A 52,983-nucleotide genomic window follows, 5' to 3' on the forward strand; every position below is an offset into this window, starting at 1 on the left:
GCCGTGCCACCTGGCCGATGATTTCTCCTTCGCTGTTGCGCTGGTCCTCGACCCAGTGCTCCGTCCACGGCAGCAGCAGCAGCGGCCCGGTCAGCGTCTGCGCGCCGGCATGGGTGGCGGCCAGTTCCTGCACGGCCTCGTCGCGACTGCCGCGCCGCTCCGCCACCAGGCTGCCGATCTCGCCCAGCGGAATGCACAGCAGCAGCATCAGCACGATCAGCGCGGCCACCTTGGCAAGCGCCGAATGGCGCAGGGTTTTGACGTTGAGCATCGTTCTTTCCTCTTCGGGTTGTGTCATGGCGTGGCCTGCATGGTCGACCGCACAGCCGAAGCAGCGATGAAGCCTGCGGGCGCGCCCGCGCACCAGGACTTCACACGGACTTCACACAGCGCCGTCGTGCGCAAGGCGGCTTCTTCTTTCCTTCCTCATGCCTTCTCTTGCGAAAAGGACAGTGGCGCTACCGACCACCACAACCATCGGGAAGGAACACGACCATGCACAGCGTCACAAACGAAGAAGAGCAGGAGCAACAGCGCTGCACCCAGGAAAGGCCCAGCGGCTGCAGGAGCGTGTCGCTCTGGCTGGCCACCATGGGCCTGGCCGTGGGCTGCTTCGCGCTGCTCACCCTGCGCCCGGTGCATGCCCAGCCGGCACCGCGCGAGAAGACCGAAAGCCCCTACTTCTTCGTCAAGAGCGATTCGCCCGAGCTGGACCGCCTGCCGCTCAAGAGCACGCAGGTGGATGTGCGCATCGCCGGCGTGATTGCCGACGTGACCGTCACGCAGAGCTACCGCAACGAAGGCACGCGGCCCATCGAAGCCAAGTACGTGTTCCCCGGCTCCACCCGGGCGGCGGTGGGCGGCTTGAACGTGCGCCTGGCCGACCGGCTGATCACGGCGCAGATCCGCGAGAAGCAGCAGGCGCGCATCGAATACGAGACCGCCAAGACCGAAGGCAAGACCGCCGCGCTGCTGGAACAGCACCTGCCCAACGTGTTCCAGATGAACGTGGCCAACATCCTGCCCGGCGACGACGTGAAGGTGGAACTGCGCTACACAGAACTGCTGGTGCCCCAAAGCGGCAACTACCAGTTCGTGTTTCCGACGGTGGTGGGGCCGCGCTACGCCAGCGCCGGGCCGCCCCAAGCTGGCGTCGGCCCCCTCGGGGGGCAGCGAGGACACGAAGTGCCGAGCGTGGGGGCACGTCTCAGTCCTTCATCGGAGAACGCGCAGGCCAAGTGGGTCGCGCAACCTACGCTGCGCGAAGGCGTCGCACCGTCCACGCAGTTCACGTTCAAGGCCAGCATCGACACGCCCATGGGCTTGCAGGAAGTGCGCTCGCGCACCCACGCCATCGACGTGAAGAAGACCGAGCGCGACCGGCATGCCGAGGTGCTGCTCAAGAGCGATGGCCGCCCGCAGGACAACCGCGACGTGGTGCTCGACTACCGCCTGGCCGGCGAGCAGGTTCAGTCGGGCCTGCTGCTGCACAAGGGCCAGGGTGATGGTGCCGAGAACTTCTTCCTCGCCATGATCGAGCCGCCCAAGGCCGTGGCCGCCAGCGCCATCAGCCCGCGCGACTACATCTTCGTGGTCGACATCTCGGGGTCCATGCACGGCTTTCCGCTGGACACCGCCAAGCAGGTGCTGCAGCGCCTCATTGGCGGCCTGCGGCCCAGCGACACCTTCAACGTGCTGCTGTTCTCGGGCAGCAGCAAGATGCTCAACGACAAATCGGTGCCCGCCACCAGCGCCAACATCGCGCAGGCGTTGGCCACCATCGAGCGCTACCAGGGCGGCGGCAGCACCGAGCTGATCCCGGCGCTCAAGCGCGTGTATGCACAACCCAAGGCCGAAGGCGTGTCGCGCAGCATCGTGGTGGTGACCGACGGCTACGTGAGCGTGGAGCGCGAAGCCTTCGAGCTGGTGCGCCGCAACCTGGACAAGGCCAACCTCTTTTCCTTCGGCATCGGCTCGTCGGTCAACCGGCATCTGATGGAAGGCCTGGCCCGCGCCGGCATGGGCGAGCCCTTCATCATCACCGACCCCGTGCAGGCGCCCGAGCAGGCTGCGCGTTTTCGCCGCATGGTCGAATCGCCCGTGCTGACCAACGTGCGCGCCACCTTCAACGGCCTGGACGTGTACGACGTGGAACCCAGGCAACTGCCCGACGTGCTGGGCGAGCGCCCCGTCATCGTGTTCGGCAAGTGGCGCGGCGAGCCCACCGGCGGCATCACCCTCGAAGGCCGCAGCGCCAGCGGCCCGTGGCAGCAGCAGATCCGCATCGACGCAGACACGCCCCGCAGCACGCCCGCGCTGCGCGCGCTGTGGGCCCGCCACCGCATCGCGGCGCTGAGCGACCAGGAAGCGCTGCAGGCGGGCGACGACCTGCGCCAGGCCATCACCGACCTGGGCCTGAAGTACAGCCTGCTGACCCAATACACCAGCTTCATCGCTGTGGACAAGGTGGTGCGCAACACCAGCGGCTCGGTCGATGGCGTGAACCAGCCGCTGCCCCTGCCCCAGGGCGTGAGCAACAACGCGCTGGGCGCCGAAGTTCCCAGCACGCCCGAGCCCGAAACCCTGGGCGCCATGGCCGTGGCCCTGTCGGTGCTGCTGATGCTGCGCCGCCGCGCCCGCCGCCATGACCCGCGCAAGCTCACGGCCTGATGCCATGACCCTCACTCACCTCGCCCAACATCACCCGCGCTGGCTTGATGCCGGCATCCGCCTGGACCGCGTGGGCGCGCCCTTCTGGCTGGCCGCGCAGGCGCTCGCGCTGTGGCCTGCCTGGTGGTGGATGGCCCGCCGGCTGGCCGACGGCTCCGACGATCCGCTGGGCCTGCTGGCGCTGGCCGCCCTGGCCACGCTGGCCTGGCAGCAGCGCCGCGCGCTGCGCACGGCACCGCGCCTGGGCTGGCTGCTGCTGGCCGGCGCCGCCACCATGGCCGCCACGCTGCTGCGCACCGGACTGGGCCCGCTGCCAGCCTTCCCGCCGCTGCTGACCAGCCTGATGGCCGTGCTGGCCATCGCCTGCGGTCTGTTGGCCTTTCTGCCGCGGCCGCCCGTGCAGGCCGGCACGGCATCGCCAGCGCAGGGTGTGGCCGCACTGCCCGTGCTGGGGCTGGCCGTGCTGGCGCTGCCGCTGCTGTCTTCGCTGCAGTTCTATGCCGGCTACCCGCTGCGCGTGCTCACGGCCGAACTGAGCCAGTGGCTGCTGATGCCCTTCTTCAGCAGCGTGGCGCGCGAAGGCGCCAGTTTGTGGATCGCCGGGCGGCTGGTGATCGTCGATGCGCCCTGCTCGGGCGTGCAGATGGTGTGGCTGGGCTACTTCACGGCCTGCGCCACGGCGCTGTTCATCACGCGCTGTTCGGGCCGCAGCTTCCTGGCCCGGCTGCCGGTCGTCAGCGCGCTGGTGCTGGGCGGCAATGTGCTGCGCAATGCGCTGCTGGTGGCGGCCGAAGGCGCAGACCGCGCCCTGCCCGGCTGGGCGCACGAAGCGCTGGGCCTGGCCGTGCTAGCCGCGGTGTGCGGCGGCATCGCGTTCTTCATCAGCCGGCCTGCGCGCCGCGCCATCGCACCGGCCAGCGGCTTTTTTGCCCGGCCTGCCGGTCTGATCACCACAGCTGGAGCCCGCCATGTGGACACGCATGCCTGATCGCCTTTTCTTTCTGGCCAACAGCTTCGTGCATCGCACGCTGCACAAGCTCGTGTTCGCGGCCGTGCTGGGCATCTGCCTGCTGTGGGGCACGGCCGGCGCCCTGCGCGCACCGGCCCATGCGGCTGCCGCCACCAGCGCTGCGCACGAATGGCCGCGGCAATGGGACGGCGCCGCGCTGCGTCCGCTGGCCCTGGGCGAGGTGGAAGCGCGCTTTGCGCGCCAGTTCCCGGGCCAGATCGCGCGCATGACCGATGGCGCGCGCGTGTTCGTCATGCGCCATGTGACCGAACCCACGCGCATGCTGCATCCGGCCACCGACTGCTATCGCGCGCTGGGCTGGCGCATCGAGCAGGCGCGGCTGGAGCGAGACGCACAGGAGCGCCTGTGGCGCTGCTTCACGGCCCGGCGCGAGCACGCCGTGCGCGTGTGCGAGCGCATCGAAGACGCGGCGGGCCAGTCCTTCACCGACACCTCGGCCTGGTACTGGGCGGGCGTCGGCGGGAAGTCTGCGGGCCCCTGGCAGGCCGTCACCCTGGCCACGCCCCTGCCGTGATCGCCGTGCGGCCTGCGCGCATGTGCGTCGCAGGAACATGGCACCATGCAGGCTGCCGCAAGAAGAGCCGGCCACCCACCCCGCGGGTGGCGGCGAAGGAAGAGTTGTTGTCGTGAAAAGAGCGCTGCGCATCGTGCTGTTCGGGCTGCTGGCCCTGGTGCTGACCGGGGCCGTCGCGCTGGCGCTGGTCGTCAGGATCGGGCTGGCGCCGGCCAAAGGCGAATGGGCGATCGAGCGCAAGGTGGGGCCCCTGACGCTGGAGCTGGGCGTGCCCACGCTGCTGCGCGTGGCCACCTCGCCCTGGCTGGCGCCAAGGCTGGACGGCCTGCGCCTGAACACCCGCTACGGCCCCGTGCAGTTGCGCTGGGTGGACAGCGCCCAGTTGCTCTACCTGCGCTGCGCCCCGTGCAACGCGCAGGTGGCGGCCCTGGGTTCGCAGCCGCTGCAGCTCGATCACCTCCAGATCGGCCTGCACCGTGACGCCAGTCGCCTGCGCGGCACGCTGGAAGCCGCACCGCCGCGCGAGCTGGCAGGCCGCCTGCCCGCGGCAGACGCGCCCCTGCGCGGCCAATGGACCGGCCGCCTGTCGCAAACCGCGCTGGACGTGGACCTGCAGATGCAGGAAGCCCCCATCGCGCGCTGGTACGCGGTCGCCGCGCCGCACCTGCCCGAACTGCAGCGCGCGCGCATCAGCGGCACGTTGGCGCTCCATGCGCAGATCAGCCAGCCTTCGGGCGCCTTCAAGCTGCAGCCGCAGGTGGCGCAATTCAATGTCGAAGGCCTGGGCACCGAAGCCATGCTGGGCGCGCGCAGCAGCTGCGGCGCCCCCAGCCGCCTGACGGACCAGAGCTGGCTGGCGCGCGCCGTCATCGCGGCCGAAGACCAGCGCTTCTTCCAGCACCCGGGCTACGACCTGATCGAACTGGGCGCCGCGCTGGACCGCAACCAGGCCAAGGGCGGCATCGACCGCGGCGGCAGCACGCTGACGCAGCAGTTGGCCAAGATGCTGGTCACCGGCAGCGAACGCAGCCTGGAGCGCAAGCTGCGCGAACTGCTCTACGCCGTGGAAATGGAAAGCACTTTAGGCAAGGCGCGCATCCTGCAGCTTTATTTGGACAACGCCCCCTGGGGCCGCGTGTGCGGCGCCGAAGCGGCCGCGCAGCTTTACTTCAAGCGCAGCGCAGCACGCCTGGAGCCCGCCCAGGCCGTGTGGCTGGCCAGCATGCTGCACGCGCCCGGCCTGGCGGCCGAACGCTGGTCCAAGGAAGGCGGGCTGGACCCCAAGCGCCTGCAGTGGGTGGCCGAGGGCATCCGCGGGATTCCGCGGCGGCAGCGAGAGGCGTTGTTGAAGCAGGTGGAGCAGGCCAAATACCCGTGGGTGGCGGATGGGGGTGATGGAAAGTGAGTCTGGTGACGCGCTCCGGGCGCAGGGCGAGATGCATAGGCCGCGCCTTTCAATTTCAGTGGGCGCTGCGGGCATGCCTCTGTTGTGACGGGCATGCGAAAGGCGTCCGATAATCGCCTGCTCAAGCCGCAAGACCACAGCATGCTCAAAACCACAGCGCTGCAACGCAAAAAGCCCAGCCGCAAGGCACTGCTGCGTGCCGTGGCCAGTTCCACCGCAGTGGAAACGGGCCGCACGGTAGCCCAGCTGGAACAGCAGCTCAAGCAAGCCACGGTGCGCTTCGCGCACATCAAACTGGCCCGCTGAGGCTGGCATCGCCAGCAGCCATGGCTTCGGCCACAAGCTGCGTCATCGGCCCGTAGTCGCCGCCAAGCCCCGCGTGAATCGCGGCGATATACGCCGGCTTGTTCTGTTCCCAGCTGCTGTAGTCCAGGGGCTCATGGCCTGCCTGCACGGCCATCACGTCCGCCAGCAGACGTGACAAGCGGCCGTTGCCCTCGCGAAAAGGGTGGATCAGGATCAGTTCCACATGGGTGACAGCAATGGCGTTCGCCACCTCTTCGGGAGCAACGGCGCCGCAGGGTGTCCATCTTGCCAGGCATTCCCGCTCGAAATTGCCCAGCAACGCTGGCAACAGCGCGGCCGTGGCGAACTGAAAACCGCCTTTGCCCAGGTTCACCGAGCGCTCTTGCCCCGCCCAGGCATACACATTGCCCAGCCACAGGTGGTGCCAATGCCTGAGGTCTGCCACGGACAACGCTCGGTCCGGAAAGTCCTGCAACAGCACCGCGTCGTACAGCTCCGCCAACAGCCGCAACTCCAAGGCGTCCATGTCATCGGCTGAGCGGATGCCCACGAGGTTGCGCAGCACCTGGCCGTTGGAGCCCGGCTCAAACGCACCCTCGGTCCCGGTAGCTTGGTAGCGGTCGGTCATGGCAGCGCCACTCCTTGCAGCAAAGATCCCTTCTCGCGCATCGAGCCTAGCGCACTGTGCGCCTGCACTGGTGCTGGTTCTTCGAGTGATCGGGCTTCTGGATGGCCATGCGGCGGTGCTGTGCGAGGAGCGCTATGTTGACGCGTGGCGCAACGCGGTCAAGCCTCGACCTTATGTGCAGCCTCCAAAGCCACCCGAACCGCTCAAGAACCCCGCCTCACGACAATCCCCCCATGACCCCCACCCCCACCGACTTCAGCGCCCTGCCCCTGGCCCCTCACGTGCTGGCCAACCTCACCCAGCTTGGCTACACGCAGATGACGCCCATCCAGGCGGCCAGCCTGCCGGTGGCGCTGCTGGGCAAGGACCTGATCGCGCAGGCCAAGACCGGGAGCGGCAAGACGGCCGCTTTTGGGATTGCGCTGCTGGCCAATCTCAATGCGCGGCGCTTTGCGGTGCAGTCCGTCGTGCTGTGCCCCACGCGCGAGTTGGCCGATCAGGTGGCGACTGAAATCCGTCGCCTGGCGCGCGCGGAAGAGAACATCAAGGTGGTGGTGCTGTGCGGCGGTGTGCCGCTGCGCAATCAGACGGCCAGCCTGGAGAACGGCGCCCACATCGTGGTGGGCACGCCCGGGCGCATCATGGACCATCTGGCGCGCGGCAACCTCACGCTGGAGGCGCTGAACACGCTGGTGCTCGACGAGGCGGACCGCATGCTCGACATGGGCTTCTTCGACGACATCTGCACGGTCGCCAGGCAATGCCCCAAGGAGCGCCAGACGCTGCTGTTCTCAGCCACGTATCCCGAAGGGATCGAGAAGCTCAGCCACCAGTTCATGAAGGCGCCGCAGACGATCACGGTGCAGGCCCAGCATGAAAAGACCAAGATCCAGCAGCGCTGGTACGAGGTGCCCCACAGCGCGCAAGGCGAAGCCCGCCTGGCGGCCGTTGCCGATGTGCTGCGGCACTACCGCCCGGCCAGCACGCTGGCCTTTTGCAACACCAAGGCGCAGTGCCGCGCGCTGGTGAGCTACCTCAAAGACCAGGGCTTCAGCGCCTTGGCGCTGTTCGGCGAGCTGGAGCAGCGCGAGCGTGACCAGGTGCTGGTGCAGTTCGCCAACCGCAGCTGTTCGGTGCTGGTGGCCACCGATGTGGCCGCGCGCGGGCTGGACATTGCGCAGCTCGCGATGGTGATCAACGTGGACGTCACGCCCGACCCCGAAGTCCACATCCACCGCATTGGCCGCACGGGCCGTGCCGACGAAGAAGGCTGGGCCATCAGCCTGGTCAGCATGGATGAGATGGGGAACGTGGGAAAGATCGAGCAGCTGCAGAAAGCCGAATCGGAATGGCACAAGCTCGAAGCGCTCACCCCCGCCAGCAAGGAGCCGCTGCTGCCGCCGATGGTGACCTTGCAGATCGTGGGCGGGCGCAAGGAAAAGATCCGTGCCGGCGATGTGCTGGGTGCGCTGACAGGCGATGCGGGCGATGTGCCGCCCTTCACCCGCGAACAGGTCGGCAAGATCAACGTCAATGAGTTTTCGACCTATGTGGCCGTGGAGCGATCGCTTGCAGCCAGGGCGCAGCAGAAGCTGAGCAGGGGCGGCGTGAAGGGCAAGAGCGTGAAGGTCCGCTTCATGGATGAGATCTGAGACGAAAAAAAGCGCGCCCGGATTTCTTTACCTTCACCGGCAACTTCTTGACCCGGCCGCCACGCCGGGTTGACGCCTTCTGCCCACACTTCATTCACCCGCTGCACTTTTTGCTGTCAGCGGATTGATGCAAAGGAAGCCAAGCATGATCTCTCTTCGCCAACGTGTTCTGTGGGCCAGCCTGATGGCGTCGGCCGCCTTCGCTGCCTCGGCGCAGCAACCGGCACCGGTGAGCGCGCCGGTGCAGGCTCAGATGGCGCCTTCAGGGCCGAGCCCGCAGGAAGCTGCGCAGGCCAGGGCCGAGAAGTCCGGCCACCGCGCCGATCAGCACCAGAAGAAAAAGCTGGACCCGGCCGAACGCCATGCCCGCATGCAAAAGCGCATGGCTGAACGCCAGGCGCAGCTCAAGGACAAGCTCAAGCTCAGCGGTACGCAGGAAGCGGCCTGGACCCAGTACACGGGCGCCATCAAGCCACCCGCGCCGCCAGCCGCCGGCCAGCCGCGCTTCACGCGTGCCGATTTCGCCAAGCTGACGACGCCCGAGCGCCTGGACCGCATGCAGGCCCGCCAGGCCGAACGCCAGGCCCGCTTTGCCGAGCGCGCCACCGCCACGAAGCAGTTCTACGCGCAGCTCTCGCCCGAGCAGCAGAAGACCTTCGATGCCGAGACCGCGAAGCGCTTTGGCGGCCCGCGCCACGGCCATGGGCCGCACCGCCATCACGGTGCCGAGCACAAGAGCAGCGCCGCACCCAGCACGCAAAGCTGATCACCGCGCCACCGCCACGAAAAAGCCCCGCCCGAATCGCTTCGGTGCGGGGCTTGTTCTTTGGCGTGTGTGTGTTTGGGGCGTGGACAGTGCGATCACTGCAGCCCGCTTACTTGGGCGTGCCCGTGTAGGTGGTGGGGTTGGTGGGCACGTCCGGGCGCTGGCCGGTGTCGCCAAAGGGGCGCGGCGTGTGTAGGGCGCTCTGGCGCACTTCCTCGCGCGTCAGCTGGCCCACGGGCGGCGTGGCGTTGGATTGGCCCATCACGCGCGTGCTGGCCTCACCTGCGGGCGGGACAGCCGTCGTGGCCGGGTTGCGGTTGTTCATCACGGCGTCGGCGCGCACGGCCGCGCGGTCGGCGGGCATGCCCACGCCGGGGCGCTGCGTGGGGTTGGGTTCACCGGCCAGGGTCTGGGTGCTGGCTTCGCCCGATTTCATGACCGGCACTGTGGCCGGGTTCGACTGGGCATGGGCCATCGAGGCAGCAGCCAGCAGGCCGGCAGCGGCCAGGCCTTGCAGCGTGAGGGTGCGAGCGTTGCGGTTCATGTGAGAACTCCTTGGTTGATGAGTGAGTGAATGCCGGGGCCTTCGCGCTGCGGGCGCTTTGGCACCAGGCACAGCCTCAACTTAGGCAGGCGCCTGGGGCCGCGATGTGAGGCGCGGCGGCAGCGGCGTGTAGGAGGCCGTTTGGCCGCCATGCGGGCGCAGGCGCGCCGGAAGAAGGCTGGGGCGCATTTCTCGCCCCTTCCTACAGCGCTGAGCCCGGGCGTCTTCGTACAAACAGGGTGTGTCCTATCTCACCGATCCCACCCCCACTTCTGCGGCCCCGGCGCCTTCACAGGCGCCCGGCGCCGCAGCTGCGCGGGCGCAGGCGGCGGTTGCTTCGGCCGGGCCATCGCCCACCTCGCTGAAGGTGATGACCGTCAACACCCACAAGGGCTTCACGGCGCTCAACCGCCGCTTCATCCTGCCCGAGCTGCGCGAGGCGGTGCGCACGGTGGGCGCCGACGTGGTGTTCCTGCAGGAGGTGATGGGCACGCATTCGCGGCACCAGCAGCGCGTGAACAACTGGCCCGAGGCGCCGCATTACGAATTCCTGGCCGACACCATGTGGCCGCAGTTCGCCTATGGCCGCAACGCCGTGTACCCGCGCGGGCACCATGGCAATGCGCTGCTGTCCAAGTTCCCCATCGTGCACCACCGCAACCACGACGTGTCCATCGCCGGGCCCGAGAAGCGCGGCCTGCTGCACTGCGTGCTGCGGCTGCCGGGCCGCACGGTGGACGTGCATGCCATCTGCGCGCACCTGGGCCTGGCCGAATCGCACCGCCAGCAGCAGCTGGAGCTGCTGTGCCACATCGTGCGCGACGAGGTGCCGGCCGATGCGCCGCTGGTGGTGGCCGGTGATTTCAACGACTGGCGCAACCGCGCGCATGCGCTGCTGGAAGAGCGTGCGGGCTTGTTCGAGGTATTCCGCAGCGCGCGCGGCGCGGCTGCGCGCACCTTCCCCTCGCGCCTGCCGCTGCTGCCGCTGGACCGTATCTATGTGCGCAACGCCCAGGCCCATGCGCCGGTGGTGCTGCCGCGCCAGCCGTGGTCGCACCTGTCGGACCATGCACCGCTGGTGGCGGAGATTTCGCTGTGAACCCGGGCCCCAGAGCCACCGTGACGAGGACGTGACGACGATGACCGGCAAGACCCGCCAATGGCATGCAGGCAACAGCGTGCGCCTGCTGGAGAACGGCGAGGAGTTCTTCCCGCGCGTGTTCGAAGCCATCCGCGCCGCCGAGCGCGAGGTGGTGATCGAGACCTTCATCCTGTTCGAGGACAAGGTGGGCCTGGCTTTGCACGCGGCCGTGTGCGAAGCCGCGCGCCGCGGCGTGCGGGTGGACCTGATGGTGGACGGCTTCGGCTCGCCCGATCTGTCGGCCCGCTTCATCGACGAGGCGCGCGAGGCCGGCGTGCATCTGCGCGTGTTCGATCCGGGCAGGCGCCTGATGGGGCAGCGCCTGAACGTGTTTCGCCGCATGCACCGCAAGATCGTGGTGGTCGATGGGCGACTGGCCTTCGTCGGCGGCATCAACTATTCGGCCGATCACCTGCTGGACTTCGGCCCCGAGGCCAAGCAGGACTACGCGGTGCAGATCACCGGCCCGATCGTGGATGAGATCCACCGCTTCGTGCTGCGCGCGGTGGCCGTGGGCGGCAAGGGCCATGGCTGGTTCCGCCGCCGGCTCAAGACCACGGCCGACGTGCGCAACGCGCCCACGGGCGAGGCCGAGATGATGTTCGTGGTGCGCGACAACCGGCGCCATACCAGCGACATCGAACGCCACTACCTCGCGGCCATCCGCACCGCGCGCGAGCGCATCGTCATCGCCAATGCCTACTTCTTCCCGGGCTACCGCATGATCAAGGAGCTGCGCCGCGCCGCGCGCCGCGGCGTGGACGTGCGGCTGATCCTGCAGGGCGAGCCCGACATGCCCATCGTGAAGACGGCGGCCAGCATGCTGTACCACCACCTGATCCACGCCGGCGTGCGCATCTACGAATATTGCGAGCGCCCGCTGCACGGCAAGGTGGCGCTCACCGATGGCGTGTGGAGCACGGTGGGCTCGAGCAACCTCGATCCGCTGTCGTTGTCGCTGAACCTGGAAGCCAACGTGCTGATCCGCGATGCGGCCTTCAATGCGCTGCTGCATGAAAGGCTGGAGCAACTGATGTGCGAGGCCTGCCAGCAGGTGCGCTCCGAAGACCTGCAGGAGGAATGGAGCGGCTGGCGCCTGGTGCGAAGCTTCTTCGTCTTCCACTTCATGCGCTGGTTCCCCACCTGGGCCCGCTGGCTGCCACGGCACGCGCCGCGCCTGAAGCCGGCCCACGCCACCGACCTGGCCGACGGGGCCGCGGCGCGCACGCAGGGCACGCCGGTGAACACCGGCGCGCCGCAGACGGACTGCGCCTGAGCCGCGCCCTGCCGCCCCTGTGCCTTCGCCCTCGCCTCGCAATGCCATGGCCGCTTCCGCCACCGCTTCCTGCCCCGCCGCCGCAGATGAAAAGCGCGCGGCGGCGGTGAAGGCCGGGCGTCCGGCGCGCATGGCCAACTGGCGCGAGAGCGCGTGGTGGCCCTGGCTCAAGCGGGTGGTGGTGCTGGGCTTCCTGGCCTTCGTGGCCGTGCTGCTGGTGTACCAGGCCCGCACGGTGGAATGGGCGGAGGTCTTCAGCGCCATGCGCGCCTACCCCTGGGCCGTGCTCGCCACTGCGGCTGCGTTTGCGGCGCTGAGCCATCTGATCTACGCCAGCTTCGACCTGATCGGGCGCCACTACACGGGCCACACCCTGCCCGCGCCCACGGTGATGGCGGTCACCTTCGTCAGCTACGCCTTCAACCTGAACATGGGCACCATCGTGGGCGCCATCGGCATGCGCGTGCGGCTGTACACCCGCCTGGGGCTGGACGCGGGCACGGTCACGCGCATCGTGGGCACCAGCATGCTCACCAACTGGCTGGGCTACTTCCTGCTGGCCGGCCTGGCCTTCGCACTCTGGCCGCCGCAGTTGCCCGAAGGCTGGCACCTGGGCACCCTGGCGCTGCGTGCACTGGGCGCGGGCATGGCGCTGCTCACCCTGGCCTACGTGGCCATGTGTGCGTTCTCCAGGCGGCGCGAATGGCAGGTGCGCGGCCAGGTCATCGACCTGCCGGGCTGGCGCATGGCGCTGCTGCAGCTGCTCATGTCGTGCAGCAACTGGGCCGTGATGGGCGCGGCGCTTTTCGTGCTGCTGCAGGGCCACGTGAGCTACCCGCTGGCGCTGAACGTGCTGCTGATCGGCGCGGTGGCGGGCCTGCTCTCGCGCGTGCCTGCGGGCCTTGGCGTGCTGGAGTCGGTGGTGGTGGCGCTGCTGATGGGCACCGAAGGCTCGCCCTCGCGCAACGCCCTGCTGGCGGCGGTGCTGTGCTATCGCGCCGTGTACTACTGGATCCCGCTGGGCGTGGCGGCGCTGCTGTACCTGGGCATGGAAATCAGCGCGCGCCGGCTGCGCGCCAGGGGAGCCTGAGGGCCGCTCCGCTCAGCGCTCGCAGGTCAGCGTGATCAGCGCGATCTCCGAGGGCGCGCCAAAGCGCTTGGGCGGGCCCCAGTAGCCCGTGCCGCGGCTGATGTAGATCCACATCTTCTGCTGCACGCGGTGCAGCCCGGCCGTGAAGGGCTGCTGCAGCGGCACGAACAGGTTCCACGGAAAGAACTGGCCGCCATGCGTGTGGCCTGACAGCTGCAGCGTGAAGTCGGCTTCGACCGCAGCCGGCGCGCTGCGCGGCTGGTGGGCCAGCAGCACGCGGGTGTGGACCAGCGGCGGGGCGTCCCAGAGGGCACGCTGGGGGTCGCTGGCATGCTCGGCGATGAAATGGCCGGCCGTGTAGTCGGTCACGCCGGCCACCACCAGCGCGCTTTCCAGCACCTCCTCGTCGGTCTGCGCGCCCTGCACGTTGCGCGTCTGCAGCACCACGTGTTCATTGAGCAGCACGTGCAGGCCCAGGCGGCGCAGCTCGTCGATCCAGGGCTGCGCGCCCGCGTAGTACTCGTGGTTGCCCGTGACCACGAAGGTGCCGTGCCGAGCGCGCAGCTGGCCCAGTGGCGCGATGTGCTCGCGCAGCTCGGCCACGGTGCCATCCACCAGGTCGCCGGTGATGGCCACCATGTCGGCCTTGAGCGCATTCACGCGTTCCACGATGCGCTGGATGTAGGCGCGGCCGATGGTGTGGCCCACGTGGATGTCCGAAAGCTGCGCGATGGTGAAGCCGTGCAGCTGCTGCGGCAGCCGGGCGATGGGCACCTGCACGTGCCGCACCGTGGCCGTGCGGCGGGCATTGAAGTAGCCCACAACGCTCACGGCGGTGGCCAGGCCCAGCGCGGCCCAGGCGCTGGCCTGCTGCCAGCGCGGCAGATCCAGATCGGCCAGGCCCACCCAGTGGACGCCCGTGGCCAGCAACAGGCCGATGTCGCGCGCCAGGGTCAGCAGCAGCAGCGAAGAGAACCAGCCCATGGCCGTCAGCCCCAGCCATTGCGCACGCCGCCCGGCTGCCGAGCGCAGCCAGGGCCGCTGCACAAAAGGCAGCGGCATGCACAGCGCCGACACGGCCAGCGCCACGGGCAGCAGCAATGCCCAGGCGCCGCCCGCCTGCATCAGCGCAGGCGTGAGCCGCAGCGCCATGTAGACATGGAGCAGCGTCGTCAGGACAGTGAGCGGGACCAGGGGCATGGGGCGGGCATTATGCTGCGTTGCAGCATACGCTGAAGCGCGTCAGCCCGTGTCGCAAAGGAGAAACATGCTTACAAAAGTCTCCGGAAATCGCCCTGCGCCGCTTTGGGGTGGGCGGGGCCCGCTTGCCCGAGCGGGCTCCGAAGAAGGGTGATGGGGCGCAGGCGCGGTGCGCCCGGGCCGACCGGCTGGTCGCAGCCGGCTCAGCGGCCCTGGGCCAGGGTCTGCCTGGGCATGGTGGCCGAGGCGATGTCGAAATTCGAAGGCCACAGGAACAGCGTGCGGCCGGGCTGGCCCAGGCGCACCACCACTTCCTGCGTCAGCGTCAGCGTGCCCAGCGTGGCCTGCACCTCATAGGTGCCGGGCGCCAGGCGCGCCACCATCAGCGGGCCGTCGGCCTTGGCCTGCAGCACATGCTCGCCGTTGTACTTGTTGCGCATGCTGATCTGCACCGGCGCCGCGAACTTGCCGCGCGGCGCGCCGTTGACGGCGAACTCCAGCGTCGCACCCCAGCGCGGCGACACCTTTTCCATGAAGGCCAGCTCCTCCGCCCCGCGCTGGCCGCCGCACATGTATTCGACGCCCTGCGGCGCCATCTGGATCGGCGGGTTGGCCGTGGCCTGCGCAGGCGTCAGCGTGCACAGGATCAGCGCGGCGGCACCCAGGGTTGCGAGCGAGCGGGAGGAGATCGGCGAGGTCATGGCGGCAGGCGTGCGGTCAGGCAAGGTGCGGAAAGAGAAACTGTGGCAGCGATCTGTAAGCGCTTGAAACCAAGGTCACCCATTCTGCTTAGCAAGAACGGGGCGCAAATTGGCGTTTACGCGGGGTGCGCTATCGCTTTGAAAGCATGCCTGCCAAGCACTGCCTTGCGCTACGAATGTTTACGAAGATCCAAATTTGTTGGCGGCGGGTGGGCCGATGGGGCGGGCCGGCCCGGTTTCCGGCTTGTTTCCGGTGGCCGTGGCGGCCCGGTGCCCCGCGCCGGGGCGCGCGCGATGCGGCCCCTGCCTACGGGCCGGCGCGGCGTGGGCGGCGTGGGGCATTTCCTGACGGGGCCAGAATGCGGGCTTGTCTGATGCCGGCGCTTCGCTGCGTTGGCTGGAATGCACCATGCGTCTTTCTCATGAACACACGCCTTTTTTCCGACGCCCAATCCCTGGACGAGAACGGGGAGCCCGTCTCCGGCAACTGGCTCCAGACACTGCGCGAAGCCGACGCACGGCGCGCCGATCTGCCGGGCGAGCACGTGATCGTGCTGGGCCTGGGTGTGCTGGCGCTGCTGGCCGCGGGGCGCAGCCGCTCCGTGGGCGGTCGCCTGCTCAAGGCCGCCGTGGGCGGGGCGCTGATCGGCCGCGCCGCCAGCGGCACGGGCGGCCTCACGCGCTTGGCCGCGCAGGCCACGCAACTGGCTGATCGCTACCTGCCGCGCTGAGCCCCGCCGTGCCGTAGTGCTTCCGCTGCGGCCGACGTGGCCGGCTGTGCCACCATGGCGCCTGCATTCAGGAGCCACGCCATGTCCACCGGAGCCATCCTCACCGTCCTGTCGAACATCCCCTGGGGTCAGGTGATCGACAACGCGCCCAAGGTGGCCGAAGGCGCGACGCGGCTGTGGAATTCGGTGGGCCTGCGCAAGAAGGCGGCGCCTGCTGCCGACGCCGACGCCGTGGCCACCGCACAGCCCGCGCTCGCGCCCACCGAAGCGCTCCAGGCGCGGGTGCAGGGGCTGGAAGCCGAGGTGCGCCGGCTGTCCGAACAGATGCAGGCCTCCTCGGAGCTGATCAAGGCGCTGGCGGACCAGAACGCCATGCTGGTGCAGCGCGCCGAGCTGAACCGGCGCCGGCTGCACCAGCTGGCCATGGCGTCGGCTGCCGTGGCGGCTGCGCTGGCGACGGGGCTGCTGGGCCTGCTGCTGCGCGGCTGAACCTGCTGGCCCAGGCGCTGCGGCTTCAGCGCCCGTTCCTGTCGTTCTGGCCTGTGTTCTTGAGGGCGTCGCGCCAGAAGGGCCTGGCATCGCGCGCGGCCGTCAGCGCCCGGGCGCAGGCCTGCACGCGCTCGGCCTCGTGCGCCTTCAGCCAGCCCACGCCGAACCACGCGGCGCTGTCGTGCGCCGTCCATTGGCGCAGCATGGCCTGGGCCACCACCTCGTCGTTGTAGTGGCCCAGCGCGTCCTGCGCGGGGCGCAGCGCTTCGAGGTAGCGCTCGCTCTTCTTGTCGCCGAACAGCGGCGCCACGAATTCGGCCAGGTAGCGCAGCCGCTTGAGCCGCTTGCGCACGCTGTGCCGCTCTTCGGGCGTCAGCCCCGTAAAGCGCCGGCCCGCGCGCCGCAGCTGGCGGTGCAGCTTGTCCAGCCGCTCGCGCACGTGGCCCAGCGCGGCTTCGGCATCGGGCCCCTGCGCCTCGTCCTCGTCGGCGCTGAAGCCGATCAGCGCCACCAGGGCCGCCTGCAGCGCGGGCGCGCGCACCACCTCGGCCGCAGAGGGCGCGTTGGCGGCGGGCGCGGGCGGGTCCAGCGGCGGTGCGCCGGCGGCCTGCAGCTGCGACTGCACGGCACCCATCACCTCCTCGCCGTCGCGCAGCTCACCCAGCGCGCGGAAGGCGCTCACCAGCGCGGGCTCCCAGGCCTGGCCCCAGGCGGCGCCCTCGGCCGCCGGGCCGGCCAGCGGCGCCAGCGTCCGCAGGGCCGTGCGCAGGCGGCGCAGGCCGATGCGAAGCTGATGGATCTGATCGGCGTCCTCGCTGCCGGCTGCGATCTCGCTTGCGTTGGGCAATATCTGCGCCAGACAGGCGGCCACCACGGCGCGCAGCAGCGCAGGCCCGGCAGGCGCCCCGGTGGCGGCGTAGGCTGGCGGCCGGGCCTTCACGGCCGGCACCTGCGGCTTGCCGTGCAGCAGGCGCAGCCCCGCTTCGGCCTTGGAGACCGTGCTGAACCACAGCCCGTGCGCCGCCGCCCACTGCTGCGCGAGCGCGGTCAGGCCATGCACGGGGCCGGCGAGCAGCTCCAGCTCCAGCTCGCGCACGGTCGCCACGCGCGGCGCCTGTCCGTCGGACGGATGGGCGCGGATCTCGCCCAGGTCCAGCGCCAGCTCGGCCGTGCAGCCCTGGTGCTCGACCTTGCGCGTGAGGCGCCAGATGTCGGTGCCATAGGTGGGCTGCAGCGGTTTTCCTGCAGCGCCCAGCACTTCGGCCAGCCGCTCCCCCACGGGCGTGCCCGCGTGGCGCTGCACGTCGGGTTCGGGCGCGCCCGCGCCGGCCTTGGCCGGGCCCAGGTCCACGTTGTGTTCCAGACGCTGCAGCACGCCCCGGCCCGCCGCCTTGGCGGTCTGCACCCAGCGCGGGCCTTCCTTGCGCAAGCGCAGCACGATGCCCTGCGCCGCCAGGGCGTGGTCCGCCGTGTCGAAGTAGCGCGCCTGCAGCCGGGTGCGCCTTGTCCTGCCTTCGCGCAGGGCGGCTTCCACCGCGGGCAGCCGATCGGCCGGGATGTGGAACTTGAATTCGATTTCCATGGCGGGCACGGCTGCACCTGCGGCGCAGCGGAAGAAGAAGGGGCGGGGGTCGGATTGTTGCCGCTCGATTCGCGGGAGCGGCTTCAGGCCGCCGCCGGTGTCCCGCTCAGGGAGCCATGTTCCTGCGCATACACCTTGGTGAACTCCGCGCCCAGCAGGAAGATCTGCGCGGCGTAGTAGACCCAGGCCAGCACGGCCACCAGCGATCCCGCGGCGGCGAAGGCCTCGGTCATGCCGCTGCGGCCCAGGTACAGCGCAATGGCCGTCTTGCCGACCTGGAACAGCAGCGAGGTCACGGCCGCGCCCACCCACACGTCACGCCAGGCGATGCGGGTCGAAGGCATGAACTTGTAGATCATGGCGAACAGCAAGGTCATGGTGGCGAAGGCGATGGCCAGGTTCAGCACCTGCAGCAGCAGCTCCCAGCCCGGCAGCAGCGCGCCCACCCAGCTGCCCAGCGCGGCCAGGAAGGCGCTCACCACCAGCGAGACCATCATCAGAAAAGCCAGGCCCAGGATCAGCCCGAAGGACAGCACGCGCGCCCACAGCGTGGCCAGCGCGCCGCCGCGTTTCTGTTCGCGCGGCACATGCCAGATGCGGTCCAGCGCGCTCTGCAGTTCGGCAAAGACGGTGGTGGCACCGATCACCAGCACGCCAATGCCGATGGCGCCCGCCACGATGCCCTTGCCGGGGCGGCTGGCATTGGCCACCAGGGCCTGCACCGCGCCGGCTGCGTCGGCGCCCATCAGGCCCGAGAGCTGCTCCACGATCTCGCCGCGCACCGCCTCTTCACCGAACAGGTAGCCGGCCACCGCGATCACGATCATCAGCAGCGGCGCGATGGAGAACATCGTGTAGTAGCTGATGGCCGCGCCCATGCTGGGTGCGTAGTCGTCGCTCCAGGCCTGCACGGCCTTCTTGCAGAGTTGGAACAGGTCCTTGGCGCGCATGCGGTGTCCGTGGCAGGTGAGGGAAGAAAAAGAAAGAGAAGAAACAGGGGATCAACGGCCCCTCACCTTAGCGCATGCGCACGCGGCCGGCTGTCAGCCGTTGCCGGCCGGCGTCTGGGCCACGCTTTCCTGGTTGGTGGTGCTGCGGCTGCCCTTGAGGTGCAGCTCCACATCGGTGGCACGGTCGCCCACGGCGTCAATGGCTTCCTGCAGTTGCGCTTCGCTCACGTCGAGCTTGCGCGTCCATTCGCGCAGCCCGGCTTCGGAGCGCAGGTCGATGCGGTCCGGGTCGGTGCCCGAGGGCGCGATCGAGGGGTTGTCGGTGGCGGTCTTCCGGCTCATGGCGATCTCCTTGCGGGGTGGATGAAAACACCACCCTAAAGGCGCGCCCGGCGCCGCCCATGTAGGAACAGGCGCAGCCCGGCCACCGGTTGCCCACCACGCGGTTCGGGCTGCGGCATTGGTCGACAATGCGGCTTCAATTTCCAGCCCGAGCTTTCGCACCATGCCCATCACCAAGGACTCCGTCGTCACCCTGCGCTACAAGGTCAGCGACGCCACCACCGGCCTGCTCATCGAGGCCGCCAAGGAACCCATGGCCTACCTGCATGGCGGCTACGAAAACACGCTGCCCAAGATCGAGGAAGCGCTGGACGGCAAGGACACGGGCTTCCAGACCACGCTGACCCTGGCGCCGGCCGACGCGTTTGGCGAGCGCGACGAGGCCCTGGTGCGCAGCATCCCCAAGAGCGAATTCCCGCCGGGCGTGAAGGTGGGCGGCCAGCTGCGCGGCCAGCTCGACGACGGCAGCGATGCCGTGTTCACGGTCGTGAAGATCAAGGGCCCGCAGGTGCTGCTGGACGGCAACCATCCCTGGGCCGGCAAGACGCTGAAGTTCCAGCTCACCGTCGCGGGCGTGCGCCAAGCCACTGAGGAAGAGATTGCCCACCGCCATGTGCATGGCGCGGGCGGGCATCACCACTGAGATCACCACTGAGTGAAGGTGGTGCGCCGGCCGACGAACTGAACGCCAGGCGGGCGATCAGGCCGCCCGCCACCGCTGCCCATTGCACCAGTCCATGAAGTCCTCGAGCTCGTTGGACTTGTCGAACACCGCGTCCGCGCCCAGGGCGCGGCAGCGGGTGCGCATGTCGTCGGTGGCGTAGTTGCTCAGCACCACGGCGCGTTGATGGGGCTGGCGCTGCAGGCAGCGGCGCAGCACGCCCAGGCCCGAGCCCTTCTTGAGGAACAGGTCGATGACGGCCACCTGCCAGGCGTCGGAATGTTCGGTCAGCCATTCCACGGCCGCATCCTCGCTCTCGGCGTAGCCCACGGCCTGCGCGCTGGCCAGATCCTCCAGCGCAGGGATCAGGCTGTCGCGAATCGTCTTGTTGTCTTCGACCAGAAAGATGCGCAAGGTCATGGTGCTCGCAAAAGGGCGCCGCGACCTCGCACGCCGGGTGAAGGGCTTGGAAGGCAGGCCATACGAAGAAAAAAGTAACCGTTGGGCAGTACCGTACGCGCCTGGCGGCGCACGCCGTGGCCGCCAGCAGCCCTCGCACGAGTCGGACGAGGCCTACCTCTTTCGCTGTGAGCACCCCGCTTTGTCCCAATGCCGGGCCTTCACTGTTGCAGCCATGGCGCTGGTGGATGGCTGGAAAGCGCGCACACTGCCTCCACCTATCCCCCATGGCGCGGCAGATCGGCTGCGCAGTCCTTTTCGTGCAGGTGACCCATGTCCACGCCCGCCAGCTCCTCCATCCTCCAGGTCCATCCGCTGGGCTTTCCCTGGCCCACGATCGACCCCTTTCTCTTTTGCGCCTATCACGACGACGCCTACCCGCGCGCCAATGCGCAGATGGCGCCCGACGCGCCCGTGCAGGGCCGCCAGATCGGCTCCGACTTCAGCCGCAAGGACGGCTGGAGCCTCTACCACGGCCACCCCGTGCCGGGCTTTCCGGGCCATCCGCATCGCGGCTTCGAGACCGTGACGGTAGTGCGCCAGGGGCTGATCGACCATGCCGATTCGCTGGGCGCCGCGGCGCGCTACGGCCAGGGCGACGTGCAGTGGCTCACGGCCGGCGCGGGCATCCAGCATGCCGAGATGTTCCCGCTGCTGAACCAGGAACAGGACAACCCGCTGGAGCTGTTCCAGATCTGGCTGAACCTGCCGGCGCGCCGCAAGATGGCGACGCCGCACTTCACCATGTTCTGGGCCGATGAAGTGCCGCAGTGGCACGGCACCGACGCGCAAGGCCGGCGCACCGATGTGCGCGTGGTCGCGGGCCGGCTCGCGCCGGTGGACGGCGGCCCCGGCGTGAGCCAGCCGTTGGCGCCGCCGCCCGATTCCTGGGCCGCCCAGGCCGATGCTGAGGTGGCGATCTGGACCGTGCGGCTGGAGGCCGGTGCGCAATGGACCCTGCCTGCCGCCGCGGGTGCCGACACGCGCCGCATGCTCTACCTGTTCCGCGGCGAAGCCCTGCAGCTGGACGACCAGCAGGTGCGCGGCCCCGCGGCGATCGAGCTGCGGGCCGGGCAGGCGGTGGCGCTCACCGCCGGGGGCGATGCGCCGGTGGAACTGCTGCTGCTGCAGGGCCGCCCCATCGGCGAGCCCGTGGCCCAGTACGGCCCCTTCGTGATGAACACGCAGGCCGAGATCGTGCAGGCCATGCAGGACTACCGCCGCACCCAGTTCGGCGGCTGGCCCTGGGCGGACGACGCGCCCGTGCATGGGCGCGATCCGCAGCGCTTCGCGCGGCATCCCGACGGGCGCGAGGAGCGGCCTGAACCCGCGGCCGCGGGCCGCTGAACGGGGCGGGCGTGAGCCCGGATCAGCGCAGGGGCGCGCCCACAAGCCCTCGCGCGATCCGCCACCACAGCCACACAAAGGCCAGCGGCAGCACCGCAGTCTGCAGCACGAACACGGCCATCAGCCGCACGATCTGCGTCGCCCATTCCCTGGCCGACTGCAGCAGCGCGTCGATGGCCGCGGGTGTGGACTTCAGGCGCTCGACCCACGCGCGCATGCGCTCCACGGTGCTCTTTGACGCCTCGTCCGCCGCGCGCGGCTCGGCGGCCACCGCTTCGGCCCTGGCGGACGCGCCTTCCAGGCCGGCCATCGCGCCCTGGAACTCGCCGGCCATCACGGCGCGATAGGCGGCCTCGTTGGCCAGGGCCGACAGCGGCACGGCAAAGCGCGCCATCAAGAGCCCGATCAGCACCGGCGTGAGCCAGCGCAGCGTGCGTGAAGAGGCGGGCACCGCCTCGGGCTGTCCGCTGCCGCGCCATCGCAGCACGGCCCAGGCGATGAGCGCGGCCGTCAGCGAGATGGACACGGCCAGATGCCCGCCCACGCCCAGCAGCAGAAGCTGCACCCCGAAAGCCACGCTGGCCGCCAGCATGACGGCTGCAAAACGGTCGATGAGTTCGGACAGCGGGCGCAGCGCCTCGCCAGGGGCCACGCCCACCACGGCCTCCACGCGCACGCTCTGCACCACCGACACCGCCGCGCCCAGGGTGCGGGCCGCCGCAAAGGCCGTCAGCGAGCGCTGCAGGCCGGCATTGACCTGCTCGCGCGCATGGCGGTCGACGGGCAGCAGCCAGCAGGCCGTGAGCACGGCGGCGCTGAGGATCAGCAGGAAGGCTCGGCGAAGCAGGCGCGGACGGTCCATGGGCGCACAGCTTAGCCAGTGCAGGCGCCCATCGGGCACAAAGCCCCGCCGCGCGCGGGTGGGGCGTCAGACCAGCGGGCTCAGCTGCGAAGGCCTGTCCTGCGAGCAATAGTCGAGGAAGTCGTCGAGCTCGTTGGACTTGTCGAACACCGCATCGGCGCCCATTTCAAGGCAGCGGGCGCGGATGTCGGGCTGCGTGTAGTTGGTCAGCACCACCACGCGCTGGTGCGGCTGGCGGCCCTGGCAGGCGCGCTGCAGCACGCCCAGGCCGGAGCCTTCGCGCAGGAACAGATCGACCACCGCCAGGTGCCACACATCGCGGTGCTCCTGCAGCCACTTCACGGCTTCGGCTTCGGTCTCGGCCACGCCCACCACGGGCGCATCGGCCAGGTCGGCGAGGGCTGGGATGAGGTTTTCGCGGATGGTGGAGTTGTCCTCCACCAGAAAGGTGATCAGCGCCATGCTCTCCTGCAGCCAGCTTCCGTCGTCGAGCGTGCAGTCTAGCGGCGCCACGCGGGCGCCGCTGGCGTTCAGAGAATGCCGAACAGGTTCAGAAGGATGATGGCGCTCAGCGGAACGCCCAGCAGCCACAGCAGAAGAGAAGGCATGGTCGGAATCCTCATGGGGGTTGTGAAACATGCCGGCGATGCTGAGGCCTCGCGCACGCAGGCCCTGCCAGTGGACAGGGGCGTCGCACGTAGGACGGGCAAGGCATGCAGCCCTTGCGGCCCACCCACAAAAAAAGGCGCCCGAAGGCGCCTTCCTGCAGCAAGCGATGCGCTGCCTGGCGGGTTTACTTGCCGCTGACCACGCGTGCCATTTCCAGGCACTTGTTCGAGTAGCCCCACTCGTTGTCGTACCAGCTCACCAGCTTGACGAAGGTGCCGTCCAGTGCGATGCCGGCTTCGGCGTCGAAGATGGAGGTGCGGGTGTCGCCGCGGAAGTCGGTGGCCACCACCTTGTCTTCGGTGTAGCCCAGGATGCCCTTGAGCGCGCCTTCGGACTGGGCCTTCATTTCGGCGCAGATTTCCTTGTAGGTCGCGTCCTTGTTCAGCTCCACGGTCAGGTCCACCACCGACACATCGGAAGTGGGCACGCGGAAGGACATGCCCGTGAGCTTCTTGTTCAGCTCGGGGATCACCACGCCCACGGCCTTGGCGGCGCCGGTGCTGCTGGGGATGATGTTTTCCAGGATGCCGCGGCCGCCGCGCCAGTCCTTGTTGCTCGGGCCGTCCACGGTCTTTTGCGTGGCGGTGGCGGCGTGCACGGTGGTCATCAGGCCGCGCTTGATGCCCCACTTGTCGTTGAGCACCTTGGCCAGCGGGGCCAGGCAGTTGGTGGTGCACGAGGCGTTGGAGATGATGGCCTCGCCCTTGTAGCTCTTGTCGTTCACGCCGAACACGAACATGGGCGTGTCGTCCTTCGACGGCGCGGACATGATCACCTTCTTAGCGCCAGCGTCGATGTGCTTCTGGGCCGTTTCCTTGGTCAGGAACAGGCCGGTGGATTCCAGAACGATGTCGGCGCCGACTTCGTTCCACTTCAGGTTGGCCGGGTCGCGTTCCTGCGTCAGGCGGATCTTCTTGCCATTGACGATCAGCGTGTTGCCTTCGACGGCGATCTCGCCCTTGAAGCGGCCATGCACCGAGTCGTACTGCAGCATGTAGGCCAGGTAGTCCGGCTCCAGCAGATCGTTGATGCCCACGACTTCGATGTCGGGGAAATTCAGCACTGCCGAGCGCAGCACGTTGCGGCCGATGCGGCCGAAGCCGTTGATGCCCAGTTTGATCGTCATGTTCTTGACTCCTGAAGGTTGAAAAACTCGTTTGGCCCGTGCGCTGCGGATCGGCCGATCAGCGCAGCACGACCTCGACCGTGGCGGCCACGTGTTCGGGCGTGAAGCCGAAATGCTGGAACAGCACCGGTGCGGGGGCCGATTCGCCGTAGCTGTCGATGCCGATCACTGCATCGACGCCGTACTTCCACCAGCCGTCGGTAGTGCCCATTTCGACCGCCACGCGCGGCAGGCCCTTGGGCAGCACGGCCTTCTTGTACTTGACGTCCTGCTTGTCGAAGGTGGTGGTGCTGGGCATGGAAACCACGCGCACCGGGATCTTGCGCGCCGCCAGCAGCTCCTGCGCCTTGAGCGCCAACTGCACTTCGGAGCCGGTGGCGATGATCACGGCCTTGGCCTTCTTCTTCAGGCCCACGCGCGAGGGCTCGGCCAGCACGTAGGCGCCGCGGCTGATGTCGGCCAGCTCGTCCTTGGGCGCGTAGGGCAGGTTCTGGCGCGACAGCAGCAGCGCCGTGGGCTGGCTCTTGTTGCGCAGCGCGCAGGCCCAGGCCACCGTGGTCTCGGCCGTGTCGCCGGGGCGCCAGACGTCCAGGTTCGGGATCAGGCGCAGGCTCGCGGCGTGCTCGATGGACTGGTGCGTGGGACCGTCCTCGCCCAGGCCGATGGAGTCGTGCGTGAAGACGTGGATCACGCGCTGCTTCATCAGCGCAGCCATGCGGATGGCGTTGCGGCTGTAGTCGCTGAACGTGAGGAAGGTGCCGCCGTAGGGGATGTAGCCGCCGTGCAGCGCCACGCCGTTCATGATGGCGGCCATGCCGAACTCGCGCACGCCGTAGTTGATGTGACGGCCACCGACGCCGGACTCGTTCTTCACCACATGGCCGGCGGCGTCGAAGCGCAGGTCGGGCGTGGCGGCGGTCTTGGTCAGGTTGGAGCCGGTCAGGTCGGCGCTGCCGCCCAGCAGTTCGGGCAGCGCGGTGGTGAAGGCTTCCAGCGCGAGCTGGCTGGCCTTGCGGCTGGCCACGGTCTGGGCCTGGGTGTGGGCGGTCAGCACGGCATCGACGGCCACCTGGTCGAAGGCCTTGGGCAGCTCGCCGGCCATGCGGCGCTTGAATTCGGCAGCCAGGTCGGGGAAGGCGGCCTCGTAGGCGGCGAACTTCTCGTTCCAGGCGGCTTCCTGCTCGGCGCCAGCGGCCTTGGCGTCCCAGGCCTGGTACACGGCTTCGGGCAGCTCGAAGGGCGCATGGGCCCAGCCGATGGCGCTGCGCGTCAGGCCGATCTCGTCGGCACCCAGCGGCTCGCCGTGGGCCTTGGCCGTGCCCGCGCGGTTGGGGCTGCCCTTGCCGATCTCGGTCTTGCACACGATCAGCGTGGGCTTGTCGCCGGCTTGCTTCGCTTCGGCAATCGCGGCCGACACGGCCACGGCGTCATGGCCATCGACCGGGCCCAGCACGTTCCAGCCGCAGGCCTTGAAGCGCTCGGGCGTGTTGTCGATGAACCAGGGCGTGACCTTGCCGTCGATGGAGATGCCGTTGTCGTCGTACAGCGCGATCAGCTTGCCCAGCTTCCAGGCGCCGGCCAGGGCGATGGCCTCGTGGCTGATGCCTTCCATCAGGCAGCCGTCGCCCAGGAACACGTAGGTGCGGTGGTCCACGATGCTGTGGCCGTCACGGTTGAATTCGCTCGCCAGCAGCTTTTCGGCCAGCGCGAAGCCCACGGCATTGGTGATGCCCTGGCCCAGCGGGCCGGTGGTGGTTTCCACGCCCGGCGTGATGCCCACTTCGGGGTGGCCGGCGGTCTTGCTGTGCAGCTGGCGGAAGTTCTTCAGCTCTTCGATGGGCAGCGGGTAGCCCGTCAGGTGCAGCACGGCATAGATCAGCATGGAGCCGTGGCCGTTGGACAGCACGAAGCGGTCACGGTTGGCCCACTGCGGATTGGCCGGGTTGTGCTGCAGGTGTTCACCCCACAGGGCCACTGCCATGTCGGCCATGCCCATCGGGGCGCCGGGGTGGCCGGAATTGGCTTGTTGGACGGCGTCCATTGCCAGCGCGCGGATCGCGTTGGCCATCAGGGCTTGTTGGGCCATGGGTGAGGCTTTCAGGGGAGGGTGGGGGAGAAGAGCTCGCTATTTTAGCGAGCGGGGTGCAGCGGGCCCGGCGGCCTGCGTTGGGCTGCTAGAGTCCAAGGCCATGCAAGGCCTGCATCTCACCGCCGACCTCCACGACTGCCAGTGCGATGCGCGCTGGCTGGTCGATGCGCAGGCGCTGGGCGAGCGCTGCACGGCTGCCGTGCGCAGCGCCGGCCTGCAGGCGGTGGGGCAGCTGTTCCACAGCTTCCCGGCCACGGACCAGGGCCCCGGCGGCGTCACGGCCACCGTGCTGCTGGCCGAATCGCACCTGTGCGTCCACACCTGGCCCGAGCACCGGGCCGTGACCCTGGACGTGTACGTCTGCAACTTCGGTGGCGACCACGCACCCCAGGCCCATCAGCTTCTCGACACCCTGTTGGCGCTGTTCGTGCCCGGCCGGGTGCAGCGCCACGCCTTGCAGCGTGGCCAGTCCCCTTCCCATGAGCTCTGACGCCAAGGCGACATCCGCCGTGCGCGCGCAGGCCATGCTGCTGGCCGCCGGGCGCGGCCAGCGCATGCGCCCGCTGACCGACGCCACGCCCAAACCCCTGCTGCCCGTGCGCGGCAAGCCGCTGATGCAGTGGCCGCTGGAAGCGCTGGCGCGGGGCGGCGTGGGCTGCGTGATGGTCAACACCGGTTGGCTGGGTGATCAGATTCCCGCGCACTTCGGCGAGCGGCCGGTGCTGGCGGACGGCGCCGGGCCGATCGAGCTGCTGTATTCCCACGAAGGCCGCGGCGATGGCCAGGCCCTGGAAACCGCGGGCGGCATCGCGCGCGCCCTGCCCCGCCTGCAGCGCGTGTTCTGGCTGGCCGCGGGCGACGTGTTCGCGCCCGACTTCCAGTTCAGTCCGCAGGCGATGGCCCGCTTTGCGGCCGGCAGCGCACTGGCCCACCTCTGGCTGGTGCCCAACCCGGCCCACAACCCGCGCGGCGATTTCGGCCTGTCGGCCGACGGCCTGGCCCTGAACCTGCCGAACCGGCCAGATGCAGGAACACCGCCCGAACAGCCGCGCTACACCTACTCCACCATCGGCCTGTTCCGCGACGCGCTCTTTGCGCCGCCGTGGTGCGACATCGCAGCCGGCAACCCCGAAGGCCGGCAGGTGGCACTGGCGCCGCTGCTGCGCGCGGCCATGGACGCAGGCCGCGTGAGCGCCGAGCTCTACACCGGCGCCTGGACCGACGTGGGCACGCCCGAGCGGCTGGCGCAGCTCAACGCGCTGAAATGAAACTACCCCCACGCTCCCCCGCTTCGCGAGGTCCGCTGCCCCCCGAGGGGGTGCCTCAGTGCCTTCGGGCGGCCGGGCGCCACTGAGATGACCGCACCCGCCACACCCGCCCACGACTGCCGCCGCGTGCTGCTGGCCGGCGCCACGGGCCTGGTGGGGCGCGAGCTGCTCGCGCTGCTGCTGGCCGATCCGTCGGTGCTGGAAGTGCACACCGTGGGCCGCCGCCCGAGCGGGCATCGGCATCAGAAGCTGCAGCATCACCATTCGGACCTGCGCAGCATCCCGCCACTGCCGCGGCTGGACGCGGTCTTCATCGCGCTGGGCACCACCATTCAGGTGGCGGGCAGCCAGCAGGCCTTTCGCGCCGTGGACCACGACGCCGTGCTGGCCGTCGCCGGTGCGGGCTGGGCCGCGGGCGCGCGGCGGCTGGGCGTGGTCAGCGCCATGGGCGCCGATGCGCACTCGCGCATCTTCTACAACCGCGTCAAGGGCGAGACCGAGGAGGCGCTGTCGGCACTGGGCTACGACAGCCTGGTCATCGCGCGTCCTTCGCTCCTGATCGGCGACCGCACGTCGCTGGGCCAGCCCGAGCGCAGGGGCGAAGGCGTGGGCGCCGTGATCAGCCGCTGGCTGCGGCCGCTGATCCCGGCCAACTACCGCGCCATCCGCGCCGAGCGCGTGGCCCGAGCGCTGGTCGGCGCCGTCGTGCATGCCGCGGCGGGGCGCACGCTGCTGCCCTCGGGCCGCATGCAGCGCGCGCACTAGACGACAAAGCACGCGCGCAGACCCGCGGGCGCGGCGGTACGATGCAACGATGAGCTCGCCCTACGCTTCCCGCCGCGCCGCACTTGCCCGCCAGATCGGGCCCGACGGCATCGCCATCATCCCCACCGCCCAGGAATACCCGCGCAACCGCGACACGGACTTCCTCTACCGGCACGACAGCTACTTCTACTACCTCACGGGCTTTGCCGAAGCCAAGGCCTGGCTGGTGCTCACGGGCGACGGCCGCAGCACCTTGTTCTGCGCGCCCAAGGACATCGAGCGCGAGATCTGGGACGGCCTGCGCCTGGGCCCCGAGGCCGCGCCAGGCGCGCTGGGCGTGGATGAAGCCTTCTCGGTCGACGAGCTGGCCAGCCGGCTGCCGCGCATGCTGGAGAACAAGGCCGTGGTCTGGTACCCCTTTGCCACCCACGCCGGCCTGGAAACGCGCGTGGACGGCTGGCTGCAGCAGGTGCGCGCGCGCGTGCGCTTCGGCGCCCTGTGCCCCGAACAGCAGCGCGACCTGTGCGGCCCGCTCGATGAAATGCGCCTCGTCAAGGACGCGCACGAGCTGGACATCATGCGCCGCGCCAGCGCCATCAGCGCGCGCGCCCATGTGCGCGCCATGCAGACCAGCGCGCGCATGCTGCGCGCCGGGCAGGAGGTGCGCGAATACCACCTCGATGCCGAGCTGCTGCATGAATTCCGCCAGGGCGGCTCGCAGTACCCGGCCTATGGCTCCATCGTCGCGGCCGGCGCCAATGCCTGCGTGCTGCACTACCGCGCCGACGCCGCGCCCGTGCGCGCGGGCGAGCTGGTACTGATCGACGCGGGCTGCGAGTTGGACGGCTACGCCAGCGACATCACGCGCACCTTCCCCGCCAACGGCCGGTTCACCGGCCCGCAGCGCGCGCTGTACGACCTGGTGCTGGCCAGCCAGGACGCGGCCGTGGCCGCCACGAAGGCCGGCAATCGCTTCAACGACCCGCACGAGGCCACCGTGAAGGTGCTCGCGCAGGGCATGCTCGACCTGGGCCTGCTCGACGCCAACAAGGTGGGCAGCGCGCAGGACGTGATCGACAACCGCAGCTACTTCCAGTTCTACATGCACCGCACCGGCCACTGGCTGGGCATGGACGTGCACGACTGCGGCAGCTACGTGGAACCCACGCAGGTGGGCGAAGTCAGCGAGCGCAAGGACCCGCTCTCGGGCGAACTCATCAAGAACCGCCCCAGCCGCATCCTCAAGCCCGGCATGGTGCTGACCATCGAGCCGGGCATCTACGTGCGCCCCGCCGAAGGCGTGCCCGAGCAGTTCCACAACATCGGCATCCGCATCGAGGACGACGCGGTGGTCACCGAAGGCGGCTGCGAACTGATCACGCGCGGCGTGCCGGTGAAGGGCGACGAGATCGAGGCGCTGATGCGCGACTGACGGAGCGGCGACGCGGCTTGGGCGGCCATAGGGCCGCTGCATGGCGGCGATGGGCGAATCTCATCATGCGATCAATTGATAGTAATTATCATTTGAACCATGTTGATAGTTTTTCTGGCATAGCCGCCGGAACGGAGCCTTTCCCATGCGTCGCCTGATCCGCCCTCACCTTCCCGCCCTGCAGAAGACCGCCAGTTACTACGTGCTGCACATCACCGTGGCGGCCATGGTGGCCTATGCGGTCACCGGCAATTTCTGGATGGCGCTGACCCTGAGCCTGCTGGAGCCCAGTGTGCAGGCCGTGGCCTTCTTCTTCCACGAGAAAGTCTGGGAGCGCCGCCAGCGCACGAAGGCGTCGCCTCGCGCCGCGATGCCTTCGGCCCTGGCGGTGCCGCAGCCCGCGGCAGCGCGCTAGCAAACAAGCCCGCGCGGGCGCATCAGGCCTTCGCGCCGCCGGCCGCCGCCCGCGCCACCGCCGCCGGATCGAAGCCCGCCAGCTGCTTGTAGCGCAGCGCAATGGCCGCCAGCTCCGCCTGCGGCACCACGCTTTCGATGTCGTCAAAACCCTGCGGCGCGCGCTGGTGCGCCAGCTGCATCACCTGCTCGGGGCCGTTCATGCGGTTGCGCAGCACGATGCCCGCGGTGCGCGGCAGCCGGTCGGCCTCGTATTCGCGCAGCGCCATCGACGGGTCCTTGAACTGCACCAGCGCATCGGTGAGCGCGCGCGCATCCATGATGGCCTGCGCGCTGCCGTTGGAGCCGATGGGGTACATCGGGTGCGCGGCATCGCCCAGCAGCGTCACTCGCCCGCGCGTCCAGCCCGGCAGCGGGTCCTTGTCCACCATCGGGAACTCGTAGATCGCCTGCGCGCCGGCGATCACGGCCGGAATGTCGATCCAGTCCCAGCGCCAGTCGGCGAAGCTGTCCGCGAACACCGACTTGTCCACGCGCTTGTTCCAGTCGCTCTTGGGCGGCGTGTCGTCCTCGGTGCCCGGCACGCGCAGCTCGGCGATCCAGTTGATGCGCGAGCGGCCTTCGCGGCGCAGTTGTTCGGAGATCGGGTAGCAGACGAACTTCTGGTCTTGGTGGCCGGCCATGAACATGGTCTGACCGTCCAGATAGGGCGCGGCGTCGGTCACGCCGCGCCACAGCAGCCGGCGCGAGAAGCGCGGTGCATCGCCCACGGGGTAGAAGCTGCGGCGCACGGCCGAGTGGATGCCGTCTGCGCCCACCAGCACGTCGGCGCTGGCTTCCACCAGCGTGTCGTCGCTGCGCCGGCGCAGGCTGAACACGGCCGGCTCGCTGCCAGGGTCCATCAAGGTGGAGCCGGTAAGCGTCACCGATTCGAGCGCGAGCCCGGTGTGGATGCGGTGCGCGCCCAGGCGCTCCACGGCCGCCTGGTGCAGCAGCATCTGGAACTCGCCGCGGTGCACCGAGTACTGCGGCACCGGATAGCCCGCGGCCAGGCCGCGCGGCTCGTGCCAGATGCGCTGGCCGAAGCGGTTGTAGTAGGCCAGCGCGGCCGTCTGCACGCCGATCTCGCCCAGCGCCGGGCCCAGGCCCAGCCCGGTCAGCTCGGCCGTCGCATGGGGCAGCAGGTTGATGCCCACGCCCAGCGGGCGGATCTGTTCCGATGCCTCGTAGACCTCGGCCTCGATGCCTGCGCGGTGCAGTGCGAGCGCAAGCGTCAGGCCGCCGATGCCGGCGCCGATGATGGCGACTTTCATGGATATCTCTTCTTCTTTTCCGGGTGCAGGGATTCAAAGGCGCCATCGGCGCGCGGCGAAGCCGCCTGGGGTTGTCAGTCTGCCTTGAAGCCCGTGGCCTGCACGGCCTTGCGCCAGGTCACGGTATCCGCGGCAATGATCTGCCTGAATTCTGCCGCGCTGGTGCCGGTGGGCCTGAAGCCCGCGTCCAGCAGCTTCTGCTTGCCATCGGCCGATTGCACGGCGCGCACGATGTCGGCATTGAGCTTGTCCACGATGGCGCCGGGCGTGTTGGCCGGCGCGACGATGCCAAACCAGGCCGAGAAGGCCAGGTCGGGGTAGCCTTGCTCGACGATGGTGGGCACTTCGGGCAGCGAGGGACTGCGCGTGCTGCCGGTGCTGCCCAGGGCCACCAGCTTGCCGGCCTTGATGTTGGCCGCGGCCAGGCCGATGGTGGCGAAGACGCCGGAGACGTCGCCGCTGAACAGGCCGCCCAGCGCGTCGGCCGTGTTGCGGTAGTGCACGGCTTCCGGCTTCTGGCCGATGGCATCGCCGAAGCGGTAGGCGCCGAAGTGGCCCAGCGTGCCGGCGCCGAAGGTGGCCATGAACAGGCCCTTCTGCTTCTGACTCCAGGCGGCGTATTCCTTGACGTTCTTCGCGGGCACTTTCTGCGGATTCACCAGCAGCACGAAGTCGGTGCTGACCACCTGGCTGACGGGCAGGAAGTCCTTGACAGGGTCGTAGGGCAGCCGGTTGTAGGTGCTCGGCGCGATGGAGAGCATGCCCGTTTCGGCCAGCAGCAGGGTGTAGCCGTCGGCCGGTGCGCGCGCGAGTTCGCTGGCCGCGATCAGTCCCGCCGCGCCGGGCTTGTTGTCCACCACCACGCCCACGTTCTTCCAGCCTTCCGACAGCTTCTGCGCGACCAGGCGGGCCACGATGTCGGGCCCGGTGCCGGCCGGGAAGCCCACGATGATGCGCACGGGCTTGTCGGGGTAGCTGCCCTGGGCGGCGGCGGGCAGGGCCAGGCCCATCAGTCCCAGCGCGGCCAGGGTCAGCGCGCTGCGGCGGGCAAGGGGGCGGATGTGGCAGGGGGTCGTCATGGTGGGTGTCTCCGTGAATGGGCGTTCGTGTTTTTTGGGTGTGTGATGGCGGGCGGAAGGACGGGCTTCAGCCCAGCGCGAAGAACTGCATCTGCACCTGCTGGGGCAGGCGCGCGCCCGTGCCCACGAACAGGTGGCTGTTGATCCAGCCCAGCGCGCGCGAGCCGGTCTCGAAGCGCGGCAGGCAGCGGAAATAGATCAGCGCGGGGTCCACCGGCTCGCCACGCGCCAGGCGGGCCATGGCCTCGGGCGGGCCGCTGCGCAGCGCGGTGTTCTGCACATAGATCCAGTCGCCGGCGTCGGTCTCCAGCGTGTAGCGCGCATCCAGGTCGGTGAGGCCGTCCTCGCCGATGAGCTGGAAGTCGGCGCCGCCCGGGCACACGCGCGCCTGCCAGTCCACGCCCCGGGCCGTGCCGCCCGTGATCGGGATCAGGCGGCGCCTGCCGCGCGGCGTGGGGCCCACATCCTGTGGCGTGGCGACCTCCACGTGCAGCGTGGCGAAGAAATTCAGTGGCGGCGGTTCTGGCAGGATCATGGGCCGCTAGCGTATGTCCGGGTGCCCATGGCCCCTGTCATCCGCGAAGATGACAGCCGCTCCAACCCCTCTTGCTGCGCCCTCGCCCGCCCCTGCCATGAAAAGCTGGCCGCTTGCCGCGGCGCCCGACGCCGCTCCCCGCCTGCTGGGCGGGCTCATCGATGCCATCGGCCAGCCGGGCTTCGGCGCTGCCGTGCTGGGGCAGGTGCAGAGCCTGCTGCCGGCGGCCTCGTGGTCGGTGTACCGGCTCGGCGAAGCGCCTGCCCTCTTCCTGTCGGCCGCCTGCGGCGTGCCCGACACCACGCGCGACTGCTGGCGCGCCTACCTCAGCGGCCCGCACCGCGCCGACCACAGCTTCGGCCCCATGGCGCTGCTGCCGCCCAGCACGCCGCATCTGTGCCACCTCGATGCGCAGGAGGCGCCGGCCGAGCACCGCGCCAAGGTGTACGACGCGCATGGCATGGCCGAGCGCCTGTCGCTGGCGCAGGAGGCCGACGGCGGCATGCTGGCCATCAACTTCTACCGCCACGCCCACCAGCCGGCCTTCGGCCCGGCCGCCATCGAGCGGCTGGGCGCACTGGCCCCGGCGCTGGTGGCCATCGTGCGCAAGCATGTGGCGCTCACCCGGGAGCCCGCCGCCGCGCACACGCAGGCCGTGGCCGCCGTGCCAGCCGCCGACCTGGAGGCGCACCTGCGCCGCCTGTGCCCGGCCCTGACGGCGCGCGAACTGGCCGTGTGCGTGCGGCTGCTGCGTGGCCTCACGCTCGAAGGCATCGCGGCCGACCTGCAGCTTGCCCTGCCTACCGTCAAGACCTACCGCCAGCGTGCCTTCGCGCGGCTGGGCATCCACTTTCGCAACGAGCTGTTTGCGCGGGTCCTCGGCGCGGCCGGCTGAAAATTCACGGGGACCGTGAAGACGCTTGATTCAAAGCGCGCGGCCCACCAGCGCCACGGCCAGCGTCAGAACGCCCAGGCCCAGGTTCAGCGCCACCAGGCGCCGGATCTGGTTCAGCCGCGCGGCGGCCGCGGGCCAATCGGCCGCCTGCACGGCCAGCCGCAGCCGCTTGAAGCTGGCCATGCGGATGTGGCCGTAGATCGCGCTCATCACCAGTGCCAGCGTCAGCATCGCATGCACGCGCCAGTGCGTGCCGGCCATGCCGCCCTGGCCCATCAGCAGGGCCAGGCCGCTGGCCCACAGCAGCAGCACGGCCACTGACACGCCGGCAAAGAAGCGCTCAAGCGCCCCCGCCATGAAAGGCAGCCGCTGCGGCGGCTGCAGCAGCGCCACCGCGGCCGGGCGCACGGCGAAATGCATCGTTGCCATGCCACCCACCCAGAAGGCGGCCGCACAGACGTGCACGAAGATCAGCAGGTTGTAGGTCGTGGGGTTCATGGGGCCGATCATCACACTGGCGAAGCTCGCGTGGCGACGCAAGGCCCCGGCCCGGCTACGCCACTTCCTGCTGCACCGTGTTCAGGAGCGTGCCCACGCTGCCGATGTCCACTTCCACCGTGTCTGCGTGCCTGAGCCACAGCGGGGGCGTGCGCGCGAAACCCACGCCCGAAGGCGTTCCCATCACGATCACGTCGCCGGGCTCCAGCGTCATGCAGGCGCTCAGAATCTCCAGCGTCTCCTGTACGCCGAAGATCATGTCGGAGGTGTTGGCCTCCTGCAGGGTCTGGCCGTTGACGCGGCAGCGGATGCTCAGCCCCTTGGCGCCGCGAGGCAGGTCCTGCGCCAGCACCAGCGAGGGCCCGAACGCGCCGCTGGCATCAAAGTTCTTGCCGATGGTCCATTGCGGGGTCTTCTTCTGGAAGTCGCGCACCGACAGGTCGTTGAAGCAGCTGTAGCCCAGCACCACATCCAGGGCAGCTTCGCCTTTCAGGTGCTTGCCGCGTTTGCCGATCACCAGCGCGAGCTCGGCCTCGAAGTCGTACTGCGTGGAGACGCTCGGCAGCAGCGCGCTCTGGCCATGCCCCATCAGCGAGCTTGCGGCGCGCAGGAAGAACCACGGGTAATCCGGCCGCGCGCGGCCACCCTCCTTCGCATGGTCGATGTAGTTCAGGCCCAGGCAGATCACCTTGCCGGGGTTCGTGAGCAGCGGCGCGAAGCTGGCGCCCGCAGCGTCCATGCCGGCGGCTGCGCGGATGGCTTCGTTGCCGAGGGCGCGCAGGTCTTCGCCCCTGGCGATCCGTGCGCCCAGTTCGCCGGATGCATGCGGGCTTTGCCGCAGCGGGAAGTGCCTGTGTGCGTGCACCGCGACGGCCTGCGCCTGGCCATCGATGAGGACGTTGGAGAACTGCATGGACTTCAACCCAGCAGGTGCAGGGCCGCCTCGCGCGCGGTCTGGCCCACGCGCACGCCCCTGGCCATCGCCACGCTGTTGGCAGCGCTGATGACGCCGTCGAAGTAGGTGCTCTGGCCGTCGCCCATGCGGGCGCTCAGGGCACTCACGCTGGCGCCTGCAATGCCATCGGCTTCCACCTCTTTCAGCGCCGAGATGCCCGAGTCGTTCTTGCCGATGCCGCCGTCCGAGCAGATGAAGGCCCAGGGCCGGAACTGGCGGAAGTAGCCCACCACGCTGCGGCCCGTGTGCCCTGCCGTGCACAGAACGTTGCGCTCGCGGTCCTGCGGCAGCGCGAAGGCGATGGAGTCGGTGCACACGATGCTCCGGCCCGAGCCCTCGTCGGTATGAACCACCAGCCGGCGGTGCGGGTCGAAGTCCCTGGGCTTGAGCGCGCCGGTCTTGAAGGCCTGTGCCGCCTCGCGCGCGCGCATGCCGGGCACGATGCCCAGCTTCTGCGCGGCATCGTTGACGCGGCTGATGATGCCGTTGTCGTAGAGGTCGGCGCCGTTGCCCATTTCGGCGGTGCTGGTGTCCACGGCCGCGGCGGGCACGTCCAGCGCCTCGTAGAACCACAGGCCGGCGATGCCCGCGCCGTCCTTGCCGATGGCGCAGTCCAGTCCGATCACCGCCTTGGGCTTGGCCGCCATCACCATGCGTGCGCACAGCACGCCAGAGTAGGAGGCGTTGACGACCACGTCGCCCTGGCAGGGATGCTGTGCCACATGGTCCTGCACGTAGGTGGCCGAGTCGAACACGAGCGTGCGGCCCGCGGAGTCTTCGTGAATGGTGGGCGTGTGGGAGGAGGCCATAATTCTTGACGGTTTCAGCGGATGGGGGAGAAGTCGGTGGGCACCAGCAGGCGATTGCTCATCGACTGCAGCATGGGGCGGATCTGCGCGAGGTAGTCGTGCCAGGCGGGCTCCTGGGCCAGCAGGGCCCGGCGCCGCGCCCGCTCCTCGAAGCTGTCATAGCCCCAGAGGTGGACCAGGCCATTGAGCTCGCCGATCTCGGTGACGAAGTAGCCCAGCAGCCTGCCCAGCACGCGCGCCTGCAGCTCCTGGGCGCCGGTGGCGCGGTAGGCCTCGAAATACATGGCGGGCGTGTAATCGCCCTTGAGGATGTAGGTGCGTTGTTCAACCAGCATGCGCGGTCTCCGTGGGTTGCATCTGCAGGGCCGCGAGCTGTTCGCCCGCGATGAAGCCGAAGGTCATGGCCGGCCCCAGCGTGATGCCGGCGCCGGGGTAGTTGCCGCCCATCACGCTCAGGCTGTCGTTGCCGGCCGCGTACAGGCCCGGGACCGGCGCGCCGCGGGCATCGATCACCTGGGCGCGCTCATTGGTGCGCAGCCCTGCGAAGGTGCCGAGGTCGCCCACGGTGACCCGCAAGGCATAGAAGGGGGCTCGCGTGATGGGCGCCACGCACGGGTTGGGCGCGTGGTCATGATCGCCCAGATAGCGGTTGTAGGCAGTGGAGCCGCGGCCGAAGGCCGGGTCTTCTCCCTGCTCGGCATGCCGGTTGTATTCGGCCACGGTCTGCTGCAACGCGGCCGGGTCGATGCCGATCCGGCGCGCCAGCGCTTCCAGCGTCGCGCCTCGCAGCAGGTAGCCCGAGCGCAGCTGCGGCCACAGCGGCAGCGGGAAGGGCTTGACGTGGCCCAGGCCATAGCGCCGCAGCGCCGTGTGGTCGCACACCAGCCAGGCCACAGCGGCCGCGTGGCCGGCTTCGCGCCGCATGGCGATGCCGACGTCGTGATAGGAGTTCGATTCGTTCACGAAGCGGCGCCCGGCGGGGTTGACCGCAATGACGCCAGGCTTGTAGCGGTCGATCAGGTGCGGAAACACCCCGTGCGGCGCCTTGCCGCGCGGGACCAGCGAGACCGGAATCCAGGCCGCGGGGTTCGGCAGGCTGTCCTCGAAGACGCCGCCTGCCGCAATGCCCATCGAAATGCCGTCGCCCGTGTTCGTTGCAGGCGCGGGCGAATGGTGCTCGGCCCCGGTGGGCGCGTGGCTGAACAGCGCGCGGCGCCGGGCCACATCCTGCGGAAAGCCGCCGCAGGCCAGCACCACGCCGCGGCGGGCGCGGATGTGCACATCCGCCTTCGTTTCAGGGTGCCTTGCCACCACGCCGGTGACGCGGCCATCGCCCTGCGTCACGAGGCGAAGCGCGGGCGCGTCCAGCCAGAGCTCGGCCCCGAGGTCGAAGGCGCTCTTGGCCAGCCGTGCCGCCAGCGCGTTGCCATTGGTCAGGCGCGTGGCGCGGCGGTAGCGCAGCATTTCCGTGCCATGCGCCATCAGGCGGCGCGCGACGTAGACCGCCGAGCGCAGCGAGCGCGTGACCTTGAAGAAGTGCTGAATCTCCTGGCTCGAGTTGAACATCATGCCCACGAAGGTGATTTCCTTCAGCGGCGGCCGCAGGGCCTTCATGCGCGGACCGAGTTCCCGGGCGTCGAAGGGTGCGGCCATGATGGACCGTCCGCCAGGCACGGCGCCGGGCTCGTCGGGGTGGTAGTCGGGGTAGGCCGGCAGCGGCGCGAACTGGACGCTGGTCTGGCTGCTGAAGAAGTCCACCATGCGTGGGCCGTTCGCCAGGAAGGCATCGACCCTGCCCGCGTCGAACAGGGCCTCGCCGCATTCGCGCACCAGGTATTCGCGCGCGGCCCGCACGTCGGCATCGCTGCGCGGTCCGTTGATGCCATTGGCAGGGATCCAGAGCACGCCGCCCGAACGCGCCGTCGTGCCGCCGTAGACCGTATCCTTTTCCAGCACGAGCACCTTCAGGCCGCGCTGCGCGGCCGTCACTGCCGCGGCCAGGCCGCCCGCACCCGAGCCGATGACGATGACGTCGGTCTCCTGCGCCGCGGCGCCTTCGCTCACTTGAGCTCCTTGCCGGCCAGCTCGCCCGTGAGGAACATGTTGGGCTTGAGGAAGAAGGAGAGCACGAGCGCTCCCTCCACGGAGCGGGCGATGTGACGGTTGCCGCGCGGGCGCCAGACATAGTCGCCCTTTCGAACTTCGCCCTCGTCGTCGACGATGCTGCCTTCCAGCACATAGGTCTGCTCGATCTCCACGTGCTGATGCAGTGGCAGCTCGGTGCCGGGCTGCCAGCGGAAGAGGGCGGTGAGCAGCCCCGATTCGGGATCCTCCATGAGGATCTTCATGTCGATGCCCGGCGTGGGCGTGGGCTTCCAGGGCAGCGCTTGCACGCTGACATAGCGCGAGTCGAGCGGGGAGAGTTCGCTTTCGCCGGCGAGTCCGGGGGTTCTGGGCATGTGGAGCCTTGGGAGTGGGAATGGGTTCAGGTGCCGCGGCCGCCGTATTGGTCGGCCGCGGGTTGCGCGTGCATCAGAGGGGTCTGCAGGAAGCCGCCGTCGACCACGAGGTCCTGCCCGTTGATGAAAGCGGCGGCATCGCTGGCCAGGAAGGCCACGGCCTCGGCAATGTCCTCGGGCGTGCCGAGGCGGCGCACCGGCACCAGGTCCGTGCGGGCTTTCAGCATCGCCTCGCTGGCGTAGTGGATGGACGACAGGGGCGTGCGGATGAAGCCCGGGCTCACACTGTTGGCGCGGATGCCCAGCGGACCCCATTCCACGGCCGTGTGCCGGGTGAGCGCCAGAACGCCGGCCTTGGCGACGCTGTAGGCCGGTGACGCATTGGGCTTGTCGGCAGCGATGGAGCCGATGTTGACGATGCTGCTCCGGCCGCGGCCCATCATCTGCGTGCCGAAGGCCTGCGTACACAGGAACGGGCCCGTGAGATTGACGGCCAGCAGCTGGTCCCAGTCCGAGCGGGCGAGCGCTTCGACGGCGCCGTGCCGCCCGAGGATGCCCGCGTTGTTCACGAGGATGTCGCAAGGGCCCAGCTGCGCCCGAAGCTGCGAGGCCGTGGCCTGGACGCTGCCTTCGTCGGCGATGTCGCACGCCAGGGCGATGCAGCGCCCGGGAAGACGGCCGGCAGCCTCTCGCAGGCCGGGCAGGGTCGATGGCAGATCCAGCAGCGCCACCCGGGCACCGCGCTCGGCCAGCTGCTGCGCGATGGCCGCGCCCAGACCCCCGGCAGCCCCAGTCACCACTGCGATCCGGCCTTCCAGCTGCTGCGTTGCAAGCGTGTTCGTCTTCGTGCCCCGTTCCATGCGTTCCTTTCGGCTCGACGAGACCGCGCATTGCATCAAGTCTCGCCATGTCAGAAATCTCATTAAACGCGATTTATCAGGAATAGCACTATGCGGGAAATCATCTACAACAAAAACCGACCCGGCCGCCTATTCTTTGGCTCCCCAGCCAGTCGTGGCGCGGCACAAGGGATGCCACGACGGCGCCCAACAAAGGAAGACAAAGCCATGAAGCTCCGACCCCTCGTCATCGCGGCCTGCATGCTGGCCGCCACCGGCGCCGCTTTCGCGCAGGACATTCAGGAGCGCGTGATCAAGTTCGGGCACCTGGTGCAGCCAGGTCACCCGCTGGCGCTTGGCACGCAGAAGTTCGCGGAGATCGTGGCCGCCAGGAGCGGCGGCAAGCTGAAGGTGCGCGAGTACGGTGCGTCGGTGCTGGGCAGCGAATCGCAGCAGATCGGCGCGCTGCAGGGTGGCGTGCAGGAGATGTTCCTGCCCGCGACCACATCCGCCGCCTCACTGGTCAAGGAGCTGAGCCTGATCGACACACCGTTCTCCTTCGGCAGCGCCGCGCAGGTGGACGCACTGCTGCAAGGCCCCTTCGGCACGGCGGTGGCGCAGAAACTGCCTGAAAAGGGGCTGGTGTCGCTGGGCTACTGGGAGACCGGCTTTCGCAACATCACCAACAGCCGCAAGCCGGTCACGGAACCGGAAGACGTCAAGGGGCTGAAGATCCGCGTGATGGGCAACCCGCTGTTCCTGGAGTCGTTCTCCGCGCTGGGCACCAACCCCGTGCCCATGGCCTTTGGCGAGCTCTACGGTGCGCTGGAGTCGCGCGCCCTCGATGCGCAGGAGAACCCGTACAGCATCGTGCTGACCAGCAAGTTCTACGAAGTCCAGAAGTTCATGAGCGTGACCAATCACGTCTACACGGCGAACATGATGCTCATCAGCAAGAAGTTCTGGGACAGGCTCTCGCCGGCCGAGCAGAAGATCCTGCAGGAGGCTGCGCAGGAGGCGGGCGCCTACCAGCGCAAGGTGAGCCGGGAGATGGCCATCAAGGACCGCAAGGAGCTGGAGGCCAAGGGCATGAAGGTCAATGACGTGCCCTCCGCCGCCATTGCGAAGATGCGCGAAGCCACCACGCCGGTGGCCGAGAAATTCGCGGCCGCCTACGACCCCGCCCTCGTGCAGCTCTACCGCGCCGAGATGAAGAAGATCCAGGCGACGGTGCATTGAGCGCCGCTTCGCGCGAGCTTGAGCCATGAACCGCAGCATCGCCTTGTACTGCCGCGCGCTGAGCCGGCTGTGCGCCGTACTCCTGTTCGCCATCGTGGTGCTGGTCTTCGGCAACGTGGTGCTGCGCTATGGATTCAATTCCGGCATCGTGGCGTCCGAGGAAGTCTCGCGCTGGCTCTTTGTCTGGCTCACCTTCCTGGGCGCCATCGTGGCGCTGCGCGAGCGGGCCCATCTGGGCACGGACATGCTGGTCTCGCGCCTGGGTCGGCGCGGGCGCGCCCTCTGCCTGGGCCTGGCCTGCGTGGCCATGATCTACACCACCTGGCTGCTGCTGCAGGGCAGTCTGGTGCAGGCGCGGCTGAACCTTGACGTGGCGGCGCCCGTGACGGGCGTGCCGGTGGCGCTGTTCTACGGCGCAGGCGTGGTCTTCGGCGTCTCGGCCCTGGTCATTCTGGGCTGGGACCTGATCCGGCTGCTGGCCGGCCGGCTGCGCGACGAGGAACTGGTCGCCGTTCGCGAGTCGGAAGACCTGCCGCCGTCCTCTGAAGACCACCGTCCGTCCCAGGCGGGTTCCACCGACATCAAGGCCTCCCGATGACCATCGCGATCTTCCTAGGTGCGCTGCTCGCCGCCATGGCGATCGGCATTCCCATTGCCTACGCCCTGCTCGCGACGGGGGTCGCGCTGATGTGGCACCAGGACATGTTCGACGCCCAGATCCTGGCGCAGAACCTGGTCAACGGCGCCGACAGCTTCCCCTTGCTGGCCGTTCCTCTGTTCATGCTCGCCGGAGAGATCATGAACGCGGGTGGCCTGTCGCGCCGCATCCTGAATCTGGCACTCACGCTCGTGGGCCACTATCGGGGCGGCCTTGGCTACGTGGCGGTGCTCGCGGCATGCCTGATGGCGGCGCTGTCGGGCTCCGCCGTGGCCGATGCCGCCGCGCTGTCGGCCCTGCTGCTGCCGATGATGGCGCGCGCGGGGCACGACCCGGCGCGTGCCGGCGGCCTGATCGCCTCGGCCAGCGTCATCGCGCCGATCATTCCACCGTCCATCGCGTTCATCATCTTCGGCGTCGCTGGCAATGTCTCGGTGAGCAAGCTCTTCATGGCGGGCATCGTTCCAGGGCTGCTGATGGGCGCAGCCATCGCCCTGGCCTGGGCCTGGGTGAGCCGCCGTGAGCAAGTGCCCGTGCCACCACGGGCCAGTCGCGCACAGCAGCTCGCCGCCCTGCGCGAATCGCTCTGGGCGCTGGCGCTGCCCGTGATCGTGCTGGTGGGCCTGAAGATGGGCGTGTTCACGCCCACGGAAGCCGCTGCCGTGGCCGCGGTGTATGCCTTCTTCGTCGCCACCTTCGTCTATCGCGAGCTGAACTTCCGCCAGCTCGTGGCGCTGTTCGAATCGGCGGCCAGGACGACCGCGGTGGTGATGTTCCTCATCGCCGCTGCCATGGTCTCGGCCTGGCTCATCACCGTGGCCGACATTCCCGGCCAGGTCACACGCCTGCTCGAGCCCTTGCTGGGCAGCCCGACCCTGCTGCTGATCGCGATCATGCTGCTGGTCATCGCGGTGGGCACGGCGATGGACATGACGCCGACCATCCTGATCCTCACGCCGGTGCTGGTGCCCGTGGTGAAGGCCGCCGGCATTGATCCGGTCTATTTCGGCGTGCTCTTCATCATGAACAACGCCATCGGCCTGGTGACCCCGCCGGTGGGCACCGTGCTCAACGTGGTGGCCGGTGTGGGCAGGATGTCGATGGATCAGGTGACGCGGGGCGTGGTGCCCTTCATGGTCGCGCAGTTCGGCGTCATGTTCCTGCTGGTGCTGTGCCCGTGGATCGTGATGGTGCCTGCGAGATGGCTGAGCGGCTGATGGCAGATGCAACAATTCCTTTTTTGCCACGCGCAGCCCCAGGAACCCGACAGTGATCAGCAGCTTCGCCAAATGCCTGAGCATTCTGGACTTCTTTCAGGAAGGGCGCGTGAGCACGCGGCTGGACGACCTCGTGGAGGCGCTGGGCACCTCCCGCGCCACGACCTATCGCTATGTGGGCACGCTGTGCGACGCCGGCCTGCTGGCACCCGCGGCGGGCGGGGTGTACGTCCTGGGCCCGCGCATCATCGAGATGGACCGCCTCATGCGCATCAGCGATCCGCTGCTGCTGGCGGGCAGTCCCGTGATGCACGAGGTCAGCGCCAGGCGCAAGCAGAACATGATGCTGGCCCGCTTCTACCGCGACAGCATCATGTGCGTGGACATCGCCTGGCCCGACGCGACCATCCCCGCGAACTTCGAGCGCGGCAAGCCGATGTCGCTGTTCAAGGGCGCCATGGCCAAGGTGGTGCTGGCGAACCTGTCGCCCTATCAGCTCAAGAACATCGCCTTGAACCATGCGGACGAGATCAAGGCTGCCGGCATGAGTTCGAACTGGTCCGAGTTCCGGGCCTACATGGCGGAGCTGGCCAAACAGGGTTATGCGATCACGAAGTCCGAGATGGTGAGCGGAACCGGTGGCATTTCGGCGCCCGTGTTCGACGGCGAACGCAAGATCATGGGCAGCATCACCTTCGTCGTGTCGGAAAGCCAGTGGGCCAGCACCGACTTCGACAAGCTGCGCCGCCAGCTGCTGGAAGCCGCAGAGCGGATCACGCAACGCATCGCGCAGCAGCCTTCAGATGCGCCGAGCACGCCCTCGGCCGGCAAAGTGGCGGCCAAGACCCCCGCACGAAAACGCGCTGCCGCCAAGGCATCTTCCACCCGCTGAGGAACACCCATCCATGACAGGAACCGACCAGCAAAGGCTGGAGCGGCTGGAGTCGCTCGTCTCCATCCGGCAGCTCAAGTCACGCTATTGCCGCTACATCGACACCAAGCAGTGGGAGGCGCTGCGCGGCCTGTTCACGGCCGACGCGCGTTTCGAGGGCTTTGGCTCGGCGCCCGACGGCGCCGACGTGCAGACCTTCGTCAGCGGCGTGGCTGCACGGCTGGCGGATGCCGTGTCCGTGCACCATTGCCACACGCCCGAGATCACGCTGCTGTCCGAAGACCGCGCCCGCGGCGTCTGGGCCATGCAGGACCACCTGCAATGGCCGCGCGCCATTGCGCTGAAAGAAGCGCCCCACGCCAGCGGCTTCCAGGGCTTTGGCCACTACGAGGAGGAGTACCTGCGCGAGGCAGGCCAGTGGCGAATGCACCGGCTGCGGCTCACGCGCCTTCGCATCGACCCGCTGCCCGCGGCCACCCGCTTCCCCGAACCGGCTTCGCTCAGGTGCCATGACCCGCGGTGGCTGGAGGCGCTGCCATGAAGCACGCACTCGTCGTGGGCGCCACGGGCGTGATCGGCGGCGCCATCGCGCGCCACCTGGCGGGCCTGAAGGACGCGAGGGTCTGTTGCGTCTCGCGCGGTGGCGCGGCGCCCGAAGGGGCCACCGGGCTGTCCATCGACCTGCTCGACGAGCGCGCCGTGGCGGCCGCCTGCCGCACCATGCCGTTGGTCACGCACCTGTACTTCGCGGGCTACCAGGCACGGCCGTCGCGGCTGGAAGAAGTGGCGCCCAACCTGGCGATGCTGCGCCATGCGATCGACCTCGCGCAGGCGGGCGGCGCCCTGCAGCGAACGGTGCTGGTCACGGGCGGCAAGTACTACGGCCTTCAATGGGGTGCCATCCGCACGCCCGCGCGCGAGAGCGATCCACGTCATCTGGGCCCCAACTTCTATTACGCGCAGCATGACCACCTGGTCGAGCGCGCGGCACTCGGCGGATGGAGCTGGTCCCACCTGATTCCGCCCTACGTCACGGGCTATTCGGATCGCGCGCCGATGAACCTGGTGATGGCCATCGCGGTGCTGGCCGTGCTCTCGCGCGAAGCCGGGCTCTCGCTGCGCTTTCCCGGGCCCGCCGCTTCGTGGAACGCGCTGCATCACCTGGCCGATGCGCGCTTGATCGCCGAGGCCGCGGCCTGGGCCGGCAGCAGCGAAGCGGCAGCCAACCAGATCTTCAACATCGCCAACGGCGACCCGGGCCGGTGGCGCCACAGCTGGGGCCGGATCGCCGCGCATTTCGGCCTGGCCGAAGGCGAGCCCCTGGCCATCCCGCTGACCCAGGTCGCGGCCGAGCAGGCCGGCGTGTGGGAGCGGCTGGCGCGCAAGGCTCAGCTGCGCCAGCACGACATCCACCAGCTGGTGGACTGGCAGTGGGCCGACTACATGTTCAAGACGGCCTTCTCCAACGATGTGCTGTTCGCGCTCGGGAAGATCCGTCGCGCCGGCTTTGCGGCCTGCATCGACAACGAGGCCGCGCTGTGCGGCCGTTTCGACGAGCTGCGCGAGCAGCGCTTCATTCCCTGAAGGAGACCGCATGACCATCTACCGAAGCGCCCTCATCAACCGCCGGCCGGGCCTGGACCGGGCGGCGTTCCGCACCCACTGGATCGACGTCCATGGTGCGCTGGCCGCCAGGCTCCCGGGGCTGGGTTCCTACCGGCAGAACCACATCGCCGAACGCTTCCTCGAAGACCCCGACGCGCCGGTCCAATCGATCGACGGCGTCTCGCAGCTGTCCTTCGACAGCGTCCAGGCCATGGAGGCTTCGGATCGCTCGCCCGAGTACGCGCTGTGCAAGGAGGACATTCCCAAGTTCCAGGGCGGTATCACCATCCTCGTGCTCGAAGCCCACGAACTGAAGGCGGCTCCGGCCGGCCGCAGCCAGGGTGCGAAGCTGCTGTGGTTGAGCGCACGCCGCCCCGGCGTGGCCGCCGAGGGCCTGCAGCAGCGCTGGCTGGCCAAGCCGCATCTGCCCGCCGTGCCCGGCCTGCAGCGCTGCGTGCAGAACTTCGTGGTGGACCGCAGCCACCCCGTGCAGGCCGGCGTTCCTGCCGGTGACGCCAGCTTCGTGGAAAGCGTGGGCGAAGCCTGGTTCGACAGCGTGGAGGCGCTGCGCGCGGCCGTGAGTTCCGAAGCGGGCAGGGCACTGCTGCATGGCGACCCGGCGCTGGCGCCCTTCGCGATCTACCGGATCGAGGAAATCCGCATCGCCTGAGTCGCTCGCAGCGCGGCGGGCGGCTCAGAGATCCAGCACCAGCCGGGCCGACAGGCTGCCCGAGCAGCACACCATCATGGCCCGGTTGGCAGACTTTTCCTCGTCGGTCAGGTAGTCGTCGCGGTGGTCCGGTCGGCCTTCGATCACCGGCGTGCAGCAGGTGCCGCAGATGCCCTGGGAGCAGGCGTACTGGATCTGCACGCCGGCATCGAGCAGCGTGTCGAGCAGCGTTCTTCCGGGCTCCACCTGCAGCGTCCTGCCGCTGCGCGCCAGCTGCACTTCGTAGCCGCCTTCGGTCGCGGCCTCCTGGCTGGCCGCAAAGCGCTCCAGGTGCACGCGCTGCGGGGGCAAGCCGGCGCAGGCCGCCGTGAAGGCATCGAGCATGCCGCCGGGGCCACAGCAGTACAGATGCGCGCCGGCCGGCGCCTCGCGCACGATGGCCGCGATGTCGGGGCGCGCCATGCCGTCTGCGGTGCAGCGCAGGTCCACCGTGCCGTTCTCGTGCGCGAGAGCGTTCAGCGCCTGCGCATAGGCCGCGCGCTGGCGCGAGCGCGCCGTGTAGTGCAGCTGCCAGCTCCGGCCCAGGGCCTGCAGGCGCGCCACCATCGCCACGAAGGGCGTGATGCCGATGCCGCCCGCGATGAAGATGGACAACGGCGCATCCTCGTACAGCGCAAAGTCGTTGATCGGCGCGCTGGCGTCAAACACATGGCCGGGCCGGGGCACCGTGTGCATCCAGGCCGAGCCGCCGCGGCTGTCGCTGGCATGGTCCACCGCCACCACATAGCGATGCCGCTCCGAGGGGGCGTTGGCCAGCGAGTAGCTGCGCACCAGGCCGCCGGGCAGCTGCAGATCGATGTGCGCGCCGGCCGTGAAGGGCGGCAGCAGGCCACCATCGGCGGCGACGAACTCGTAAGAGACGATGCCCTCGGCTTCGCGCCGCAGCTGCTGAAGGATGAGCCGCACGCCGCTCACGGCACGTAGCCGAAACCGGCGTCCAGTTGGGCCCGCGCATGCTCGCGGTGCTCCTGCCAGGGCACGCCGGCGGGCAGCGTGAGCGAGACCGCACGCACCATGAAGGTGGCGGGGTCGTCCACGCCCGCAGGTTCGGTGCCGCTGGCCTGCAGGTTGCGCACGGTCTCCAGCAACAGGCGGCGCGTCATGGCCACGCCGGTGTCGCTGATGCCCAGATGCTCCTTGCTGCGGTCGTAGATGGCCGACACGCCGGACTGGCAGGCGGCGTCCTGCACCCACAGGCCGGGCAGGCCCGAGAACCAGGTCTTGGTCTGCGCGTCGTAATTGAACAGGTAGCCGTTCTGGCGCGTGTACTTCGTCCAGTACTTGGCATAGGGCTCGGTGGCCGGGCGGGGTGCGAAGGCCTCGGTGCTCGCATGGCCGGTTTCGCGGCCCGCATGCCCCTTCTCGAACAGTGCGCGCGACTTGTCGTAGAGCTTCTCCGAGGGGTGGTAGGAGAACATGATGCACAGCGTGTGGTGGTCGTCCAGCGGCACCCAGGCATGGCCCGAGAGCTCGGGGTACTGCGACTGCGGCGGCACCAGCGTCCAGAAGGGCAGCAGGAACTGGTTGACGCGCCAATAGCTGGTCTCGTCGTCCAGCTTGCGGCGCGAGGCCACGCTCATGCCGAAGGGCTGGCGCAGGCATTCGAAGGTGGGGCGCAGGTCGCGCTTGGCGATCCAGTCGCTGATGGCACCCTGCTTGTCGATGCGCCCGTGCAGGATGGGTGCGTGGGCCGAGTCGATCTCACCTTCCACGGCCTGCAGCCAGTTGCACTCCTGCACGCGGAAGCTCACGTGCACGCGCTCGGCCGGCACGAGGTTCCATTCCATCTCCGGCAGCGGCGGCGGATCGTCCTGGCGCGGGCCCATGTAGGCCCAGGCAATGCCGTTGCGCTCGCGGCAGACGTAGGCCTTCAGGCGCACCTTGTCCTTCAGCCGGCTTTCCGGCGGCTCGGCCGGCAGGTCCTGCACGCGGCCGTCGGTGCCGAACTTCCAGCCGTGGTAGACGCAGCGCAGCCCGCAGTCCTCGTTGCGGCCGAACACCAGCGGCGCGCCGCGGTGCGGGCAGGCCTGGTCCACCAGGCCCAGCCGTCCTTCGCTGTCGCGAAAGGCGATCAGGTCTTCGCCCAGCAGCCGCACGCGCTGCGGCATGCCGCCGGCCGGCAGGTCGGCGGTGGGCAGAAAGGGCAGCCAGTACAGGCGCATCAGGCGCCCCATGGCCGTGTCCGGGCCGACGCGCACGAGGGTTTCGTTGTCTTCAGGAGTGAGCATGGGAGGTTCCGCGGGGTGGTTCGATGGAAATCCGATGGATGGCAGTTTGTGATTGGTTCTACCATTTTAATTTGCTCCCGTCGAGACGAGGATGTCAGCAATGTCCTGAACTGGACAGTTCTCCCACAATTGGTTCGGCCAATAAAACATTCAAGCCATCCGTTGAAGGAGCCTTGCCATGTCTCACCCACGTATCCATCGCCGTGCCGCGCTGGCCCGCATAGCCGCGGGCAGCGCCGCCATCGCGGCCTTTCCGGGTCACCTGCTGGCGCAGGGCACCTGGCCTGAAAGACCCATCACCCTGATTTCTCCCTTCGGCGGCGCGGTGGACGTGCTGGCGCGGCTGATCGCCAGCCACCTGGGCCGGCGGCTGGGGCAGAACCTGATCGTGGAGCTCAAGCTCGGCGGGTCCGGAACCATCGGCATGGCGGCGGTCGCGCGCGCGCAGCCCGATGGCTACACCATCGGCATGGGGACGACCACCTCGCTGACCTCGGCGCCGCACCTGATCCGCAACCCCGGCTACGACGTGGAGAAGTCCTTCACCTACCTGGGCCTGATACAGACTTCGCGTCAGGTGCTGACGGTGTCGCCGCGGCTGGGCGTGGACACCCTGAAGGATTTCATCGCGCTGGCTCAGGCCAAGCCCGGCACGCTCAACTTCGGCTCGAGCGGGGTGGGCAACAGCATTCACCTGGCCGTCGAGCAGTTCAACTCGGCTGCCGGCATCAAGGCTGTGCATGTGCCCTACAAGACGGGCAACGAGACCGACGCCGCCATGATGGCCGGCGACGTGCAGTACACGGTGGCTTCGCTGGCCACCTCGCTGCCGTTGATCCAGGCCGGGCGCATCAAGGCGCTGGCCGTGACGGGCGAGGGGCGCGATGCTGCGCTGCCCCATGTGCCCAACCTCATGGAGTCGGGCCTGGCGGCGCGCATTCCCGAGCAGCTCTTCGGCATGGTGGCGCCGGCCGGGATGCCGCCGGCCGTGACGGCGAAGCTGCTGGCGGCCGTGGCCGACATGCAGGCCGACCCGGCCTTCCAGGAGTCGGTGCGCCGCGGCGGCGGCCAGCCCTCGCTGGTGCACGGCGAGGCCTTCCGTAAGCTCTCGCTCGCCGACAGCCAGACCTGGGGCGAGCTGATCAAGCGCCTGGGCATCACGCTCAACAGTTGAGGAGCCCGCTTTTGCAGGCACAGCGGATGGACGACAGAGTCGCATTGATCGCCGGGGCCAGCGGCGTGGTGGGCCGCGGCATGGCCCAGCGGCTGGTGGAAAAGGGCTGGCGCGTGCTGTGCGTCAGCCGATCGGGCGGTGGCGGCCTGCCGGGCACTGAAGGCCTGGCCGTGGACCTGATGGACCCGGCGGCCTGCGCGCGGGCACTGGCCCCGCACACGGGCATCACGCATGTGTTCTACGCCGCATTCCAGCAGGCGCCCAGCCGTGCGGCGGAGGTCGCGCCCAACCTGGCCATGCTGCGCAACGTGGTGGAAGCGGCGCAGCAGGCGTCACCCGTGCTGCGCAAGGTGGTGCTGGTGACGGGCGCCAAGTTCTACGGCATCCAGTGGGGTGCCAGCCCCACGCCCTGCCGCGAAAGCGACCCCCGGCAACTGCCGCCGAACTTCTATTACGACCAGGAGGACTGGTTGCGTGCCGCATCGCGCGAGCGCGGCTGGCGCTGGGTCAACCTGATCCCGCCTTTCGTCTCGGGCTATGCGGTTGGCAACCCCATGAACCTGGTGCTGGGCATCGGCCTGTATGCCGCGGTCTGCCGCGAGCTGGGCCTGCCGCTGCGCTTTCCGGGCAGCATGGGCGCCTACGAGGCCATGCACCAGATCGCCGATGCGTGGCAGATCGGCGGCGCTGCGGCCTGGGCCGCGGATTCACCGGCGGCCGACGACGGCGCCTTCAATGTGAGCAATGGCGACCCGGCGCGCTGGTGCCAGACCTGGCCGGTGCTGGCAGATGCGCTGGGCATGGCCTGTGCCGCCCCCAAGACGCTGCCGCTGGCCGACATGATGCCGGCCCAGCAGGCGGTGTGGGAGCGCATCGCGCAGCGCCACGGCCTGCAGCCGCTGGACATCGCGCGCGTGGTCGATTGGCGCTGGATGGACTACATGCTGCGCCAGTCGCACGACATCGTGCTGTCCACCTTCAAGATCCGCCGCGCGGGCTTTCATGACTGCATCGAGACCGATGCCACGCTGGTCCAGCGGCTGCGCGAGTTGCAGGCCAACAAGGTGCTGCCCCCGTGAGTGCCCCTGAAGAAAGTCGCAGGCGCCCGACCCGCGCATTGACCCTGGGCTTCCTGTCGCTGGGCGCGCAGGCGGCGCCGCTGGAGGTGCTGGACGCCGCGGCCCAGGCCGGCTTTGGCGCGGCGGGCTTGCGCATCAGCGGCCGCCAGCCCGGCGATCCGTGGCCCGGCCCGGGCGCAGCGGGCGATGGCTTCGAGCAGATCCGTGCGCGGGCCGAAGCGCTGTCGGTGCGCATCTCCAGCATCTGCGGCTACTACCTGTCGGCGCAGACCACGCCGGCGCACCTGCTGGCCAATGTGGAAGCGGCGCGGCGCCTGGGCGCACCGCTGATTGCGCAGGGCTGCTTCGAGCCCGACCTGGCGCGCGTGGCCGATCTGCTGCGCGGCTACGCGCAGGCGGCGGCGCAGGCGGGTGTGCGCATCGCGCTGGAGTTCATGCCCATGAGCAGCCTCCGGAACATCGGCGAGGCGCAGCGCGTCATCGCGCAAAGCGGCGCAGGCAACGTGGGTCTGCTGATCGACTCGCTGCATCTGGCACGCTCGGGCGCCGGCGCCGCCGAGGTGCGCGCGCTCGATCCGGCCTGCATCTTTCTCACGCAGCTGTGCGATGCGACTGCCCGCCTGGATCCATCGACCTCGCTGCTCGACGAGGCCATGGCCGGGCGCATGTACCTGGGCGATGGTGGGCTGGACCTGGCCGCCCTGGTGGCGGCGCTGCCGGCCGGGGCCGAGATCGAACTGGAGACGCCTGTGGTGGCCGATGCGGCACTGCCCGGCCCGCAGCGCGCCCGGCGCGCCGCGCAGAAGGCGCAGGCCTTCTTCAACACGCACTTCGACTGAAGCGGCCCGGTGCTCAGCTGCGCTGCGGCTTCAGCCCCGTGAAGGCCGGCGCCCGCTTGGCCAGCAGCGCCTCGATCTGCGCCGCAGGCTCCGGCGCGGCGAAAGCTGCGGCCTGGCTCGCGGCTTCCAGCGCGAAGGCGCTGCGCCGGTCGCCATCGAGCGAGACGTTCAGCATGGCCTTCGCCAGCGCCACCGCCGTGGGCGCGGCCTGAGCCATCTGGGCCGCCAGCTCGCGCACGCGCGCCTCCAGCGTTTCGCTGGCCTGCACTTCCATCACCAGGCCCAGGCTGTGCGCCTCCTCCACGCCGATTTCGCGGGTGGAGAACACCAGTTCCTTGGCGCGCTGCAGGCCCACCACGCGGGGCAGCAGGTAGAGCGCGCCGAGATCGGGCACCAGGCCCAGCTTCAGGTGCGCCATGGCGAACTTCGCGCGCGGCGTGGCGACGATCATGTCCGCACACAGGGCCAGCGCGAAGCCCGCGCCGATGGCCGGGCCGTCGATGGCGGCAATCACCGGGCAGCCGAGGTTGAGCAGGTCATCCGTCAGCCGCAGGCCGGCCTGGATGCGGCGCTGCCAGTAGGCGGGGCCGGCCTGCGCATGTTCCTGCAGCGCATGCAGGTTGCCGCCGGCGCAGAACGCGCCCGCGCCGCCGGTGATGACCAGCACGCGCACGGCCGGGTCGTTGCGCACCTGCTCCAGCACGGCCATCAGGTCGGCGCGCAGCGGCAGGTCCACGGGGTTGTGCATCGCGGGCCGGCTCAGCTGTATCCAGCCGATGCCCTCCTGCACCGAGAACGCCAGCGTCTCCATCCGATGTGCCTCAGGCGGGCCTGAACATCGGGACGCTGGCGCCGTCCTCGGCCGGCTTGAAGGTCACGGCCACGCGTTGGCCGATCTTCAGCGAATCGAGGTCGCAGTCCACGATGTTGGTCAGCAGCGTGATGCCTTCGTCGAGCGTGACGTAGGCAATGGCATAGGGCGTAGGCCCCGCGCGCCGGGTGACGCTGACGCTGTAGATCGTGCCCTGGCCGCTGAGCGCGACCCATTCGGTGTCGCCCATGCAGAAGGGGCACAGCGCACGCGGGTACCAGTGCAGCTTGCCGCAGGCGGTGCAGCGGCGGGTGCTCAGCACGCCTTCGCGCGCCTGGGCCAGGAAGTGGGCCGTGGCGGCATCGACCTGGGGCGCGCTGATCGGGAGTGGGGAGTAGGGGGTGGTCATCGCTTACTGCCTTTCCATGATGAGGGTGGCGCTGCCGTGGCGCGAGCCCAGCAGCCCGCCCGTGCCCTGGGCCAGGGCCAGGGTGCAGTCGGGCACCTGCACCTTGGGGTGGGCTTCTCCACGCAGCTGGCGCACGGCCTCGATCACCTTGGTGATGCCGCCGCGGTTGGCCGGGTGGTTGTTGCACAGGCCGCCGCCATCGGTGTTGAAAGGCAGCTTGCCCACGCCCGAGATCAGGTTGCCGTCGGCCACGAAGCGGCCGCCTTCGCCCTTCCGGCAAAAGCCCAGGTCTTCGAGCTGCATCAGCACCGTGATGGTGAAGCTGTCGTAGATGGAGGCGTACTGGATGTCGGCCGGGGTCACGCCCGCTTCCCTGAAGGCGATGGGGCCCGAGACCGCGGCGCCGGACCAGGTCAGGTCGACCTGGCCGCCGAGCTGCCCCTTGATGCTTTCGCCCGCGCCCAGCACATTGACGACCGGGCGCTTGAGCCTCGCGGCGATTTCCGGGCGCACCACCACCAGCGCACCGCCGCCGTCGCTGACCACGCAGCAGTCCAGCTTGCGCAGCGGGTCCGAGATCAGCGGCGAGGCCAGCACCTCTTCCACGGTCA

At 69.3% G+C, this 52,983-nt stretch carries 58 protein-coding genes (2 of these 58 running past the window's edge); 30 read left to right on the top strand and 28 right to left on the bottom strand.

The features are described 5' to 3' along the window. Positions 1 to 271, bottom strand: partial view of a cell envelope integrity protein CreD gene (gene creD, locus PGB34_RS22470; protein ID WP_271430347.1) — the 5' end (the start) only. It extends 1,241 nt beyond the left edge of the window; 271 of the gene's 1,512 nt are visible here — the first part of the coding sequence; its start codon is at positions 269 to 271; its stop codon lies beyond the left edge, outside the window. A 320-nt stretch (positions 272 to 591) separates the two neighbouring features. On the opposite strand from creD, the gene PGB34_RS22475 reads away from it, so the two are divergent. The 5 genes from PGB34_RS22475 (at position 592) to PGB34_RS22495 (ending at position 5,925) form a co-directional block, all read left to right on the top strand. Further along, on the top strand, positions 592 to 2,670 hold the full coding sequence (locus PGB34_RS22475) for a VIT and vWA domain-containing protein (RefSeq protein WP_271430408.1): 2,079 nt from the start codon (positions 592 to 594) through the stop codon (positions 2,668 to 2,670). A gap of 4 nt (positions 2,671 to 2,674) precedes the next feature. Next, positions 2,675 to 3,658, top strand: coding sequence for an exosortase Q (gene xrtQ, locus PGB34_RS22480; RefSeq protein ID WP_271430348.1), 984 nt, complete (start codon positions 2,675 to 2,677; stop codon positions 3,656 to 3,658). Then, on the top strand, positions 3,651 to 4,214 hold the full coding sequence (locus PGB34_RS22485; protein ID WP_333909043.1) for a hypothetical protein: 564 nt from the start codon (positions 3,651 to 3,653) through the stop codon (positions 4,212 to 4,214). The genes xrtQ and PGB34_RS22485 overlap by 8 nt, the downstream gene beginning before the upstream one ends. A gap of 112 nt (positions 4,215 to 4,326) precedes the next feature. Continuing rightward, on the top strand, positions 4,327 to 5,619 hold the full coding sequence (locus PGB34_RS22490) for a biosynthetic peptidoglycan transglycosylase (RefSeq protein ID WP_271430350.1): 1,293 nt from the start codon (positions 4,327 to 4,329) through the stop codon (positions 5,617 to 5,619). A gap of 141 nt (positions 5,620 to 5,760) precedes the next feature. After that, positions 5,761 to 5,925: a hypothetical protein gene (locus PGB34_RS22495; protein ID WP_271430351.1), complete on the top strand. Its 165-nt coding sequence runs from the start codon at positions 5,761 to 5,763 to the stop codon at positions 5,923 to 5,925. On the opposite strand, the gene PGB34_RS22500 is transcribed toward PGB34_RS22495, so the two are convergent. Further along, complete coding sequence (locus PGB34_RS22500) at positions 5,909 to 6,553, bottom strand: Fic/DOC family protein (RefSeq protein ID WP_271430352.1); 645 nt, start codon at positions 6,551 to 6,553, stop codon at positions 5,909 to 5,911. The genes PGB34_RS22495 and PGB34_RS22500 overlap by 17 nt on opposite strands. Before the next feature lie 233 nt (positions 6,554 to 6,786). Here PGB34_RS22500 and dbpA point away from each other — a divergent pair, with 233 nt between their 5' ends. Further along, the gene (dbpA, locus tag PGB34_RS22505) at positions 6,787 to 8,205 is read left to right on the top strand and encodes an ATP-dependent RNA helicase DbpA (protein WP_271430353.1); all 1,419 of its coding nucleotides are present in this window, start codon (positions 6,787 to 6,789) and stop codon (positions 8,203 to 8,205) included. 145 nt (positions 8,206 to 8,350) lie between these two features. Further along, positions 8,351 to 8,971: a Spy/CpxP family protein refolding chaperone gene (locus PGB34_RS22510; RefSeq protein WP_271430354.1), complete on the top strand. Its 621-nt coding sequence runs from the start codon at positions 8,351 to 8,353 to the stop codon at positions 8,969 to 8,971. Between the two features lie 109 nt (positions 8,972 to 9,080). Here PGB34_RS22510 and PGB34_RS22515 read toward each other — a convergent pair whose 3' ends face one another. Then, positions 9,081 to 9,515 (bottom strand): serine/threonine protein kinase, encoded by a 435-nt coding sequence (locus PGB34_RS22515; RefSeq protein ID WP_271430355.1) that lies wholly within the window; start codon positions 9,513 to 9,515, stop codon positions 9,081 to 9,083. A 370-nt stretch (positions 9,516 to 9,885) separates the two neighbouring features. Here PGB34_RS22515 and PGB34_RS22520 point away from each other — a divergent pair, with 370 nt between their 5' ends. The 3 genes from PGB34_RS22520 to PGB34_RS22530 are packed head-to-tail and all read left to right on the top strand — an operon-like array spanning position 9,886 to position 13,022. Beyond that, a complete protein-coding gene (locus tag PGB34_RS22520) occupies positions 9,886 to 10,614 on the top strand; it encodes an endonuclease/exonuclease/phosphatase family protein (protein WP_271430356.1) in 729 nt (242 codons plus the stop codon). Between the two features lie 40 nt (positions 10,615 to 10,654). Next, complete coding sequence (gene clsB, locus PGB34_RS22525; protein ID WP_271430357.1) at positions 10,655 to 11,932, top strand: cardiolipin synthase ClsB; 1,278 nt, start codon at positions 10,655 to 10,657, stop codon at positions 11,930 to 11,932. 46 nt (positions 11,933 to 11,978) lie between these two features. Next, a complete protein-coding gene (locus PGB34_RS22530) occupies positions 11,979 to 13,022 on the top strand; it encodes a lysylphosphatidylglycerol synthase transmembrane domain-containing protein (RefSeq protein ID WP_271430358.1) in 1,044 nt (347 codons plus the stop codon). Positions 13,023 to 13,034: 12 nt separating this feature from the next. Here the strand turns inward: PGB34_RS22530 and PGB34_RS22535 are convergent, their stop codons facing one another. After that, on the bottom strand, positions 13,035 to 14,222 hold the full coding sequence (locus PGB34_RS22535) for a metallophosphoesterase (protein WP_271430359.1): 1,188 nt from the start codon (positions 14,220 to 14,222) through the stop codon (positions 13,035 to 13,037). Positions 14,223 to 14,425: 203 nt separating this feature from the next. Next, complete coding sequence (locus PGB34_RS22540) at positions 14,426 to 14,923, bottom strand: hypothetical protein (protein WP_271430360.1); 498 nt, start codon at positions 14,921 to 14,923, stop codon at positions 14,426 to 14,428. 422 nt (positions 14,924 to 15,345) lie between these two features. On the opposite strand from PGB34_RS22540, the gene PGB34_RS22545 reads away from it, so the two are divergent. Together PGB34_RS22545 and PGB34_RS22550 are read left to right on the top strand one after the other, a co-directional pair. Continuing rightward, positions 15,346 to 15,654: a hypothetical protein gene (locus PGB34_RS22545; RefSeq protein WP_271430361.1), complete on the top strand. Its 309-nt coding sequence runs from the start codon at positions 15,346 to 15,348 to the stop codon at positions 15,652 to 15,654. An 81-nt stretch (positions 15,655 to 15,735) separates the two neighbouring features. After that, positions 15,736 to 16,143, top strand: a complete 408-nt coding sequence (locus tag PGB34_RS22550; RefSeq protein WP_271430362.1) for a hypothetical protein — start codon at positions 15,736 to 15,738, stop codon at positions 16,141 to 16,143. A 25-nt stretch (positions 16,144 to 16,168) separates the two neighbouring features. Here the strand turns inward: PGB34_RS22550 and PGB34_RS22555 are convergent, their stop codons facing one another. The 3 genes from PGB34_RS22555 to PGB34_RS22565 form a co-directional block, all read right to left on the bottom strand. After that, positions 16,169 to 17,725, bottom strand: coding sequence for a CYTH and CHAD domain-containing protein (locus PGB34_RS22555; protein ID WP_271430363.1), 1,557 nt, complete (start codon positions 17,723 to 17,725; stop codon positions 16,169 to 16,171). An 83-nt stretch (positions 17,726 to 17,808) separates the two neighbouring features. Further along, positions 17,809 to 18,675 carry a YihY/virulence factor BrkB family protein gene (locus tag PGB34_RS22560; RefSeq protein WP_271430364.1) on the bottom strand — a complete coding sequence of 289 codons (867 nt, stop codon included), beginning with the start codon at positions 18,673 to 18,675 and terminating at the stop codon, positions 17,809 to 17,811. A gap of 93 nt (positions 18,676 to 18,768) precedes the next feature. Next, positions 18,769 to 19,017: a DUF3606 domain-containing protein gene (locus tag PGB34_RS22565; RefSeq protein ID WP_271430365.1), complete on the bottom strand. Its 249-nt coding sequence runs from the start codon at positions 19,015 to 19,017 to the stop codon at positions 18,769 to 18,771. 163 nt (positions 19,018 to 19,180) lie between these two features. Here PGB34_RS22565 and PGB34_RS22570 point away from each other — a divergent pair, with 163 nt between their 5' ends. Continuing rightward, the gene (locus tag PGB34_RS22570; RefSeq protein WP_271430366.1) at positions 19,181 to 19,660 is read left to right on the top strand and encodes an FKBP-type peptidyl-prolyl cis-trans isomerase; all 480 of its coding nucleotides are present in this window, start codon (positions 19,181 to 19,183) and stop codon (positions 19,658 to 19,660) included. A gap of 57 nt (positions 19,661 to 19,717) precedes the next feature. Here PGB34_RS22570 and PGB34_RS22575 read toward each other — a convergent pair whose 3' ends face one another. Then, entirely contained in the window at positions 19,718 to 20,098 is a 381-nt protein-coding gene (locus tag PGB34_RS22575) for a response regulator (protein ID WP_271430367.1), read from the bottom strand. 312 nt (positions 20,099 to 20,410) lie between these two features. On the opposite strand from PGB34_RS22575, the gene PGB34_RS22580 reads away from it, so the two are divergent. Then, entirely contained in the window at positions 20,411 to 21,484 is a 1,074-nt protein-coding gene (locus tag PGB34_RS22580; protein WP_271430368.1) for a pirin family protein, read from the top strand. Positions 21,485 to 21,506: 22 nt separating this feature from the next. Here PGB34_RS22580 and PGB34_RS22585 read toward each other — a convergent pair whose 3' ends face one another. The 4 genes from PGB34_RS22585 to tkt all read right to left on the bottom strand — a co-directional run bounded on the left by PGB34_RS22585 (position 21,507) and on the right by tkt (position 26,242). After that, positions 21,507 to 22,346: a hypothetical protein gene (locus tag PGB34_RS22585; RefSeq protein WP_271430369.1), complete on the bottom strand. Its 840-nt coding sequence runs from the start codon at positions 22,344 to 22,346 to the stop codon at positions 21,507 to 21,509. Between the two features lie 66 nt (positions 22,347 to 22,412). Next, complete coding sequence (locus tag PGB34_RS22590; RefSeq protein ID WP_271430370.1) at positions 22,413 to 22,808, bottom strand: response regulator; 396 nt, start codon at positions 22,806 to 22,808, stop codon at positions 22,413 to 22,415. Positions 22,809 to 23,139: 331 nt separating this feature from the next. Beyond that, positions 23,140 to 24,141, bottom strand: a complete 1,002-nt coding sequence (gap, locus tag PGB34_RS22595) for a type I glyceraldehyde-3-phosphate dehydrogenase (protein WP_271430371.1) — start codon at positions 24,139 to 24,141, stop codon at positions 23,140 to 23,142. Between the two features lie 58 nt (positions 24,142 to 24,199). Then, positions 24,200 to 26,242 carry a transketolase gene (gene tkt / locus PGB34_RS22600; protein WP_271430409.1) on the bottom strand — a complete coding sequence of 681 codons (2,043 nt, stop codon included), beginning with the start codon at positions 26,240 to 26,242 and terminating at the stop codon, positions 24,200 to 24,202. Between the two features lie 88 nt (positions 26,243 to 26,330). Here tkt and speD point away from each other — a divergent pair, with 88 nt between their 5' ends. From speD to PGB34_RS22625, 5 genes are all read left to right on the top strand, one after another. Continuing rightward, positions 26,331 to 26,720 carry an adenosylmethionine decarboxylase gene (gene speD, locus PGB34_RS22605; RefSeq protein WP_271430372.1) on the top strand — a complete coding sequence of 130 codons (390 nt, stop codon included), beginning with the start codon at positions 26,331 to 26,333 and terminating at the stop codon, positions 26,718 to 26,720. Further along, positions 26,710 to 27,498, top strand: a complete 789-nt coding sequence (locus PGB34_RS22610) for a nucleotidyltransferase family protein (protein WP_271430373.1) — start codon at positions 26,710 to 26,712, stop codon at positions 27,496 to 27,498. Before speD ends, PGB34_RS22610 begins: the two co-directional genes overlap by 11 nt. An 87-nt stretch (positions 27,499 to 27,585) precedes the next feature. Continuing rightward, positions 27,586 to 28,263, top strand: a complete 678-nt coding sequence (locus PGB34_RS22615; RefSeq protein WP_271430374.1) for an NAD-dependent epimerase/dehydratase family protein — start codon at positions 27,586 to 27,588, stop codon at positions 28,261 to 28,263. A 49-nt stretch (positions 28,264 to 28,312) separates the two neighbouring features. Next, positions 28,313 to 29,695 carry an aminopeptidase P N-terminal domain-containing protein gene (locus PGB34_RS22620; protein ID WP_271430375.1) on the top strand — a complete coding sequence of 461 codons (1,383 nt, stop codon included), beginning with the start codon at positions 28,313 to 28,315 and terminating at the stop codon, positions 29,693 to 29,695. A gap of 145 nt (positions 29,696 to 29,840) precedes the next feature. Then, positions 29,841 to 30,110 (top strand): DUF2061 domain-containing protein, encoded by a 270-nt coding sequence (locus PGB34_RS22625; RefSeq protein WP_271430376.1) that lies wholly within the window; start codon positions 29,841 to 29,843, stop codon positions 30,108 to 30,110. 22 nt (positions 30,111 to 30,132) lie between these two features. On the opposite strand, the gene PGB34_RS22630 is transcribed toward PGB34_RS22625, so the two are convergent. From PGB34_RS22630 to PGB34_RS22640, 3 genes are all read right to left on the bottom strand, one after another. Then, the gene (locus PGB34_RS22630; RefSeq protein ID WP_271430377.1) at positions 30,133 to 31,422 is read right to left on the bottom strand and encodes a flavin-dependent oxidoreductase; all 1,290 of its coding nucleotides are present in this window, start codon (positions 31,420 to 31,422) and stop codon (positions 30,133 to 30,135) included. A gap of 74 nt (positions 31,423 to 31,496) precedes the next feature. After that, positions 31,497 to 32,501, bottom strand: a complete 1,005-nt coding sequence (locus PGB34_RS22635; RefSeq protein WP_271430378.1) for a Bug family tripartite tricarboxylate transporter substrate binding protein — start codon at positions 32,499 to 32,501, stop codon at positions 31,497 to 31,499. A gap of 67 nt (positions 32,502 to 32,568) precedes the next feature. After that, positions 32,569 to 33,036, bottom strand: a complete 468-nt coding sequence (locus tag PGB34_RS22640) for a DUF3237 domain-containing protein (protein WP_271430379.1) — start codon at positions 33,034 to 33,036, stop codon at positions 32,569 to 32,571. A gap of 97 nt (positions 33,037 to 33,133) precedes the next feature. Between PGB34_RS22640 and PGB34_RS22645 the strand changes: the two genes are divergently transcribed. Then, on the top strand, positions 33,134 to 33,931 hold the full coding sequence (locus PGB34_RS22645; protein ID WP_271430380.1) for a helix-turn-helix transcriptional regulator: 798 nt from the start codon (positions 33,134 to 33,136) through the stop codon (positions 33,929 to 33,931). A 30-nt stretch (positions 33,932 to 33,961) separates the two neighbouring features. Here PGB34_RS22645 and PGB34_RS22650 read toward each other — a convergent pair whose 3' ends face one another. From PGB34_RS22650 to PGB34_RS22680, 7 genes are read right to left on the bottom strand one after another with little or no spacing between them, the layout of a single operon-like run. After that, positions 33,962 to 34,429, bottom strand: coding sequence for a CopD family protein (locus tag PGB34_RS22650; RefSeq protein ID WP_271430381.1), 468 nt, complete (start codon positions 34,427 to 34,429; stop codon positions 33,962 to 33,964). Positions 34,430 to 34,484: 55 nt separating this feature from the next. Continuing rightward, a complete protein-coding gene (locus PGB34_RS22655) occupies positions 34,485 to 35,342 on the bottom strand; it encodes a fumarylacetoacetate hydrolase family protein (RefSeq protein WP_271430382.1) in 858 nt (285 codons plus the stop codon). 5 nt (positions 35,343 to 35,347) lie between these two features. Continuing rightward, positions 35,348 to 36,193, bottom strand: a complete 846-nt coding sequence (locus PGB34_RS22660) for a hypothetical protein (protein WP_271430383.1) — start codon at positions 36,191 to 36,193, stop codon at positions 35,348 to 35,350. 14 nt (positions 36,194 to 36,207) lie between these two features. Then, positions 36,208 to 36,528, bottom strand: coding sequence for an NIPSNAP family protein (locus PGB34_RS22665; RefSeq protein ID WP_271430384.1), 321 nt, complete (start codon positions 36,526 to 36,528; stop codon positions 36,208 to 36,210). After that, positions 36,518 to 38,257 (bottom strand): FAD-dependent oxidoreductase, encoded by a 1,740-nt coding sequence (locus PGB34_RS22670; protein WP_271430385.1) that lies wholly within the window; start codon positions 38,255 to 38,257, stop codon positions 36,518 to 36,520. The genes PGB34_RS22665 and PGB34_RS22670 overlap by 11 nt, the downstream gene beginning before the upstream one ends. After that, a complete protein-coding gene (locus PGB34_RS22675) occupies positions 38,254 to 38,652 on the bottom strand; it encodes a cupin domain-containing protein (protein ID WP_271430386.1) in 399 nt (132 codons plus the stop codon). The genes PGB34_RS22670 and PGB34_RS22675 overlap by 4 nt, the downstream gene beginning before the upstream one ends. 26 nt (positions 38,653 to 38,678) lie before the next feature. Then, the gene (locus tag PGB34_RS22680; protein ID WP_271430387.1) at positions 38,679 to 39,512 is read right to left on the bottom strand and encodes an SDR family NAD(P)-dependent oxidoreductase; all 834 of its coding nucleotides are present in this window, start codon (positions 39,510 to 39,512) and stop codon (positions 38,679 to 38,681) included. A gap of 207 nt (positions 39,513 to 39,719) precedes the next feature. On the opposite strand from PGB34_RS22680, the gene PGB34_RS22685 reads away from it, so the two are divergent. Genes PGB34_RS22685 through PGB34_RS22715 form a run of 7 tightly spaced genes read left to right on the top strand, consistent with a single transcriptional unit; the run spans position 39,720 to position 45,772 of the window. Next, positions 39,720 to 40,730, top strand: a complete 1,011-nt coding sequence (locus tag PGB34_RS22685) for a TRAP transporter substrate-binding protein (protein WP_271430388.1) — start codon at positions 39,720 to 39,722, stop codon at positions 40,728 to 40,730. A 25-nt stretch (positions 40,731 to 40,755) separates the two neighbouring features. Further along, positions 40,756 to 41,328 carry a TRAP transporter small permease gene (locus PGB34_RS22690; protein WP_271430389.1) on the top strand — a complete coding sequence of 191 codons (573 nt, stop codon included), beginning with the start codon at positions 40,756 to 40,758 and terminating at the stop codon, positions 41,326 to 41,328. Next, complete coding sequence (locus PGB34_RS22695; protein WP_271430390.1) at positions 41,325 to 42,605, top strand: TRAP transporter large permease; 1,281 nt, start codon at positions 41,325 to 41,327, stop codon at positions 42,603 to 42,605. Before PGB34_RS22690 ends, PGB34_RS22695 begins: the two co-directional genes overlap by 4 nt. A gap of 52 nt (positions 42,606 to 42,657) precedes the next feature. Continuing rightward, entirely contained in the window at positions 42,658 to 43,497 is an 840-nt protein-coding gene (locus PGB34_RS22700) for an IclR family transcriptional regulator (protein ID WP_271430391.1), read from the top strand. Between the two features lie 13 nt (positions 43,498 to 43,510). Further along, positions 43,511 to 44,038, top strand: coding sequence for a nuclear transport factor 2 family protein (locus tag PGB34_RS22705; protein WP_271430392.1), 528 nt, complete (start codon positions 43,511 to 43,513; stop codon positions 44,036 to 44,038). Further along, positions 44,035 to 45,081 carry an SDR family oxidoreductase gene (locus PGB34_RS22710; protein ID WP_271430393.1) on the top strand — a complete coding sequence of 349 codons (1,047 nt, stop codon included), beginning with the start codon at positions 44,035 to 44,037 and terminating at the stop codon, positions 45,079 to 45,081. Before PGB34_RS22705 ends, PGB34_RS22710 begins: the two co-directional genes overlap by 4 nt. Positions 45,082 to 45,091: 10 nt before the next feature. Then, positions 45,092 to 45,772 carry an EthD family reductase gene (locus PGB34_RS22715; protein ID WP_271430394.1) on the top strand — a complete coding sequence of 227 codons (681 nt, stop codon included), beginning with the start codon at positions 45,092 to 45,094 and terminating at the stop codon, positions 45,770 to 45,772. 24 nt (positions 45,773 to 45,796) lie between these two features. Here the strand turns inward: PGB34_RS22715 and PGB34_RS22720 are convergent, their stop codons facing one another. Next, positions 45,797 to 46,738, bottom strand: a complete 942-nt coding sequence (locus tag PGB34_RS22720) for a PDR/VanB family oxidoreductase (RefSeq protein WP_271430395.1) — start codon at positions 46,736 to 46,738, stop codon at positions 45,797 to 45,799. A gap of 5 nt (positions 46,739 to 46,743) precedes the next feature. After that, positions 46,744 to 48,060 carry a Rieske 2Fe-2S domain-containing protein gene (locus tag PGB34_RS22725; RefSeq protein WP_271430396.1) on the bottom strand — a complete coding sequence of 439 codons (1,317 nt, stop codon included), beginning with the start codon at positions 48,058 to 48,060 and terminating at the stop codon, positions 46,744 to 46,746. Between the two features lie 178 nt (positions 48,061 to 48,238). On the opposite strand from PGB34_RS22725, the gene PGB34_RS22730 reads away from it, so the two are divergent. From PGB34_RS22730 to PGB34_RS22740, 3 genes are read left to right on the top strand one after another with little or no spacing between them, the layout of a single operon-like run. Further along, positions 48,239 to 49,234, top strand: a complete 996-nt coding sequence (locus tag PGB34_RS22730; RefSeq protein WP_271430397.1) for a Bug family tripartite tricarboxylate transporter substrate binding protein — start codon at positions 48,239 to 48,241, stop codon at positions 49,232 to 49,234. A gap of 26 nt (positions 49,235 to 49,260) precedes the next feature. Next, on the top strand, positions 49,261 to 50,313 hold the full coding sequence (locus PGB34_RS22735; protein ID WP_271430398.1) for an SDR family oxidoreductase: 1,053 nt from the start codon (positions 49,261 to 49,263) through the stop codon (positions 50,311 to 50,313). Continuing rightward, entirely contained in the window at positions 50,310 to 51,152 is an 843-nt protein-coding gene (locus PGB34_RS22740; protein ID WP_271430399.1) for a sugar phosphate isomerase/epimerase family protein, read from the top strand. The genes PGB34_RS22735 and PGB34_RS22740 overlap by 4 nt, the downstream gene beginning before the upstream one ends. A 13-nt stretch (positions 51,153 to 51,165) precedes the next feature. Here PGB34_RS22740 and PGB34_RS22745 read toward each other — a convergent pair whose 3' ends face one another. The 3 genes in view from PGB34_RS22745 to PGB34_RS22755 are tightly spaced (at most 10 nt apart) and all read right to left on the bottom strand, a layout consistent with a single transcriptional unit that may run on beyond the window. Further along, positions 51,166 to 51,963 carry an enoyl-CoA hydratase/isomerase family protein gene (locus PGB34_RS22745; RefSeq protein ID WP_271430400.1) on the bottom strand — a complete coding sequence of 266 codons (798 nt, stop codon included), beginning with the start codon at positions 51,961 to 51,963 and terminating at the stop codon, positions 51,166 to 51,168. A gap of 10 nt (positions 51,964 to 51,973) precedes the next feature. Next, a complete protein-coding gene (locus PGB34_RS22750; RefSeq protein WP_271430401.1) occupies positions 51,974 to 52,372 on the bottom strand; it encodes a Zn-ribbon domain-containing OB-fold protein in 399 nt (132 codons plus the stop codon). 3 nt (positions 52,373 to 52,375) lie between these two features. Then, positions 52,376 to 52,983: the 3' portion of a thiolase domain-containing protein gene (locus PGB34_RS22755; protein WP_271430402.1), read on the bottom strand. It continues 562 nt past the right edge of the window; only the last 608 of its 1,170 coding nucleotides appear in the window; the start codon falls outside the window, past its right edge; the stop codon is at positions 52,376 to 52,378.

Origin of the sequence: Xenophilus arseniciresistens (assembly GCF_028023875.1) — a bacterium.
Classification (GTDB): Bacteria; Pseudomonadota; Gammaproteobacteria; order Burkholderiales; family Burkholderiaceae_C; genus Xenophilus; species Xenophilus arseniciresistens.

What these genes read in the sequence shown, in the direction of transcription:
- PGB34_RS22475 (WP_271430408.1), top strand. Translation starts at nt 592, where the DNA reads ATGGGCCTGGCCGTGGGCTGCTTCGCGCTGCTCACCCTGCGCCCGGTG.
- xrtQ (WP_271430348.1), top strand. Translation starts at nt 2,675, where the DNA reads ATGACCCTCACTCACCTCGCCCAACATCACCCGCGCTGGCTTGATGCC.
- PGB34_RS22485 (WP_333909043.1), top strand. Translation starts at nt 3,651, where the DNA reads ATGCCTGATCGCCTTTTCTTTCTGGCCAACAGCTTCGTGCATCGCACG.
- PGB34_RS22495 (WP_271430351.1), top strand. Translation starts at nt 5,761, where the DNA reads ATGCTCAAAACCACAGCGCTGCAACGCAAAAAGCCCAGCCGCAAGGCA.
- PGB34_RS22500 (WP_271430352.1), bottom strand. Translation starts at nt 6,553, where the DNA reads ATGACCGACCGCTACCAAGCTACCGGGACCGAGGGTGCGTTTGAGCCG.
- dbpA (WP_271430353.1), top strand. Translation starts at nt 6,787, where the DNA reads ATGACCCCCACCCCCACCGACTTCAGCGCCCTGCCCCTGGCCCCTCAC.
- PGB34_RS22510 (WP_271430354.1), top strand. Translation starts at nt 8,351, where the DNA reads ATGATCTCTCTTCGCCAACGTGTTCTGTGGGCCAGCCTGATGGCGTCG.
- PGB34_RS22515 (WP_271430355.1), bottom strand. Translation starts at nt 9,515, where the DNA reads ATGAACCGCAACGCTCGCACCCTCACGCTGCAAGGCCTGGCCGCTGCC.
- PGB34_RS22520 (WP_271430356.1), top strand. Translation starts at nt 9,886, where the DNA reads ATGACCGTCAACACCCACAAGGGCTTCACGGCGCTCAACCGCCGCTTC.
- clsB (WP_271430357.1), top strand. Translation starts at nt 10,655, where the DNA reads ATGACCGGCAAGACCCGCCAATGGCATGCAGGCAACAGCGTGCGCCTG.
- PGB34_RS22530 (WP_271430358.1), top strand. Translation starts at nt 11,979, where the DNA reads ATGGCCGCTTCCGCCACCGCTTCCTGCCCCGCCGCCGCAGATGAAAAG.
- PGB34_RS22535 (WP_271430359.1), bottom strand. Translation starts at nt 14,222, where the DNA reads ATGCCCCTGGTCCCGCTCACTGTCCTGACGACGCTGCTCCATGTCTAC.
- PGB34_RS22540 (WP_271430360.1), bottom strand. Translation starts at nt 14,923, where the DNA reads ATGACCTCGCCGATCTCCTCCCGCTCGCTCGCAACCCTGGGTGCCGCC.
- PGB34_RS22545 (WP_271430361.1), top strand. Translation starts at nt 15,346, where the DNA reads ATGAACACACGCCTTTTTTCCGACGCCCAATCCCTGGACGAGAACGGG.
- PGB34_RS22550 (WP_271430362.1), top strand. Translation starts at nt 15,736, where the DNA reads ATGTCCACCGGAGCCATCCTCACCGTCCTGTCGAACATCCCCTGGGGT.
- PGB34_RS22555 (WP_271430363.1), bottom strand. Translation starts at nt 17,725, where the DNA reads ATGGAAATCGAATTCAAGTTCCACATCCCGGCCGATCGGCTGCCCGCG.
- PGB34_RS22560 (WP_271430364.1), bottom strand. Translation starts at nt 18,675, where the DNA reads ATGCGCGCCAAGGACCTGTTCCAACTCTGCAAGAAGGCCGTGCAGGCC.
- PGB34_RS22565 (WP_271430365.1), bottom strand. Translation starts at nt 19,017, where the DNA reads ATGAGCCGGAAGACCGCCACCGACAACCCCTCGATCGCGCCCTCGGGC.
- PGB34_RS22570 (WP_271430366.1), top strand. Translation starts at nt 19,181, where the DNA reads ATGCCCATCACCAAGGACTCCGTCGTCACCCTGCGCTACAAGGTCAGC.
- PGB34_RS22575 (WP_271430367.1), bottom strand. Translation starts at nt 20,098, where the DNA reads ATGACCTTGCGCATCTTTCTGGTCGAAGACAACAAGACGATTCGCGAC.
- PGB34_RS22580 (WP_271430368.1), top strand. Translation starts at nt 20,411, where the DNA reads ATGTCCACGCCCGCCAGCTCCTCCATCCTCCAGGTCCATCCGCTGGGC.
- PGB34_RS22585 (WP_271430369.1), bottom strand. Translation starts at nt 22,346, where the DNA reads ATGGACCGTCCGCGCCTGCTTCGCCGAGCCTTCCTGCTGATCCTCAGC.
- PGB34_RS22590 (WP_271430370.1), bottom strand. Translation starts at nt 22,808, where the DNA reads ATGGCGCTGATCACCTTTCTGGTGGAGGACAACTCCACCATCCGCGAA.
- gap (WP_271430371.1), bottom strand. Translation starts at nt 24,141, where the DNA reads ATGACGATCAAACTGGGCATCAACGGCTTCGGCCGCATCGGCCGCAAC.
- speD (WP_271430372.1), top strand. Translation starts at nt 26,331, where the DNA reads ATGCAAGGCCTGCATCTCACCGCCGACCTCCACGACTGCCAGTGCGAT.
- PGB34_RS22610 (WP_271430373.1), top strand. Translation starts at nt 26,710, where the DNA reads ATGAGCTCTGACGCCAAGGCGACATCCGCCGTGCGCGCGCAGGCCATG.
- PGB34_RS22615 (WP_271430374.1), top strand. Translation starts at nt 27,586, where the DNA reads ATGACCGCACCCGCCACACCCGCCCACGACTGCCGCCGCGTGCTGCTG.
- PGB34_RS22620 (WP_271430375.1), top strand. Translation starts at nt 28,313, where the DNA reads ATGAGCTCGCCCTACGCTTCCCGCCGCGCCGCACTTGCCCGCCAGATC.
- PGB34_RS22625 (WP_271430376.1), top strand. Translation starts at nt 29,841, where the DNA reads ATGCGTCGCCTGATCCGCCCTCACCTTCCCGCCCTGCAGAAGACCGCC.
- PGB34_RS22630 (WP_271430377.1), bottom strand. Translation starts at nt 31,422, where the DNA reads ATGAAAGTCGCCATCATCGGCGCCGGCATCGGCGGCCTGACGCTTGCG.
- PGB34_RS22635 (WP_271430378.1), bottom strand. Translation starts at nt 32,501, where the DNA reads ATGACGACCCCCTGCCACATCCGCCCCCTTGCCCGCCGCAGCGCGCTG.
- PGB34_RS22640 (WP_271430379.1), bottom strand. Translation starts at nt 33,036, where the DNA reads ATGATCCTGCCAGAACCGCCGCCACTGAATTTCTTCGCCACGCTGCAC.
- PGB34_RS22645 (WP_271430380.1), top strand. Translation starts at nt 33,134, where the DNA reads ATGAAAAGCTGGCCGCTTGCCGCGGCGCCCGACGCCGCTCCCCGCCTG.
- PGB34_RS22650 (WP_271430381.1), bottom strand. Translation starts at nt 34,429, where the DNA reads ATGAACCCCACGACCTACAACCTGCTGATCTTCGTGCACGTCTGTGCG.
- PGB34_RS22655 (WP_271430382.1), bottom strand. Translation starts at nt 35,342, where the DNA reads ATGCAGTTCTCCAACGTCCTCATCGATGGCCAGGCGCAGGCCGTCGCG.
- PGB34_RS22660 (WP_271430383.1), bottom strand. Translation starts at nt 36,193, where the DNA reads ATGGCCTCCTCCCACACGCCCACCATTCACGAAGACTCCGCGGGCCGC.
- PGB34_RS22665 (WP_271430384.1), bottom strand. Translation starts at nt 36,528, where the DNA reads ATGCTGGTTGAACAACGCACCTACATCCTCAAGGGCGATTACACGCCC.
- PGB34_RS22675 (WP_271430386.1), bottom strand. Translation starts at nt 38,652, where the DNA reads ATGCCCAGAACCCCCGGACTCGCCGGCGAAAGCGAACTCTCCCCGCTC.
- PGB34_RS22680 (WP_271430387.1), bottom strand. Translation starts at nt 39,512, where the DNA reads ATGGAACGGGGCACGAAGACGAACACGCTTGCAACGCAGCAGCTGGAA.
- PGB34_RS22685 (WP_271430388.1), top strand. Translation starts at nt 39,720, where the DNA reads ATGAAGCTCCGACCCCTCGTCATCGCGGCCTGCATGCTGGCCGCCACC.
- PGB34_RS22690 (WP_271430389.1), top strand. Translation starts at nt 40,756, where the DNA reads ATGAACCGCAGCATCGCCTTGTACTGCCGCGCGCTGAGCCGGCTGTGC.
- PGB34_RS22695 (WP_271430390.1), top strand. Translation starts at nt 41,325, where the DNA reads ATGACCATCGCGATCTTCCTAGGTGCGCTGCTCGCCGCCATGGCGATC.
- PGB34_RS22705 (WP_271430392.1), top strand. Translation starts at nt 43,511, where the DNA reads ATGACAGGAACCGACCAGCAAAGGCTGGAGCGGCTGGAGTCGCTCGTC.
- PGB34_RS22710 (WP_271430393.1), top strand. Translation starts at nt 44,035, where the DNA reads ATGAAGCACGCACTCGTCGTGGGCGCCACGGGCGTGATCGGCGGCGCC.
- PGB34_RS22715 (WP_271430394.1), top strand. Translation starts at nt 45,092, where the DNA reads ATGACCATCTACCGAAGCGCCCTCATCAACCGCCGGCCGGGCCTGGAC.
- PGB34_RS22725 (WP_271430396.1), bottom strand. Translation starts at nt 48,060, where the DNA reads ATGCTCACTCCTGAAGACAACGAAACCCTCGTGCGCGTCGGCCCGGAC.
- PGB34_RS22730 (WP_271430397.1), top strand. Translation starts at nt 48,239, where the DNA reads ATGTCTCACCCACGTATCCATCGCCGTGCCGCGCTGGCCCGCATAGCC.
- PGB34_RS22735 (WP_271430398.1), top strand. Translation starts at nt 49,261, where the DNA reads ATGGACGACAGAGTCGCATTGATCGCCGGGGCCAGCGGCGTGGTGGGC.
- PGB34_RS22745 (WP_271430400.1), bottom strand. Translation starts at nt 51,963, where the DNA reads ATGGAGACGCTGGCGTTCTCGGTGCAGGAGGGCATCGGCTGGATACAG.
- PGB34_RS22750 (WP_271430401.1), bottom strand. Translation starts at nt 52,372, where the DNA reads ATGACCACCCCCTACTCCCCACTCCCGATCAGCGCGCCCCAGGTCGAT.